Below are 57,671 nucleotides of genomic sequence, written 5' to 3'. Positions count from 1 at the left end.
ATTTTGAATGGATCGGGGTCTCGGGCTTGCTATTGATGCCGCTATCGATCGGTATTCCTTTGAGGGTGCCGTCCGCGTTCAAAGAAGTGATCCGAATGGATTGGATCTTCGAGTGCCCTCGATCTTTGTTGATTTGCGAATCGAGTTGCGATGATTCGGTCGATTCGTTTTCGATCTCGACTTTGAGGTAGTTATCGCTCCACCCGCTTTGCTTGATCATCCCTCCCCGGCGGGTGGGTTCTATCAGTACATCCAGTGTCCTTTGTAGGTGGCGCTCGGCGAATCGGCGGTTTTTATCCGACGAGAGTTTTTTGAGTGCCCGAGTGCGGCGTTTGCGGATATCCCCCGGGACTTGATCGCCGAAATGCTCGGCTTGCGAGCCGGGGCGGGTGGAATAGGTGAAGGCGTGCACGTAGGTGATCGGCAATGTCTGTACATAGTCGAAGGTGCGAAGAAAATCGTCATCGCTTTCGCCGGGGAAGCCGCAGATCACGTCGGTGCCGATCCCGCAATCGGGGATCCTTTCGCTGATTCGTCGGATCAGATCGTCGAATTCCTTGGCCTTGTACCTTCTCTTCATCCGCTCGAGCACGCTGTCGCTGCCGCTTTGAAAGGGAATATGAAAGTGGCGGGCGAAGACCGGGGACGAGGCCATCAACTCGATGATATCGTCGCTGATCGAGGCCGGTTCGATGGAGCTCAACCGGAATCGCTCGATTCCGTCGAGGGCCAAGATGGACTCGATCAGATCGGGAAGGAGGCGACGGCGATCAGGCAGGTCGAGACCGTAATCGCCCAAGTGCACCCCGGTGAGAACCACTTCGCAATAGCCGCTACCCACCAGAGCGCGAACTTGCTCGATAACGCCCTCGAAGGGACGGCTTCTCGAGGGGCCGCGGGTTTGAGGGACGATGCAAAAAGTACAAGCCTCGTTACAGCCCTCTTGCACTTTGACGAAAGCCCGGGAGTGCTCGGTCATTTCGGTGATCGAGACCTCGAGGAAGCTCTTCGCCGTCCATATCGGGGAGACTGCGATCAACGGCGAGTTGGGAAGCGCTCCGGGGGCATTGTCCAATCGATCCACCAAGGCTTTGATGCGGGCGCGATCCGCGGCGCCGACGACCAGCGATACCCCGGGCAAGGCTGCGAGCTCTTCCGGCGCCCGCTGCGCATAGCATCCGGTGACCACGATCTTCGCTGCGGGGGACTCGCGATGGATGCGCGCGATCGCCTTGCGCGCCGTGGCGTCGGCGCGGGCGGTGACGCTACAAGTGTTGACGAGGTGGATTTGGGCCTCTTCGCCCTCCTTTGCCGTCTCGTACTCGTTGCCCAACAGGGTGCGAATCGCCTCGGTATCGTATTGATTGAGCCGACAGCCGAAGGTGTGATAGGAGATACGTTGCTGCATGGGGCGATGGACCGATCGAAGAAGCAATGACAGGGACGCGGGGGGGGCGATGGAGGAAAACGAATTCGGGAATTCTATATCCTCATCTTCAATCTCGGGGCCGGAGGGTCTTTTTCGATGATTCGGCTTTGCCTCGGTGCGCCTTCGAGGAAAAGATTTTTCCTTACGATTCTCCGATGAAGGATCGATCGGGATTGGCATGCGGTGGGTTCGCAACCAAGGAGACTTTTCAACCAAGCGGTTCCCAAACGATGCGCAGTCCTTTCGCTCCGGATGGCGGGGCGAAATACGGATCGACCCAATCCCCTCCGATCGCGGCCAGCGCCCCGTCGATGTGGATCAAGGGAATTCGATCTCTCTCCCACGGCGGGATGCGAAGTCGCTGAAAGCGCTTTTTGAGCGATGCGGAACGATGCCCCTTTAGAACGCAGGGCGATTGACGAAAATGCACTTCGATCGATCCTCGAACCACGTCCGCATCGATGAGGGGGAAGGCTTGAGGTGGGTATCCCCCCGTGGATGAAGACGCAGATGGCGATATCGGGGGCGCTTCGAGCGCATTTAAAACCCCGTGGGGGAAGACGAGGGGATCGGGGATCGTCCATGGATGGGGACCGCAGTCGAGAACCTGAGGGCGGTGGTGGGAGACGAGCCAGAGCCCGCTTCGATAGCGCCGCAGATCCCATTGTCCCAGCCGTACGCAAGGAGATGCATCCGACCGCGCATCGAGCACGGGTCCGGCGATCTCCTCCATTCGGCGAGCCGAAGGGGGGGCGATACCGTTGCGACGCAGCCAAAAAGCGATGGCATTGCGCTTTCGCGCAGGTTCGAGATCGACCAAAGCGCTCGTATCGAGGGTTCGAAGGGCAACGCTCTTTTCATGATCGACCCCGGCGGCTTCGAGATCGATCCGCGCCAATGCCTCGTTGAGCGAAACGGATTCTCGAACGAGTCTTGCGGTGCGCGCCAATGATTGGTGGATATTGGGCCAGCGCCGGGAAATCTCCGGTATCGCTCGATGCCGCAAAAGGGCGCGAACGAAACGCCGATCGTCGTTGGCCGGATCGTCGATCGTCGCAAAACCGGTGCTCTTGGCGTAGGCGCGCAACGCCTGGCGGGGGATCGAAAGCAGCGGTCTTGCCACCTGCCCCGCTCCTAGCGGACGAAGCGCCGGGATGGCGCCAAGTCCTTGGGCTCCGCTCCCGCGAAAGAGATTGATCAAGAGGGTCTCGGCCTGATCGTCCTCGCTATGGGCGGTGCACAGCACATCATCGGTATCGATAAAGGACTCGAACAGGGCGTAGCGCGCTTGCCTTGCCGCCGCCTCGTTATCTTTGCGAGAGGATTGGCCGCTCTTCGGATCCGGCGCATCATCGACGACGAGCGTCGTGAACCCCACCCCCAAACGCCGACAGATCTCCTCGCAATGGAGTGCCCATGCGCCGGAATCCGGATGCAAGCGATGATCGACATGCAGGGCATGCAGCCGCATCGAAGAAGCGGGCAGGTTCGAAAATGCCGGATTCGAAAATGCGTGGAGCAAGGCCAAGGAATCCGGCCCGCCGCTGTAGGCGACGACGAAGCGGGCGGATCGGGGGAAGGAATCGACGAAGCCTTGCAGACCCCAAGATTCACCGACACCGATGGAAGAGTCATTCGGATCGTCGGTGGCGGTCAACGAGGATACCCAATCGAGGGGCGATCAATGGTGCCGAGGCGGGCTTGATCCGCTGATTTCTTGGTCACTTCGAAGATCGCTCAAGTGGGGTGGTGGGGCAAGGCGTCGATGCGAGGTTTTTTGCGCAGGGAGTCGAAAAACCCAAGGACTGCCATCGGCGATCTCATGCCCGATTCATGCCCGATTCATGCCCGATTCATGCCCGATTCATGCCCAAGTCATGCCCAAGTCATGCCCAAGTCATGCCCAAATCATGCCCAAATCATGCCCAAATCATGCATGATGACCAAGGCCCATACATTTCATGGCCTTGGATGCAATCTCCTCCACGGAAGCCGCACTGGTATCCAAGAAGGGAATGCGATGGCGCTCGTAAAGCGCCTGAGCCTCTCGCACCTCGCTGCGACAGCGGGCGAAGGAGGCATAGATGGTATTGGGTCGGCGTTCGGTTCGAATGCCGCTCAATCGCTCGGGATGGATGGTCAAGCCGAAGAGCCTCGATCGGTGATCCAACAAGAAGGATGGCAGGTCGGCCCCCGTGGAAAGAATCTCCTCGGTCAACGGATAGTTGGCGGCTTTGATCCCGAACTGCATCGCAAGGTAGACGCTGGTCGGGGTCTTGCCCGAGCGAGAGACCCCGATCAGGATGATCTGGGCTTCGTGGTAGCTGCGAACCCCGGCGCCGTCATCGTGCGCAAGGGCGAACTCCACCGCCCCGATCCGACCCTCGTAGTAGGCGCGATTGGATACGGTATGGAAACGCCCCGCCGCCCGGCTGGGGTCGGAGTGCAGCTCTTGTTCCAACGCTCCGATGAAGGTGCGAAAGAGATCGAAGACCAAGGCCCGGCTCCGGGCGATGATCTCGTGCAGTTTGGAGTCGGCCAGCGTGCTGAAAACGATCGGTCGTTGCGCGTCCTCTTTGGCCGCGGCATCGATACGCCCGACGGCACTGACCGCTTGCGAGGCATCGGTGATGAAGGGAATGGTCACCATGATGAAATCGACATGCTCGAACTGACTCAAAAGCGCATTGCCCAAGGTGCCGGCGGTGATTCCGGTGCTGTCGGAGACGAAAAAGACCCGTCGGCGTCCGGGTACTCGATCCGCATCGGTCGTTCCTTGCATCTCCCGATCCGGAGAAGGACTCGGCTCGTTCATTCCCTTTCCTTGAAGCGACCGTAGCGCATCAATCGATCGTAGCGCCGAGCGCGAAGAAAAGTACCGTCCATCGCATCGAGCCTTTCGAGTTCGTCGACGATGACGTTGCGTAAAGATCGCGCCATCGTATCCGGATCGCGATGCGCCCCGCCGAGCGGCTCCTTGACGATCCGATCCACCAAGCCCAATGCGTGAATGCGATCCGAGGTGATCCCCATCGCTTGCGCCGCATCGGGGGCCCGCTCCGATTTTTTCCATAGGATCGATGCGCAACCCTCGGGGGAGATCACGGAATAGGTGCTGTATTGCAGCATGATCACGCAATCGGCGACGCCGATGGCCAAAGCCCCGCCGGACCCCCCTTCTCCGATGACCGTGCAAATCACCGGCGTTTCCAAGGCGGTCATGGCATAGAGGTTGCGGGCGATCGCCTCGGCTTGGCCGCGCTCCTCGGCCCCGATCCCCGGCCAAGCCCCGGGGGTATCGATTAAGGTGATCACCGGCAAGCGAAAACGCTCGGCTATCTGAAAAAGACGCAGGGCCTTGCGATAGCCCTCGGGGCGCGGCATGCCGAAGCTGCGATGGATATTTTCCTTGGTGGTCCGACCCTTTTGGTGTCCGACCACCATCACCGCGCGTCCCGACAGACGCCCGATTCCGCCGACGATCGCCGCATCGTCGGCGAATTGACGATCGCCGTGCAGCTCCACGAAGCCGGTGAGGATGCGCTCGATATAGTCAAGGGTATAAGGGCGCTGCGGGTGGCGGGCGATCTTCGATACCTGCCACGGTGTGAGCTTGCTGAAGATCGAACGCGTCAGATCCTCGCTCTTCGAGCGCAGCCGCTCGATCTCATCGCCGATGTTGATCGAGGAATCCCCCTCGATCAGACGAAGTTCTTCGATCTTGGCCTGAAGTTCGGCGATCGGTCTTTCAAAATCGATGAAATTCACGACTTCTCCATATCAAACCCGATAGATGGCGGACGGGAGCGGTCTTCGAAGGGCTCGTTGGAAAAACGACCCGATCCACGCTCGGCGAGCGGCGCCGCCCATATCGTGCACGCAATGCCAAGATGCCTTGGAGATCGGCCCTAGGAGGCGCTGCCCGTCGGGTACACCACATGCACTCGATTGACACCCGACACGCTGCGCAACCCGGCGAGCAGATCTTCCACCGGTCGCACCAGCCATGAATCGCCCAAGGGTAAATCCACCTTCAGGTCGAGGCTTTGATAGCGGATATGAATGCGGGTGCTCCCCCGCCGCCAAGGCTCGATCGTCTCTTTCAAGGCCCCCACCGCCTTTTCGACCTGGGAATCATCGAGATCGATCAGGATATGGCTCGCCCGATCTTCGCGCACGCTCACGATATCGCGCACCCGAGCGGCCACCACCGAACACCCTTGGGTATAGGAGTCGTCCTCGATCTCGCCGTCGATGACCACCAAACGATCCTTTGCGATCCGTTCTCGGTAGCGCTCGAAGATTTCCGAGAATAACCGAACCTCGACCCGACCGCTTCGATCCTCGACGGTGGCGACGGCCATTCGTCCTCGACGGGTATTGTGGGTTCGCACCCCGGTCACCAATCCGACGATGGTGCGAGAATCCTCGCTCGGCTTCAAATGTTTTATTTCGACGGGAGCGATCACCGCCAGATCGCTCTCGTATCGATCGATGGGATGACCGCTCAGATAATGGCCGAGGCTCTCTTTTTCCCCGTCGAGAATATCCTCTTTCGACCACTCATGGCCGGTGACGAAACGACTGCGGATCTCCTCGCCTGCAAGATCCCCGCCGAAGAAATCATCCTGACCTTTCGATCGATTGCGCGAGATTTGCTCTGCGGCCTGCATGGCATCGGTCAGGCTTTGCGAGAGCGTGGCCCGAACCACACCCCGATTCGAGACGGTGGGGGCTTGGGGACCGAGATCGTCGAGAGCCCCGGCCCGGATCAGCGAATCGAGCACTCGCCGATTGACCCGCTTTTGATCCGTGCGCCGAACCAGATCGAAAAGATCCGAAAAGGGACCGTTTTCTTCCCGCTCGGCGATGACCCCCTCGATGGCCCACTCCCCTACCCCTTTGATCGCCCCCAATCCGTAGCGGATGGTGCGATCGTCGGCGGCGCTGAAGCGGCAGAGGCATTCGTTGATCGCCGGGGGAAGGATATCGAGCCCCAATGCCTCGCATTCCCGGATCAGATCGACCACCTTGTCGGTATTGTCCATATCCGCCGAGAGCACCGCGGCCATGAACGCCGCCGGGTGGTGCGCTTTGAGCCAAGCGGTGCGAAAAGACAGCAAGGCATAAGCCACCGAATGGGATTTATTGAAGCCGTAGCCCGCGAATTTTTCCATCAGGTCGAAGATATTGCGGGCCGTTTTCCCGTCGATCTTCCTTTCTTTCGACCCTTGCATGAAGATACCGCGCTGCTTTTCCATCTCCTCGGGCTTTTTCTTGCCCATCGCGCTGCGCAGGATATCGGCGCCCCCGGGGGAATAGCCCGCAAGAACCTGGGCGATCTGCATCACCTGCTCCTGATAGAGGATCACCCCGTAGGTGGGTTTGAGGATCGGCTCCACCGCCGGATGCGGGTATTCGACTTGGGTGATCCCGTGCTTGCGCTTGATGAAATCCTCCACCATGCCCGATTGCAAGGGACCGGGGCGGAACAGAGCCACGAGGGCCACGAGGTCGTCGAAGCAATCGGGGCGCAATCGGCGCACAAGCTCTTTCATGCCGCGGGATTCGAGCTGGAAGACGGCGGTGGTTTGGCCGCGTTGGACCAGTTTGTAGACCCCGGCATCGTCCATGGGCAAAGAGCCGATATCCAGAGTGGGCTCTCCCGCCGCTTGCCGTTGTCGATTGACGGCTTCGACGGTCCAGTCGATGATGGTCAGGGTTCTAAGGCCCAGAAAATCGAACTTGACCAATCCGATGGACTCGATATCGTCCTTGTCGAATTGGGTCACCGCGCTATCCGAGCCCGGCTCCCGATAAAGCGCGGTGAACTCGTTCAACGGGCGAGGAGCGATCACCACCCCTCCGGCATGCCGCCCGGCATTGCGGGCGACGCCCTCGAGTTTGCGGGCGAGGTCGATGATCATGCGCACCTCCTCGTCCGCAGCGTAGCGTTCTTTGAGCGGCTCCTCGCCGATCGCCCGCTCCAAGGTCATGCCCAGATCCGCCGGAATCAGCTTGGCGATCTGATCCACGAAGCCGTAAGGATGGCCGAGCACCCGACCCACATCGCGCACCACCGCTTTGGCGGCCATGGTGCCGAAGGTGATGATCTGGGAGACATGATCCGGGGTGTAGCGCTCCGATACATACTCGATCACCCGATCGCGTCCTTGCATGCAAAAATCGACATCGAAATCCGGCAAGGAGATGCGTTCGGTATTGAGGAAGCGTTCGAAGAGCAAGTCGTAGTACAAGGGATCGAGATCGACGATACCCAAAGAGTATGCGACCAGCGAGCCGACGCCGGAGCCGCGCCCCGGACCCACCGGGATCCCCTGCTCTTTCGCCCAGCGGATGAAATCGGCCACGATCAGAAAATAGCCCGCATAGCCCATGCGTCGGATCACTTCGAGTTCGGTTTCGATCCGCTGCCGGTAGGGTGCTCGATCGTCTTCGGCCACCGGCGGAGCGCCATTGCAAGGAACGCTCAATCGTCGCTTCAATCCCTCTTCCACCCGTTCGGCGAACCAATCATCGAGGGCATAGCCATCGGGGATCGGGAATTCGGGCAGATAAGCCCCGCCCAGAGAAACGCGCAAGGTGCAGCGGCGGGCGATCTCGACGCTGTTTTCGATGGCCTCGGGAAGGTCGGCGAAGAGTTCGACCATCTCATCGGCCGATTTGAGATATTGCTCGGAGCTATAACGTCTCGGCCGTCTGGGGTCGGCGATGATTCGGCTCTCTCGGATACACACCCTCGTTTCGTGAGCCTTGAAATCCTCCCGATGCAAAAAACGCACATCGTTCGAGGCGACGATCGGCAAGGAGAATTCGCTCGCCAAGTCCAAACTCGCCTCCAAACAAGGCTCGTCCGGCTCCCGCCCGGTGCGCTGCACCGAAAGATAAAAACGATCTTCGAAGATCTTCGCCCACTGCTCCGTCCGACGCATGGCCCGATCCATATTGCCATGCAGCAGCGCCTGCCCCACATCGCCGTCGGGGCCGGGAGAAATGGCGATGAGATCGCTGACCCCGTCGTCGAACCACGCTCGCTGCGCCGCCGGATTGGAAGCGGAGCGATCGTCCGAGTAAAAACGGGTCAACAGACGGGTCAGCTGCCGATAGCCTCGATCTCCCATCGCCAACAAAAGCATCGTTCCAACGGGATCGGTAGCCGAGATCGGAGCGATGGGCAAGTCGACGCCGATGATCGGCTTGATGCCCGCAGCGATCGCGCGGCCATAAAAGCGCACCATGCAAAAGAGATTGGCATGGTCGGTAATGGCAACGGCCGGGAAGCGCTGTTCCTTGACCCGCTCGATCAGCGGGCGAATGCGGGTGACCCCATCGACCAAGGAATATTCCGAATGTAAATGCAGGTGCACGAAGGGAGCGGACTGCGCAACGGGATCCGGCATCGTCTTGGTGTCATCTTCGTCGGCCATCGAGGGGATCGAGTCCGAAGCGAGACCCGATATCGCCGATTCCGCCGACTCTTCGAGCAAAGCGTTCATGCATCTTCCACCATACAAGGCCAAGGGTTGAAGCGACGATTGGATCGCCGACCGCCGCCGATCGCTCGATCCGAGACGGATTTTACCGAAGAGTGCGGTCGGCGGCGGCGATGCGCACCGGAGCGAAACTGCGGCGGTGCGCAGGCGAGGGACCGAAAGAGCGCAGGGCTTCGAGATGAGCCCGCGTTCCATAACCCTTATGGCGGGCGAAGCCGTATCGGGGGTAGCGGCGATCCAGATCGATCATCGCGCGATCGCGGGCGACCTTGGCAAGGATCGAGGCCGCCCCGATCGCCGCTTCGATGCCATCGCCGCCGATGATCGCCCGTGCCGGAAAGGGCAGCGGCTGCGGACATCGATTGCCGTCGATGAGCGCTCTGTGCGGAGGCGGATCGAGCGCCAACAGGGCCTCGCGCATCGCCTTCATCGTCGCTTGCAGGATGTTGATTCGATCGATCTCCGCAGCGTCGATCCGAGCCACGGCAAAGGAGAGGGCATGGCGATGGATGGCTTTTTCCATCGCCTCTCGGCGCGCAGGGGAAAGGCGCTTGGAATCGTCGATGCCGGGGATGGGCACTTGCGGATCGAGGATCACGGCGGCGGCATAGACCGGGCCTGCGAGCGGACCTCGTCCCGCCTCGTCGACCCCGGCCACATAGTCTTCCACTTTTTCTCTTTCTCGGCTCGTTCGGGCTTCGCTTATTTCCCAAGCGCCACTTCCAGCACCGCCTCGGCCGCCTTGGCCGCAGCGTCGTTGCGCAAGCGGCGGTGGATGCGCCGGAAGGTGTCGATCCGCTCCGGCTGCGGATGATCGAGGCATTCGAGCACCGCCGGTCCCAAGCGCTCCGGAACCGCATCGTCTTGCAAGAGCTCGGGAACCAATCGCTCGCCCGCAAGGAGATTGGGAAGCCCGATATGCGGCGCCTTTAGCAGTCGCCGACCCAGTTCCCAAGTCAGACGCTTCGCGCGATAGGTGATCACCATCGGCCTTTTGATCAGCATGGCCTCCAAGGTAGCGGTACCCGAGGCGAGCAATACCGCATCGCTTGCGGTCATCGCATCCCGCGCGCCGCCGAGAAACACCGAGCAAGGAAGGTCGGGGGCATGGCGTGCCAACGCTTGGGAGAAGAGATCGAAGGTGGATGGGTTGGCAAGGGCGCCGACGAAGCGGATCTCCGGTCGGCGTCGATGAATCCAGCGGGCCGTTCGAACGATGGGCTCGGCCAATGCGCCTAACTCGCCGATACGACTGCCGGGTAACAAGGCGACGATCACTCCTTGCGATTCGAGTCCGAGCCTCGTACGCGCCTCGTCTCGATCCGGATCCATCTCGATCTCGTCGGCGAAGGGGTGTCCGACGAAACGCACGGGGATGCGGTGCTTTGCGTAAAAATCCTCCTCGAAGGGAAAGAGGGTCAGCATCATATCCACCGCCCGCTTGATTTTGCGCACCCGGTATTGTCGCCAAGCCCAGACCGAGGGGCTGACGAAATGGACGGTACGCACCCCGGCCCGGCGCAATGCCAGCTCCAAAGTCAGATTGAAATCCGGGGCGTCCACCCCGACGACGATGTCCGGAGGATCCGCGATCCAGCGTCGGATCAATCGGCGACGCAAGCGTACAAGCCCCGGATAACGGCCCAAGACCTCGATCAGCCCCATGACTGAAAGGCGTTCCAATGGCACGAGACAATCGCAACCGGCCTTGATCATCTCCGGGCCGGCGATTCCCTCGAAGTGCAAGTCCCGGTGGCGGGCGCGCAAGGCTCGGATCAAGGCCCCGGCCAGCAGATCACCCGATGGTTCCCCGGCGACGATGGCGAGTTTGAGCATCCGCTCCTTGGCAAAAATCGCATGCCGGCTCGATGGGAGACGGGATATCTCGAAGATGATATCGAGAACGACGATCGAGGGGATCGCTCGATCTCCTAGGGCTCCGAAGCCGACGGGGGAGTATCTTCCCGACGAGACGATCGATCGCGCACGATCCCTCGCTTCGATTGGCGCACGAAAGCGCAAAAACGCTCCACTTGCGGAACCTCGGCCGCAATGCCCTTTAGCCTCGAGATGGCATCATCGACCGACAACCCTTGGCGATAGACGGTGTGGTAAGCCTTTTTCAAAGATTGCACCACCTCGGCCGATACCCCTCTACGTCTTAGCCCCTCGCTGTTGAGGCCATAAGGGCTCGCCGGATTGCCGGCGGCGGTGATGAAGGGCGGGACGTCTTTCAAGGCGCACGAAGACATCGCAAGGAAGGATCCGGTGCCGATACGACAAAACTGACGCACCGTCGAGAAGCCGCCCAAAATCGCCTCGTCATCGATCTCCACATGCCCGGCGAGAGAGGCGGCATTGGCCATGACGATCCCGTTGCCGAGCAGGCAATCATGGGCGATATGGACGTAGGCCATGATCCAGTTTCGATCGCCGATTCGGGTGAGCATCCCTCCGGGCTCCGTGCCCCGATTGAAGGTGCAGTATTCACGGATGACGTTATCGTCCCCGATTTCCAAGCGCGAGGCCTCGCCCTTGTATTTCATATCCTGCGGGGCGCCCCCCAACGAGGCGAAGGAGTGGATGCGGTTATTGCGACCGATACGGGTCGGGCCCTCGAGCACGACATGCGATCCGATGGTCGTTCCCCGATCGATCTCGACCTCGGGTCCGATCACACTGAAAGGACCGACCTCGACATCGGGGGCGAGATCGGCCCCGGAATCGACGATGGCCCGGGGATGAATCACTCTTCTTCGTCCCGCAAGGCACCGAGGATATCGGCGTCGGCCACGAGCTTGCCATCCACCGTTACCTTGGCCTCGATCTTCCAGATCCCGCGGCTGGGACGGCGAAGGATGCGCACCTCGATCCGCAACTGATCCCCGGGAACCACCGGCTGCCGGAAGCGAGCGCGATCCACCCCGGCAAGGTAGTACATCGCATTTTGAGAAGGGGTCTTTTCGAACGAGCGCAGCGCAAGGACCCCGGTGGTTTGGGCCATGGCCTCCAAGATCATCACCGCGGGCATCACCGGACGGCCCGGGAAATGACCGGGGAAGAAAGGCTCGTTGATGGTGACGTTCTTGATCGCCACCATCGATTGTCCGGGGACGTAATCGATCACCCGATCGATCAGCAAAAAAGGATAGCGATGCGGAAGGCAGGCAAGAATTTCTTCGATTGACAAGGCAGGCATGGAGTCTGGCTCTCCGGTAGGCATTCGTTCGGTTGCGGTATGGCCTCGATCGGCAAAGGGCGGCTCCTTTCGCGCCGGGGATGTCGCCGCTTCCTTCGTGCGGGGCGGCGCCCCTTCGGTATTTGCCGACGGTTCGCTTGTAGACCGCCGGTATCGACGGTGCTCGCTTTCGATGGACGCCAAACGTTTGGCCATCTCGTCGAGACGTCGAAAGCGGGCGATATTGCGCCGCCAGCGCAAATTCTCCTGTATCGGCATTCCCGATGAATAGGTACCCGCTTCGGCGATGGAGGACGAAACCGCCGAGGTTGCGGTCAAGACCACATCATCGGCGATTTCCAAGTGGCCGGCGATGGCCGCAGCCCCTCCGATTCGACAGCGTTTCCCGATGCGGGCGCTACCCCCGATGGCGACCCCGGCGGCGATTGCGCTATGGGCTCCGATGCTCACGTTATGGGCGATTTGGATCTGATTGTCGATCTTCACCCCGTTATCGATCACGGTATCCTCCAAGGCTCCGCGATCGATGGTGGTATTGGCTCCGATTTCCACATCGTCGCCGATTCGCACTCCGCCGAGCTGGGGGATTTTGAACCAGCGTTCGCCGTCGATCGCAAAGCCGAAGCCATCGCTTCCGATGACCGCCCCGGGATGAACGATGGCCCCCGATCCGATGGTCACCCGCTCGCCGATCACGACTCGAGGGCCGATATGGCACTTGGGACCGATGGCCGAGCCTCGACCGAGAAAGGCTCCCGCACCCAAGACGCTCCCCTCGCCGACCTTCGCCCCCTGCTCGATGACGCAGCCGCTGCCTATCGAGGCCCCGTCAGCGATATCGGCGCTTGGATGGACGAAGGCTCCGGCGGCGATGCCGGGAGGTAACGAGGGCGGCGAGGAAAACAGGGTCGCCGCCTTGGCATAGCCGAGGTAAGGGTCGTCGACGACCAAACTCGCCCCGGGGCATTCGGCGACGAAATCCGAGGCGAGGATCACCGCCACCGCCTGCGTCGAAGCCAAACGATTCCGGTAGCGGGGATTGGAGAAAAAGGAGATGTCTTGCGGCCCCGCCGCATCCAAGGCGGCGATCCTTTCCACTTCGATATCGGCGACACCGGCGATTCGCCCGTCCCCACCGACAAGGCGGGCTCCGATATGCTCGGCAATCTCCCCGAGGCGATGCGACATGATCGGTGCTTAGGCGGCGAGGGTCGGTGGTCGGGCTTTCAAGCCCGCCGATGAGCCTTCGAGTCGATCGAACCCGGGCCCGGGGCGAGCGATTCTCAAGAATCCGGGCTTTCGAATCGAGCCTGCAGTCGCTCGAGGACACGATCGGTGATATCGACATTTTGCCCGGCGAAGATCACGCCGTCGGTGATGATCAGATCGTAGCTTTCCTCGCGCGCCATTTCCCGGATCACCTCGGCCATCATCTTTTGCAGGGCGCTTAGATCCTCGCTGCGCCTGAGATTCAGGTCTTCCCGGAATTCCTCTTGGGTGCGACGCAATTCGCGTTCCAATCGACGCAATTCCCCCTGCTGCCGGGTGCGCTCTTCCACGGACATGATCGCAGCATTGCGGCGCAGGTTTTCCTCCCTGGTCGCCAATTCCTGCTGCTGGGCGAGGATATCGCGATCCCTTTTGGCGAAATCCTGCTGGATCTGCTGGCTCGCCGCCTCCGATTGCGGAGCGTTATCCAGCAAGGCCGCGAAATTGACGAAGCCGACCCTGACATTTTGCGCCATCGCCGAGCGATCCGATGCCGCGATCGCAAGCAAGACCGAAGCGATGCCGACGATCGATGCTCGATGCATCGCCGAGCGAATCGAAGTAGTCATCTTATGACTGTTGACCTCTTTTTAAAAACTGGTACCGAAGGTGAATTGAAAGCTCTGGGTATCATCCCCGGGCTCTTCCCCGACCGGAGCGGCAAGGCTCAAGGTGAAAGGGCCGATCGGAGACAACCACAAAGCGGAGATACCGGTGGAATAGCGAAGCATGTCGGCATCGAATTCGTCGTCGGGGCCATAGACATTGCCGATATCGAAGAAGCTTGCAACCCGCAACGCCCCGGCATCATCGACGAAGGGAATGGGAATGACCAACTCCGCGCTCCCCACGGTCTTGAGGCTGCCCCCCAAGGGATCCCCCTTGGAATCTCGGGGCCCCAAGGTATTGGCGGTAAAGCCCCTCACCGAGCGCAACCCCCCGACGAAGAAGTTGTCGGTCAAGGGCAGGCTGGTCAAATCCCCATAACCCTCTCCGTATCCGACCTCGCCTTCGAGCATCAACACGAAGCTGCCCGGTATCGGAAAGAGGTGCTGATGCTGGGCGGATATTTTGTAGTAGGTCAGATCGCCCCCGGGCAGGGCGATTTCCGCCCGCAAGCGCGACAGGCTGCCTGTGGTCGGCAAAATCCAGCTGTTGCGACCATCTCTGGACCACGAGGTACTGGCCAGCAAGGTGATGAAATCCGGGCCATTTTGCTCGTTGAAGCGAATGATTTCTTCCGAGGGCGAGGTCCCCAAGATGAAGTCGGTCTGCTTGACCTCCAATCCGACCCTGATATCGGTGAACTCCGATACCGGAATGCCGAAATTCAAGGCCGCCCCGATATCGTCCAAGTTGTAGTCGGTGAGGTTGGCGGCGCTGGCATCCGTACGCCGATTGTAGGCATCGAAGCCTCGGCTGATGCCATCGATGGTCCAGTAGGGATTCAGCCAAGAGACCGAGATATCACGATTGACTTCGCTGTTATCGAAGGAGAATTTGACGCGGCTTCCGGTGCCGAGGAAATTCTTCTCGGTGATGCTGCTGCTCAAAACCGCCCCTTCGGATTGGGAAAATCCGGCCCCTAGGAGAATGTTGCCGGATGATTTTTCCGAGACCGTGAAGTCGATATCCACTTGATCGTCGGTATCGGGAACGGGGAGGGTCTCGACCTCGACCGAATCGAAGAAATCCAAGCGCTCGATACGTTCTTTGGACCGCCGGATGGCGCTGGTCGATACCCAGCTGCCCTCCAGTTGTCGCATCTCTCGCCGCAGCACTTCATCCCGGGTCTTGGCATTGCCGCTGAAATTGATCCGACGAACATAGACTCTCTTGCCGGAATCGATATAGAAATCGAGATCGACCGCCCCCGTCTCGTCATCCAAAATGGGCACGGCGTTGACGTTGGCGAAAAGATATCCATCGTTGCCGAAGCGCTCTCCGATCAGCCTCGAGCTCTCGGTTACTTCCCGGCGGGAAAAAATATCCCCCGATCGGACGATGATCAAGTCCCGTAGTTCCGCTTCGATATCCCCGACATCGCCTTGCAGATTGATATCGCGAACGATATAGCGAAGCCCTTCCGAGATATTGATGGTGATGTAGATATCTTTTTTATCGGGGGTGATCGAGACTTGGGTGGAGTCGATATTGAAATTGACGAAGCCTCGATCGAGGTAATAGGAGCGCAAGACTTCGAGGTCGGCGGCGAGTTTCGACTTGGAATAGAGGTTGGCGCTGCGGATGATGGAAAAAAAGCCCCCGGTAATCGAGCTGAACTCATCGAGCAGGTCGTCCTCGTCGAAAGAGACATTGCCGACGATATTGATCTGGCGGATCCTTGCGGCAATTCCTTCCGATATATCGAAAAGCACCTCGACCCGATTGCGTTCCAAAGGATTGACCGTGCTTGAGATACGGGCGCTGTAAAGACCTTGGGCGAAATAGGCCCGACGGATTTCCTGCTCCACCCGATCGAAGATGGAGCGGTCGAATACCCGTCCTTCGACGAAACCGACATTCTCGAGGGCGTTTTTCAAATTCTCGGTATCGATATTGCGATTGCCGCTGAACGCGATGCGCCCGATCGAGGGGCGCTCGACGACCGTGATCACCAATGTTTCACCGGATCGGGAGATATCGAGATCGCTGAAAAATCCGGTTTTGAAAAGCGACTTGATGGCATCGGCGATTCGATCGTCGTCGGCCCGGTCCCCGACCTCGATCGGAAGATAGCTAAAGACGGTATCCCGGGTGATCCGCTGCAGGCCGTCGATCCGAATATCCTCGACGGTAAAGGGCTCGATCGCCGCGGCGATCTGCACCGCCGCCCACAATAAAAGACCTGAGATCAGGGGGAAAAACGGGCGATTCAAGAGAAATGACCCTCCGGCTCGGGAGATCCGTCCGACGACAAAGAAGCGCAGCGCCAATCGATGCGAGCCAATCGATACCGAGAACGAATGGCAATCAAACGGCAATTATCGCACGATCTTACCCGACATCGAAGTTTTTCGGACTCATCCGAACAATCATCCGAACAATCGCGACAGATCGTTGTAAAAGGCCAGGCTCATCAATCCGGCGATGAATGCCATGCCGATCCCGTTGGCGGCGATATGGACCTTTCGAGAAAGCGGTCGCCTGCGAAAGGTCTCGATCACGCAAAACAGCAGATGCCCTCCATCGAGGATCGGAATCGGCAGCAGATTGATGATCCCCAGACCGATGCTGATCACCGCCATGAACCCCAAAAATTGCGACAAGCCGCTCCTGACGAAATCACCGGCGTAATCGGCGATACCGATCGGCCCGTTGATATGCCTCGGGGAGATGTCTCCGGATATCATTTTTCCCATCACGCGCAGGGTCAGCATGATGATGTCACCGGTCTCGTCGATGCCACCGATCAGCGCTTGGGTAAAGCCTTTGCGTTCGGTGAAGAAATACTTTTCCCGCACCTCGGGAGGCAGGGTGCGAGAGGGTATCACCCCGATGCGCCCGAATCGCTCTTGTTCGTATTCGATCGCCTCGGGAACCACCGTCAACGTGATCGTTTGTCCTTGATCGCGGCGGACGACGAGGGGAACCTCCTGCTCGGGCCGGGAGCGGATCGCCCTGACCAAATCCCCCCAATATTCGATATCCTCTCCTGCGGCCTCGATCACGCGATCTCCGGCCCGCAAACCGGATCGGGAGGCGGGCGAAGCGGCAACGACCTCGGCGATCACCGCCGGCAGCGGTACCCACTCGGGCTCGATCCCCAGATGTTCGAGGATCGAGCGGCCGGCGAGATCGTCGGGGGCAATGCCTTCGAGATCGATGGTTCTTCGGTGCAATCGATCGGCATCGTCGACGACCTCGATGTCGATCTCCCTTTTCTCCAAGGATGAGGCGACGATCATCGGCAATGCCGATTGCCAAAGAGCGGTCGGCTCGCCCTCGACCGACAGCAATGCATCCCCGGGTCGAAAACCGGCCTTGGCCGCCGCCGAGTCGGGCTCGACCCCCCCCACCAAGGGGCGCAGACCCTCGACCCCGATGAATTGCACGCAAGCCAAGGCGACGATCGCAAAGAGAAAATTGAAGGCGGGACCGGCGGCGATCACCGCCGCTCGGGCGATCAATGGCTTGCGGTTGAAGGCTCGATGTCGCTCCGATTCGTCCACCTCCCCTTCGTGCTCGTCGAGCATCCGCACATAGCCCCCCAAGGGAATGGCGGAAAGGGCGTATTCCGTACGGTCGCGGCCGGCACGATAGTGCACGATGGGGCGACCGAATCCGATGGAAAATTTGAGCACCTTGATGCCGCAACGCCGCGCCACCCAGTAGTGGCCGAATTCATGGACCGCGACCAATACGCCGATCGCGATCACGAATCCCGCCACCGCATAGAGCGGCTCCGACATCCAGTCGATAAAATCCATGATCATCGCCCGTTCGACTCCTTCGGCTCTTTTTTATCCCGATATCGTCGCTCAAGAGTTGTCTTTGGAGGGCGTTCGTCGAGGGCATCCACGACACCTTTGGCCTCGGTGCGGGCCATGGCATCGACGGCGAGCACCGATTCCAGATCCGAAGGGGTCTTGGAGGCACAGCGGGCGCTGCAAATCTCGATCGTTTTTTCGATCACCGTTGAAATGCGATCGAATGTTAGCCGGTGATCGAGAAAGGATTCGACCGCGATCTCATTGGCAGCGTTGAGGGCGATCATCGCCGTCTCCCCCGCTCGCACCGCCTCGAACGCCAAGCGCAGACAGGGGAAACGCTCGAAATCGGGAGCCTCGAAATCGAGCCGCCCGGCCTTGGCCAAATCGAGGGGGGTCGCCCCCGAGGGCATGCGCTCGGGCCAAGCCATCGCATGGGCGATCGGGATGCGCATATCGGGCGAGCCCATCTGGGCCAGCATCGATCCATCCTCGTACTCGACCATCGAGTGGATCAGGCTTTGAGGGTGGATCAGCACTTCCACCTTCTCGATGGGAAGATCGAACAGCCGACAAGCCTCGATGACCTCCAGCCCCTTGTTCATCATGGTCGCCGAATCGACCGATACCTTGCGCCCCATCGACCAGTTGGGGTGGGCGCAAGCCTCATCGGGTCTCACCCGATGCAAGGTATCGAGCGCACGATCGCGAAATGGCCCCCCGGAGGCCGTCAACACGATACGCCTCGGGCGGGCGCTTCTTGCTATCGAGGATATCGACGATGGCTCGGAAAGGCTTGCAAGTCCATGCCCCGATGCGGCATCTTGGCTCTTCGATAGCCCTGCGCCGACGATGCACTGAAATACCGCGTTATGCTCGCTATCGACAGGCAGGATATCGGCTCCGGATCGGGCGGCGGCATCCATCAGCAGCCCCCCGGCCACCACCAAGGACTCCTTGTTCGCAAGCAAGACCCGCTTTGCCGCATTCACCGCAGCCAGCGTGGGAGCCAGACCCGCCGCGCCGGTGATCGCGGCCATGACCGAATCCACTTGTGGGTGCGCCGCGATCTCGATCAAGGCCTCGACCCCGCTCGATACCTCGATATCGGGGTGATCGACACCGAGCATCTCGCCGAGATCGCGAGCGGCGGCGGGATCGACCAAGACCGCATGACGGGGACGAAAGCGTCGACACTGCTCGGCCAAGACCTCGGCATTGGAATGCGCCGCAAGGGCGTGGACCTGGAATTTCCTTCGATTGCGAGCCACCACATCGAGGGTGCTCTTCCCGACCGAGCCGGTGGATCCCAGTACCGTCAAAAGCCTCATGAGAACACCCGCAAAATCTCGAGCCCGACGACGAAAGCGGGAGCGGCGGCGCTCAAACTATCCATTCGATCGAGTATCCCGCCATGTCCCGGCAGCAAACGACCGCTGTCTTTGATCCCCCGATGGCGTTTGGCGAGGCTCTCGAAGAGATCTCCCAATACCGAAAAAAGAAAAACGACGACGGCCAACGATACGAATACCAGCATTTGCATTCTCGACCACTCGACAAACAATCCCGTCGCCAGCATCAATGCGATGACCGCTACCAGCCCCCCGGCCACTCCCTCGATGGATTTGCCCGGGCTCGTATTTTCGGCCAAGGGGCGCCTTCCGAAGATGCGCCCGAAAAAATAGGCCCCGGTATCGGCGACCCAAACCAAGAGCAGGATAAAAAGAAGCCGCCACTGTCCTGGCCAATCCCACCAATCGCCGTCCGGCAGCCACTTACCCGATCCCGACGATCCGGGGTTTTGAAGAAGATGGTAGATAAGGGCGCACCATGTGGGCACGATGACCCACCATCCGATCACGATATGTCCCATCGAATGCGTCAAAAAGGGCACATCGAGTCCGCGCTCGAAGCGCACGATCCAGACCAGAGCCATCCCCCAGCCAAGCAAAGAGAGGGCGCATATCAGCCCCAGCCAATCGGGTGAATATCCGAAAGCGATGATCCCCGATACGAGCATGGATAGGACGATGATCGGTATGAATACGATCCCGTCGGGGATCATGCGCCCCCATTCTCGACCGGCGGCGACGGCGACGAGGGCCAAGATCAGGGCCACGGCCCATGCGGGAAAAACGAGGATCATCGCCGCCACCGCCGGGGCGACGATGACCGAGGTCAATATCCTCGATCCGAGGGCTTCCTCTGTGCGATGACGGCTTCGGTTTCGAGGCGCATGCGGCATCGGATCAGCCTTTTTGCGCCGCAAGCACCTGCTCGGTGGTGCGTCCGAAGCGACGCAAGCGCCCGGCATATGATCCGAGCGCGGCTTCGAAAGCCGACTCGTCGAAGTCGGGCCAGAGAATTTCGGTGAAATAGAGTTCGGTATAAGCCAGATGCCAGATCAGGAAATTGCTGATACGCATCTCGCCCCCGGTACGAATGAAAAGATCCGGCGATGGCAGGCCTTCGAGTGACATGCCCGCTTCGAGCACCTCGGGGGTGATCGATTGCGGATCCATCTTGCCGTTGCGCACCTCGATGGCGACCGCCTTGCACGCCTGCACCAGATCTCGACGGCCCCCGTAGTTGGCGGCGATGACAAGATGCAAGCCGCTGTTGTTTCGAGTCAGGGACTCGGCGGAGGCGATCCGCTCGCACAAGGCGCTACCGAAGGCTTCTCGCTCACCGATGATGGTCAAACGGATATTGTTCTGATGCAGTTTGCGAGCCTGTCGATCGAGGGCGGTGGCGAAGAGATCCATCAATAGACTCACCTCTTCCTTGGGACGCCTCCAATTCTCGCTGGAAAATGCGAAGAGGGTCAGAACCTCGATACCTTTTTCGGCGCAGGCGCGAACCACTCCCTTGACCGCATCGACCCCCGCCCGATGTCCCGCAAAACGCGGGCGCCGACGCAAACGCGCCCACCGCCCGTTTCCGTCCATGACGATGGCGACATGACGCGGCAAGGATGCGCTCGAAGCATCGCCGATCTCGCTGGGTGACTTCGCGGCATCGGCGACGGTGGTATCGGCGGTAGCGGTATCGACGATGGCGGGATCGACTCGTTTCGGACGATCGAGGGCGGGTGAATGTCTTCGGGATTTCAGCACCAAGATAATCCTCGATCGTCTCGCTCAATCCGTTGGATTGCCGTTTTCAGGCTATCGTGGTCCGCAATCCCTTCATAAAACGAATCGCTTCGATGATGCCCAAAGGAAAAAACGGCGGCGATAGCAAGATAGACAAAGACATCTTGGATTTTTGGATTTGCGGTTGACGAGGGACTTGCAGCCCACTAACTTACCCTTTTTTATGTCGAGCGATCGAGGAGGTATCCCTCAAATCTCCATCAGATCGCGTTCTTTTTCTTCCAAAGCGGCATCGATCATCGTAATATGGCTATCCGTGAGTTTTTGAATCCGCGTCTCGGTGCGAGCCTCCATATCCTCGGGGAGGCGATCTTCTTTGATCTTCGTTTTGAGGTTCTGATTGGCATCGCGCCGAATATTGCGGATCGCGATCTTGGCCTGCTCGCCCGCTTGGCGCACAAGACGCATCATTTCTTTGCGGCGTTCTTCGGTCAAAGGGGGTAGCGGCACTCGAATCACATCCCCGGAAGTCACCGGATTGAGTCCCAAATCCGCCGCGGCAATGGCCTTTTCGACCGCGGGGATCATTTGTTTCTCCCACGGAGAGACCGCTATGGTGCGCGAGTCCGAAACCGAGACTCGCGCCACCTGAGAAAGCGGCACATCGCTACCGTAATAGCTGACCTGTATATGATCGAGCAAACTGGTATGCGCCCGTCCGGTTCGGATTTTGCTCAAGTCCCCGTTCAAGGACTCGACGCTCCGAGCCATACGCACTTCGGCATCTTCGACGATCTCTTCAACCATCGGATAATCGATCCTCGGGTCATCCGGAAAAAAAGAAAACGAAAGGCAAAGGGCATCGCACGAATCGATGAGCGTACGAGGGCTTTACCGACCCTTTCGACGATACTCGACGAAGATGCCTTCGCCGACGCCGAATCATTTCCATCCGATATTCATTTGCTGAGGTGATGGTCATCCTCGATATCGTCGATCGAGCGAGCGATCTTCGCCTGCGATCATCGTCCCATCGTTTTTTCGATATTCCCGAGCGATCTCGGCTTTTTTGAACGGACCCGAAGCTATAACGCCAAGCCGACGCCACCGACATAAGCGATCCCATCGCTACCGTATTCCACCCGACAAGGGTCCGATAGCACCATCCCTAGGCGATGAAAGTATACACTCGATTCGGGCCGGATCCGGGGTCGGCTTCAATCTGCGGCCACCGGGGATCGCTTGTCTTGCCTCGATGGAGGAAGAGCGTATTGCACGGGATTTTCGGGATCCACACCCAATAAAGTGCCTTCGTCCTCGCCCATCACCGAACGCTCCAAAGCCCCCGCACGGTTCATATCGATCACCCGCAAGGGCATGCCGTTATCGCGACACATCACGATGGCGGTGGCATCCATCACCGATAGTTTGAGGCTCAACGCCTCGTCGAAATCAAGACGGGAGAAACGTCGGGCGGATGGATCCAAGGTCGGATCCGCGGAATAGACCCCGTCGACCTTGGTGGCCTTGATCATGAGATCCGCCTCGATCTCCACCGCCCTTAGGCTCGCTGCGCTATCGGTGGTGAAAAAAGGATTCCCGGTGCCGGCGGCAAAGATGACCACCCTACCCTTTTCCAGATGGCGGATGGCCCGCCGCCGCCGATAGGGCTCGCACAATTCATCGATGCCCAATGCCGACATCACTCTGACCACCAAGTGGTTTCGCTCGAGGGTGTCTTGCAAGGAAAGAGCGTTCATCACCGTTGCCAACATCCCGATATGATCCGCGGTGACCCTTTCCATCCCGACCCGCACCAAATCGGCTCCGCGAAAGATATTTCCCGCCCCGAGCACGAGAGCCACCTGCACCCCGAGTCGGCATAGCCCCGCCACTTCGAGCGAAACCCTTTGCAATGCATCCGGATCGATCCCGCCGGGAGACGATCCCATCAAAGCCTCGCCGCTCAATTTGAGCAGCACTCGGCGACAAGGCAAGGATTTGCCTTGATAGGGTGCGGGGGAGATAGGAGATCGAGAGGCGATATCGGCTTTCGAGGAGGATCCGGAAGGGGTGGTTTTCATATAAGGGGGTCGCAAGTTCAATCGCCTGTCGATGGAGTCGAACGCTCTCGATGCTTCTCGTCGATGCGTTTCGCCGTTGGAACGATCATCGAAGCGGGGCGTCGAATCAAGTCGTCGGATCGCCGAAGCGAGGGCATTTTCAGTCCCCGCCTCGGCGATCGCCGGCTCGACTCAACTGTTGGAGCGGACTTGGGACATGACCTCTTCGGCGAAGTTATCGCTTTTTTTCTCGATCCCCTCGCCGACCTCGAAGCGCTCGAAACGAATCACCGAAGCCCCGGCATCCTTCAAATAGCGCTCGATGGACTGATCGGAATCCTTGACGAAAGGCTGACCCAACAAGGTCACTTCCTGTAGATACTTGCGCATCCTGCCTTCGAGCATTTTTTGTCGGATTTCCGCCGGTTTGCCGCTGTCCTCTATTTGCGCTTCGATGATGCGTCGCTCGCCCTCGAGCAGATCCGCGGGGATGCCTTTTTCGTCGATCGCGATCGGACGGCTTGCGGCGACATGCATGGCGATATCGCGAGCGCAGGCGCTATCGCCTCCATCGACATCGACGATCACCCCGATGCGAACGCCATGCAGATAGGATGAAAGGCGCCCCCCCTTGGAATCGACGATCTCGAAGCGTCGGATGCCGATATTCTCCCCGATACGAGCGATCAACTCGCGTCGGACCTCGTCGATGGCCGGGCCATCCCCACCTTTTTCCGACGATAGATTGCCCAAGGCTTCGACATCTTGGGGGGATTCTTCGAAGATCCGAAGGCACACGGCATCCGCGAAATCCCGAAAGGCCTGTTCCTTGGCCACGAAATCGGTCTCGCAGTTGACCTCGACCATGACCGCCCGCCCGGCATCCTCATCGACCCGGATCGCGATCACCCCTTCGGCGGCGACCCGATCCGCCTTGCGATCCGCCTTGGCTTGCCCGGACAGGCGCATGATCTCGACCGCTTTTTCCCGATCCCCTCCGGCCTCCTCGAGGGCTTTCTTGCAATCCATCATGCCCGCTCCGGTTCGCTCCCGGAGGTCTTTGACCATCGCTGCGCTGATCTGCATCGCATCCTTCCCTTTATCGGTGATTTGGATGATTCATCTGCGTGCCGCTTAGGGGGCGGCCCCGTCGAGCATCGACATATCGGTCGCCGCAGCGAGATTCGACTTGCGAAAAATCCCCCGACGATTCCACGAAAAATGGCAGGGGGATAAAGGGGCGTGGGTCAGTCCCCCCGCTCGATCTCGGCGATCTGCTCGGCTCGGTAGTCGGGGACTGCGAGCCTCTCGATTCGGGCGATCCGCTCGGCCCTGCGCTCGGGGTCTGCGAGCCCCTCGATTCGGGCGATCCGCTTGGACCGATAGTCGGGATCGGCATACCGCTCGATCCGGGCGATCATTGCGGTCCGGTAATCGGGATCGGCGTACCGCTCGATCTCGGCGATATCGGCTTTCTTATCCATCTGGGGCATCTCCATAGGTTGGGTGAAGGGGGGATCCCGCCCGCAGGTCGAGAGTCGGGATCCCGTAGGTGGTCAAAGGGGGCGGATGTCGGTATACCCGAAGGTCGTCCTGCGCTCGACCCAAGCCCCCCCGAGCGTGTCCACCGCTCGGCGGATGGTCAAGCGATCCGCCCGTTCGATGCGAACGAAGTGATCCCATCCATCCCGACCCGCAAAGCGAATCTCGAAGACGATCGATGCCGAACGATCAAATCTCGCTTATCGGGGCCGATACTCGGGCAACGGGAAATTTCAAATCTCTTCGTAGAAGCGATCCCCCTTCACTTCGACTCGCTATCATCGGCGGCCGAGTCGGGGGATGCCTCATCCGAAGCCATATCCGAAGTCGCATCGCCCGAGGGTGCTTGCGATCGTTCCTTGGCGGCGACCGCAGGTTTTTGCTTGCGGCCTTTTTTGTTGCGAGATCCCCGGTCGTCGGCAGAGGATTCATTGGCCTTGGCCGATGAGCCAACCTCCGATGCCACCTTCCGTAACCGCAACTCCCGACCTTCGATGATCGCATCGGCCACCCCGGTGACATAAAGATCGATGGCCCGCATCGCATCGTCGTTGCCGGGAATGACATAGTTGACGCCATCGGGGGTGTTGTTGGTATCCACCACCGCCACCACCGGAATTTCGAGCTTGACCGCTTCGGCCACCGCGATTTTTTCATGCCCCACATCGATCAAAAAGAGGGCGTCGGGGATCTTCTCCATATCCTTGATGCCGCCGATACCGTTTTCGAGTTTGGCCAGCTCTCGGCGCAAGGCCAAGCCCTCTTTCTTGCTGATGCGATCGAGCCTGCCTTCCTCGATCATCGCTTCGAGATCCTTCATGCGCTTGATCGATTGCTTGACGGTGCGAAAGTTGGTCAGCATCCCGCCGAGCCAACGCCGATTCACATAAGGCATGCCGCAACGCTGCGCATGATGGGCGATGCTTTCTTGCGCCGCCCGCTTGGTTCCCACGAATAGAACGGTCAGCCCCTCGGCTGCAACCCGCCCGAGGTAGTTCAAGGCGTCTTTATAAAGGGGAAGGGTCGTTTCAAGATCGATGATATGGATCTTGTTGCGCTCCCCGAAGATATAGGGGCGCATCTTCGGATTCCAAAATCGGGTCTGATGTCCGAAATGGATACCGGCTTCGAGCATGTCACGGATCGACACATTGGCCATGATGTTGATAAAACCTCGAATGAATGGGTTGAGCCTCCATGCCTTCTGCAGCGCCAACCACGAATCCGCAAAGGGATATCGCAGCACCCGGACACCGGTCGACGAAGGGCATGTGCGAAGTGTCTTGCAAGGTGTATAAAGTCCCGAATCGTGAGATGATTCATCGCCCGGTTGCCTTGCAAGTGCGGAATTTATACCATAGATGACACCGGCTTGTCCTTGGAAGCATCGAGCCCGGTGCTTTCATCGTATCCTTGATGCCTGAAAAGGGCCTGAAATCGCCTTGAATTCCCGAGGATAAAAACCATCGACGAGGGCCGAGCAAGGCCCTCTTGTAGACCATCCGAGAACCCATCGGTACCGCTATGACCCCCGATCTCCGACCGAACGATCCGCCTACATCCATCGATACTTTGGATCCATCGACGAACGATATCCCGGCCACGCCCTTGCCTTCGGCGGAAAAAGACCGCAAGAGGCAAGTATCGAAAACGACAACCCCGGATCGCCCTCGCCTCGGCCAACGAACGAGCGGGATCCTGCCCAAATCCAAAGACGATATCGAGCGGATGCGGATCGCAGGGCGGCTCGCCGCCGAGGTCCTCGACATGATCGAGGAGCATGTGCAGCCGGGGGTCACCACCGCCGAACTCGACGCTCGGTGTCATCGCCATATCGTCGATGTCCAAAATGCGATCCCCGCCCCCTTGAACTACCACGGTTTCCCGAAATCCATCTGCACCTCCGTCAACCATCAGGTCTGCCATGGCATTCCGGGGGAGAAGCGCCTCAAAAACGGCGATATCGTCAATGTGGATATCACCGTGATCAAAGATCGCCTTCACGGCGATACCAGCCGCATGATGTTCGTCGGCGAACCATCGGTCGCCGCTCGTCGCCTATGCCGGATCGCCGAAGAGGCGATGTATATCGGCATCGAAATGGTGCGGCCCGGCATCCGGCTCGGGGATCTCGGCCATGCCATCTCGAGCCATGCCCGTCGACACGGCTATTCGATCGTGGAGGAATATTGCGGACACGGTATCGGATACGGCTTTCACGAAGAACCGCAAATCCTGCACTACGGGACCCCGGGCACCGGCTTGGTGATCGAAGAGGGGTGGACCTTCACCATCGAGCCGATGGTCAATGCCGGCAAGCGTCACGTCAAACTGCTTAAGGACGGTTGGACCGTGGTTACCAAGGATCGAAGCCTCTCCGCACAGTGGGAGCACACCATTGCGGTTAACGCATCCGGCTGCGATATCCTGACCCTGTCCGATGCAAAGCGATCGATATGAGGGATATCGATGCGAAAAACGAATCGATATCCACTGTGAATGACGATGGTATCGGTGGCATCCGCTCGGGCGATATCGGGATCGGCGAGGATGCCCCGATCGAATCGTTTCGCAAGCGACTGAAAAACGAGCGCGATGCCATCGAAAAGCGTTTCGCCTCGGGCGAGGATGTCGCCGCCCTCATCGAAGAACGTTCCCTGCTCGTCGACGGCCTGTTGAGGATCGCTTGGCGACGCTTCGATCTCGACGAGGGATCGGGGTTGGCACTAAGCGCGATCGGGGGATACGGCCGCAGCGAGATGCACCCCTTCTCGGATATCGACATCCTGCTCGTCGGCCGCCGCGAGCCGGATGCGCCGCAGGCCGAGAGGATCAAGAACTTTCTCGCATTCCTATGGAGTCTCGGGCTCTCGGTGGGAAGTTGCGTACGCACCCCGCATCAGTGCGCACAAGAGGCCGCTCGAGATATCACGGTCGCCACCAGTTTGATGGATGGGCGCTTGATCTGCGGGAATGAGCGAGCCTTCGAGGAGATGCGCCGAGCGACGGGATCGAAAAGGCTCCTATCCGATAAAAAATTCCACACCGAGATCGGCATCCGCCAAGACCTGCGGCACCACCACTTTCACGATACCGCTCACAACTTGGAGCCGAATATCAAGGAAGGCCCGGGGGGGCTGCGCGATTTCCAAACCATCGTATGGGTCGCACGACGATATTTCTCGGCCAATGGCTTGGGAGATCTGGTCAAGTCCGGGCTGATCGGACAGGCGGAGGAGGCATCCCTCGTCGCCGCTCGGAATTTCCTGTGGCGGATACGCTTCGGACTTCACCTCATTGCCTTGCGCGCCGAGGAACGATTGCTCTTCGAGCATCAGCGGAGCCTTGCGAAAACGCTGGGATTCGCCGATCAAGACCATCCATCGGGAATCGAGAGCCTGATGAAGGTCTATTACCGCAGTGCGGGGGAAATTTCGAGACTCAACGAGATCCTCCTGGCGCATTTTCGCGAGGGGATTTCGGATTCGAGAGCCTTTCGACGCATCCGTCGGATCTGCGAGCGATTTCGCAGCGTCGACGGCTACCTCGATGTGCGATTCGAAGATGTCTTCGAACGAAGCCCTAGGGCGTTGATGGATATTTTCCTCGTCATGCAGCGGCATCCGCAGATCAAGGGAATCCGGGCGTCGACCATCCGCCTGATTCGCGCCCGTTTGCACTTGATCGACGATCGCTTCCGAGACGATCCCGATATCAAAAAAGACTTCGTCGAAATCCTGCGCGGACCGAATGGGGTCTACCGCGCCTTGCAGCAGATGCACCGCTATGGCATCTTGGGCGCTTACCTACCGGCTTTCGGGCAAATCAGCGGACTGACCCAGCATAATCTGCTTCATATCTATACCGTCGACGAACACAGCCTCTTCGTGGTGCGCAACATCGTACGATTCGCCGATCCCGAAAGCCATCGCCTGTTCCCGCATTGCGCCGAAATCTTCGCCCGCCTTCCGAAACCGGAGCTGCTCGTCGTTGCCGGGCTCTTCCACGATATCGCCAAAGGTCGAAAGGGGGATCACTCCGAAGCGGGGGCGATCATCGCCTACGAATTTTGCAAAGAGCATTTTTTCGATCGCGCCGATTGCGACTTGGTCGCATGGCTGGTGCGGCAACACCTGTCGATGTCGTTGACCGCCCAACGGCGCGATATCAGCGATCCGGAGGTGGTTGCGGAATTCGCAAGAGCGGTCAAAGATCGTATCCGTCTCGACTATCTCTATCTGTTGACGATCGCCGATATCAGGGGCACGAATCCCGAGGCTTGGAACGACTGGCGAAGGACCCTGCTGCACGATCTTTATTTGGCAACGCTGCGGGCCTTGATGCGGGGGCTCGACTCCCCGGTCGAGCAGGCCGATCTGATTCGGGAAACCCGCACGGAAGCCTGTCGACTCGTACTCGATCAGGGTATCGATCCGACCCAAGCCCAAGCCCTGTGGGAGAACTTCGGGCAGGACTATCTGCTGCGTCACTCAGCCGACGAGATCTGCTGGCATACCCGTCATATCCTGCCCGCCAAGGCCGAGGATATCCCCTTGGTGTTGGTGCGTGCCGGTCGAGGCGGTACCGAAATCTTCGTCTATGCCCGCGATCAGGAATTCCTTTTCGCCGCCACCGTCTCGATTTTGGAGCGGCTGAGCCTTACCGTGTTGAGCTCTAGAATCATGACCGGGAATCACGGATTGACCTTGGACTCGCTGACCGTGGTCCCGGCAAGCGCGCCGGGGGAAAAACCGAGATCGGCCAAGGGCGATGGTCCGACGCACGAGGAAATCCAAAGGGCATTGCAGCGCGGATTGCGCAATCCGGCGAAGACCCCTCGAGCGATACAACGCATCTCCCGCCGCCAGCTGCGCTATTTCACCTTGCCGGCGGAGATCGACTTCACCCGGGATGCAGCAGGTCGATATACGCTGATGCAGGTCATCGCCACCGACCTGCCGGGGCTATTGGCACGGATCGGCTGGCTCTTGGCCGACGCCGAAGTGCGCATCCAACAAGCCAAAATCGCAAGTTTCGGAGAGCGCGCCGAGGATATTTTCCATATCACCGACAAGGACAATCGCCCGTTCGACGATGTGCGGCTCAAATCGCTCCACCAATCGCTTTGCCTCGCCTTGGGCAGCGGCGACGAACAAGGAACGATCCACTCATCTAGCCGCCGGTCACGGGCGGGAAAAACGCCACCTCGTCCCCGGAGCGTATCGGAGCCTCGGCATCGACATAATCGAGATTGATCGCCACCAACACCCGCTCGGGAAAAGGACGCCCGCCGGTGGCGATCCGCCAAGCATCCGCGGCGGTCTTGGCGCGATCGGGATCGATCTCGACCTCCCCTCGCCCCATTTCCTCGCGCAAGCCGGCAAAGAATTTGACCCGCACCACGCTCATCCCCCTCGATGACTCGGCGGCTCGGCGGCCGCAAGACGATTCATCCCCCACCCCGGTCGTGCATGGCGTGCTCGCCATGCTTGCGATCGATGCCTTGTCTCGATCGATATTGCGAGACCTGCTGGATCTTCCACCATTGCCTATAGATCCGATCCGGCCATAGGTTCTGTATCCAAGCGATCACATCGATGATCTGCCGATCACTGAGCCTGTCTTCGAAACCCGGCATCCTTCCCCCGGGGGTTCCGTATTTGATCCGCTGTGCAAGATCCAGCAAGGGGTGGTGCCAAGTGTGGGCGCTTCCGTCGAGAGGCGGAGGCGGCAATCGCCCGTCGGCGTTGCGCTGCCGCCAACTCGAAACGGATTGCGCCGAAGGACCATGACAGCCGGCGCAATGCCGACCGTAGATCTCCTTGCCCGCCGACACCCGGGAGGCATCGTACCAGCGCAATGGCTGGATATCCGCTCGGGCGACGGGCGCCCCTCGAACGAAGGCGACGATGGCGGAAATCGCCGCCACCGCCGCCAACGATGCCGTGAAAATCCGGATCGCCTGAAATCGCATCTTCGACTCATGACCTCATCGATATCGCTTGAATGTCGCTTTCGCTATCGCCATCGCTTCGATCGCACCTGCCGGCGCCAACCCCGAAAGCCCTCGTAAAATTCGACGGCGGATTATAGCCTTGGGCGTTTTTCGATCCCGAGATTGGATGCGGGATATCTCGAAGGTCGGTTCGAGGACCCGGCGCAAAGAGCCGAGTCAACCTCCATCGTCGAGTTTGAGGGCTGCGGAATTGATGCAATAGCGCAGCCCGGTCGGGGGCGGCCCGTCGGGAAAAACATGGCCCAAATGCGCATCGCAAAGGGCGCAAACGACCTCGGTGCGACGCATCCACAGCGTTCGATCGTCCTTCTCGGCGATCCCGCCGGTGTCGATCGGCTGCGAAAAACTCGGCCATCCGGTTCCGGAGTCGAATTTGGTCTCGGAGTCGAATAAGGGGCGATCGCAGCAGCGACAGCGGTAGATCCCGGGGCGCTTGCAATCGTGATATTCGCCGCTGAATGCGCGCTCGGTTCCTTTGCGGCGAGTGATTCGGAATTGATCCGGGGTCAGCCTTAGCCGCCACTCATCGTCGCTCAGAACGAGTTTTTTCATCTCTTCCATGTCGATTTCTCCATCGTTGTCGATATCGTCTCGCTTTTTCGCCCTTGCTTGGAAGGTCCGGCGGCTTCGAGATCGATCGCCATGAGTCCGGCGAGGCCTTGAATTCACCCATCCCCCTTAGGCGATATTGCCTATTTTGAAGGCGATCGAGCGCTCGATACTTGCGATTTCGCGCGCAAGGCGATGATCAGATCCATCACATTGGTTCCCGTGGGACCGGTATGGACGAGATCGCAGGCAGCTTCGAGCCAAGTCCCGGCATCGGCGTTTCGAAGGCTTCGCTCGAGATCGGACCCCGGGGCTGCGCTTTGGCCTCGATCGGCGGTCCCGGCATCGACGATCGCCCCCGCCACCTCGCCCGGACCATCGCTGCCATCGGTGCCCGCCGCAAGCAAGTAAGCCCCGGCCTTGCCTGCGATCTGCCTTGCCGCGGCGAGCGCAAGGCTCTGGCAACGCCCCCCTCTTTTGGGGTTCGGCGGCAAGCGCACCGTCGTTTCCCCCACCCACAGATGCGCATCGCCGGGGCGGGCATCGGCGATCATCCGCCCGATACGGTCTCCCGCTTCCACGGCATCGCCTTGCAAGATCTCCTCGTGCTCGATGACATCGAAACCCGCTTTTCGAAGGAAAGCGGCGGCGGCCATCCGGGCATCGGCCGGGCGGGCGATGATCTCGCTTCGGATCGAGCGCATCTCCTCGGCTCTCGGGAGATCGGGGGTGGATCGAGCCATCGTCGTCAGCCAGTTCGGCAGATCGATATCCCCGGTATCGATATCCGCCGGGGTGTGGGGGATCAGCAATCCGGATCCGATCACTTTCGGATCGTCGCCGGGGACATCCGATATCAGCAGATTGAGAGTTTCTTGCGATCCCATGCAATTCGAAAGCCGACCGGCTTTGATGAGGGAGATACGCTTGCGCACCCGATTGATGGTGCCGATCGGATATCCCGATCCCAGCAGATAGCGATTGACTCTCGCCAAATCCCGCTCCCCGAAGCCGGCCGGCAAGCATTCGACCAAGGCCGAAGCCCCTCCGGAAATCATCGCCAAGAGCATCGTTCGAGGCGGCAGTCCTTGCAGAAAATCGATCAGCCTGCGCCCGGCCTCGATGCTCGAGGCGTCGGGCACCGGATGCGACGATTCGACCAACTCGACCGGCCACCCGGGATCGAGGACCCCTTCGGCATAGCCATGCCGCGTAATGACGAGCCCTCGTTCGATCCTCTCCCCCAAAGCCTCCACAGCGCCCGCCATCATGAACGCCGATGCCTTGCCCACCGCAAAGGCGGCGCAAGGACGATCGAACGATGTGCGCATCAAGCGACGATGCACGCTTTTATATCCTCCGGTGGCATCGAGGGCGGCATGCAAGCCCCCGAGCAAAAGATCGCGGGGGGTGGTCGTCGAGCCGGAATCGGATCCGCTCCCCTTCGATCGAGCATCTTCGATCGTGATTCTCGGACCATCGGGCGAGTCGCCTACGATCGATGCCGACATTCGACAATGTGCGTTGGAAGGGGAAAGCGATCTCGATATCGAGCGACCGTTCGGCCCCGATTCCCGCTCGGGAACGATCCGCTTGGAATCCGCCCGCCCTTCGAAGCCTCGGGGCTTTTCAAACATGATTGTGCAGCTCCGGAACTTCCGCATCCTCGGCGGCGACGGCTATTTGGGATCGTGGATCGTCCTTCGATGGATGGTCGGCGCGGTCGATGGCGATTCGCTCCAAATAATGCCTCGATACCCCGCCGGTGACATATTCGCCGGTAAAGCAGGAGGTATCGAATTCCCGCAGATTCGGATTTTCCCGACGCACGGCATCGAGCAACCCATCGAGTGGCTGATAGAAAAGTCGATCCGCGCGAATCGCCTTTGCCACCTCCTCCTCCGTGCGGTTGAAGGCGATCAGCTCGCCGGCAACCGGCATGTCGATACCGTAGACATTCTGGTAGCGCACCGGAGGAGCGGCGGAAGCGAAATAGACCCGCCGGGCACCGGCCTCGCGGGCCTGCTCGATGATCTGTCGGCAAGTCGTTCCGCGAACGATCGAATCGTCGACCAACAAGACATTGCGGCCTTCGAATTCCCGCTTGATGGGGTTCAGTTTGCGCCGCACCGAATCGCTGCGTTCGACCTGCCCGGACATGATGAAGGTGCGATCGATATAGCGATTCTTGACGAAACTCTCCCGATATTTGACACCCAGGGCGTCGGCCAGCGGAAGACAGGCGGTGCGGCTGGTATCGGGAATGGGGATGACGACATCGATATCGTAATCGGGCCATTCGGCGAGGATCTGGGCTGCGAGGGTTTCACCCATTCGCAGGCGCGTTCTGTAAACCGAGGCCTCGTCGATGATCGAATCCGGCCGGGCGAGATAGACATATTCGAAGATACAAGGGCTATAGCGCGATTCGGTTGCGCACCGACGGGAGCGAACCTCGCCGTTCGGGGCCAAAATCACCGCCTCCCCCGGGGCCAGATCGCGGACCCTTTCGAAACCCAATCCATCGAGAGCGGCGCTCTCCGATGCCACCATCGCCTCCATCCCCGAATGCGTCTCGCGCACCCCCAAGCAGATCGGGCGGATGGCGCAAGGATCGCGAAAAGCGACGATGCCGTAGCCGAGGATCAGGGCGATTGCGGCATAGCCACCGGTACAGCGTCGATGGACTTCGCTCACCGCATTGAAGACGATCTCGTCGTCGATGCGGGTACGGCCGTGTCTGGCCAATTCGCTGGCAAAGATATTGAGGAGGATTTCGGAGTCGGAATCGGTATTGAGGTGGCGCAGATCATCGCGAAAGACCTCTTGCGCCAAATCGCGGGCATTGACCAAATTGCCGTTATGGGCCAAGGCGATGCCATAAGGAGAGTTGGTGAAAAACGGTTGGGCCTCGGCCGATGAGCCGGAGCCGGCGGTGGGGTAGCGGATATGCCCGATCCCGACTCGCCCGCGCAATCGATCCATGTGGTGCTGACGAAAAACATCGCGCACTAATCCCGTGCCCTTGCGTTGGTGGATCCGGTGATCGCAAGTGACGATCCCGGCGGCGTCTTGACCCCGATGCTGCAAGGTGGTGAGCGCATCGTAAAGCGCTTGGTTGACATGGCTTTGGCCGACGATCCCGACAATCCCGCACATCGATACCATCCCTCTTGGCACTCGATCCTCGAAAAGCAACCTTGCGGGGATCGGGCCTTCGCTTCACCAATGACAAGAAAAAAGCGCATGGCGCATCGACGCCTGCGCCTTGGCTTCGAAGTGTCGAATGATCGAATCCTCGATCCGATCGATGCTTGCCCGGACCCTCCATCTTCGATCAGCCGAACGAACCCGCCCGCTTTGCCCCGGTAGTCTTGAGAAAAAAGCCGAAGGCGGTGGATTCGTTCCTTTTCAGATCGCCAAGGAGCCCTCTTTTGCAGGTCTTGCACTCGAACCATCCGGCGATTCCGGGGGGATTCCATCGGCCCCGGGATCATCTGGTTCTCGATCCTCCGAGGTCGAGCGTTCATCGGGGGATCGACGGGGGAACGAGTGAGAGATCTCGGCCTTCGGAAGATCGTCCGGGGAATGAAAATATCGCTCCAGATCATCCGGCAACAGGCGGCGGAGCTGATCCGCCGGGTATTGCAAGTAAGCGATCAGGCTCGAACCACCCCACCACGGCTGCCTCGGCAAGGGGGTCGACCAGCTCAACATCACCAACAAAGCGACGATCACCACGCCGCGCAAGAAACCGAAGAAAAAGCCCAAGATTCGATCCATGCCGGAAAGCCCGCTGCGGTCGACGAGTTCGCCGACCACCCGCACCAAGGGCGCGCTTAAGAGCAATACCCCGACAAAAAGGCAGGCGAAGGCGATTGCCTGTCGGATCGCAGGCGATCCCACCCACTGCTCCAGCCAAGCGGCGACGATATCGGTGAAAAAAACCGCCGCCAGCAATGCCGCGATCCAGCCCGCAATCGAGAGCAGATCGCGGATCATCCCCCGCACCAGCCCCAGCAAAGCGGACAACCCGACAATGGCGAGTATGGCGTAATCGACCATCAGCATCGATCAATGGCCTCCTTTCGAATCCATTGGGCTTGAATCCATTCGACACTTTTCGCCGGAATATCCCATGATATCGGCGAGCGTGACGAGGGCGAGGATATCGAGATCATCCGCCATCGATTCTTGACTGTCATGCTCGCGTTCATCGCCCTTCCTGCGCCTCTTCCGGCCAAGGCCTGACCAGCCCCTTCGCGATACCGACACGTCGATCGCCCTCGATGCGGATTTTGAGGGCATCGGCTTTTTTACGAGTGTCTTCGGAGCCGACGAATACCCGAGTCATCTTGGCGTTATCGCCTCCATCACCCCCCGAAACGGTAAAGACCCGATAACCGTTCTTGCGGAATTTTTCCTTCAAGGTCTCGGCATTTTTCGCATCGGAAAAACTCCCGACCTGCACCACCCAACCCCCGGGAGAAGCGATGGTCGGTGTGGCCGGTGCGCCCGCTTTTCGACCTTCTCCCGATGGCTCGTTCTTGGCCGCCTCTCTCTTGGCGGGCTCGCTCGTCGATGACTCACCGGAAGCGGATTCCTCGGGGGTATCGCTCCTGGCCCTTTGATCGCTCGTCGAGGTCGAAGGCGTCGCCGGGGGGCTTTTCGAAGCGGATGCTCGATCGGCGGCGCCTGCTTGATCGTCCTTTGTTTTCGCTTTCGAATCATCCTCGCTGGAAGGTGTCTTTTTATCCGGATCGACCGCCTCCAAGGCCTGGCTCGTCGATTCGTGCTTCACCGTCCCGTCGGAGGCGATGCGAACGATCGAGACCGTCTCCGCCGGACGAGCCACGCTCGGGGGGTCCCCCTCGACCTTGACCTCGCCCTCGGAATCCTTGGATGCCGAATCGCCCGCCATCGAGGACTCGACTTGAATTTCATGCGGCGTGCCCAAGAACATCGGCACGAAAATCACCACCGCCAGAACCAGCACCACCGCTCCGACCAAACGCCGCTTGAGACGCTCTTCCATGGCCTTTAAATCTCCCGGCAAAAGTCGGGGGCCGCAAGACGCAGCACCCTTTCGACCGTCACGAACGAACCGAAGGCCACTATCTCGTCATCCTTTTCGCTCTCGGACAAGGCGGCTTCGAAGGCCGCCTCCACGCAATCGAAGGCCCGCCCTAGGGCGCCTTGAGGCAAGGCTTCGAGCAAACTCGAGCCGCAGCGCCCCCGAGCACCATCGAGCGTTGCGGCATACCAACGATCGATCTCGGGCGCAAGGCTTCGCAGCATGGCACCGGCATCCTTGTCGGCAAGGATGCCGCAAACGGCGCGGCGCACGGGACGCCCACCGGTGCCTTCGGCGAGGGGCGATGATATCCCCTCTTTCGAAGCCTCGATCTCATCTCGAGTCGCCTGCGCCGCCAAGCGATCGGCAAGGGCTTTCGCCCCCGATGGATTGTGCGCGACATCGACCATGAGCCGCACGACGCCCTCGCCCGGCGAGCCGAGATCGGGGGCTTTGGTATCGGCGGACTCGATGGCCACCAATCCAGTGGTCAATGCCCCGCAAGCGGATGCATCGCGCATCGAAGTCTTTCGATCTCCGGCCTTGGTGCTTGCCGGAATATCGATGATCTGCTGCCTTCCCAAAATGCTCGCACGGGCGATCCCTTGGCGTATCGCCTCCTCGATCGCCGCCCGATCGATCGACAATATCGGCGCCAATCGACAAAAGAGCGCAACGCAAGCGGCGGCATTGTCCAGCTGATGCCGGCCGGACAAGCCCGGGGGCGGCAAATCGGCGATGCAATCGCCGGCGACATCCCGCCAGTGCCAGTACCCGCCCGCTTTTCCTTGCCGCGACCCTTTCGGAAATTGGGGCGCGAAATCGCTTCCCAAAACCGAACAAGGGGCTTCGATCGCGAAGGCGCGCTCCAAGACGCTATGAGGCGGATCGCGCTCGCCGATGATACAAGGGGTTCTCGGTCGCAAAATGCCCGCTTTTTCCCATCCGATCGATTCCCGATCATCGCCCAACCATTCGCAATGATCGAGATCGATCGAGGTGATCAGGGCAATGCTGGAATCGAAAAGGTTGACCGCATCCAAACGCCCCCCGAGCCCGACCTCGAGGATGGCAATATCCACTTGCGAGCGTTCGATCAAATCCGCCGCCGCCAGCGTTCCGAACTCGAAAAAAGTCAAGGGAACCTCGAGGCGGGCGGCATCGACGCGCTCGAACGCCTCGGTTAGATCCGCATCACCGACCGCCTCGCCCGCAATCCGCACCCGTTCGTTATAGCGAAATAGATGGGGCGAGGTATAGACCCCGGTACGAAGGCCGGCGGCGCCAAGCATCGCATCCAAAAAAGCGGCGCAGGAGCCCTTGCCGTTGGTGCCGGCGATCACGATGCGGATCGGCAAGGCGGCTTGCGTTTTCGCCTTTGCGCCTGCGGCACCATCGTCTTGACCTTGCTCGATGGATGCCGCCCGGGTTTCAAGCCCCATGGATCCGGCCACCTGCCGCACCCGATCCAGCCCCAAGACGATCGCCTCCGGATGCAATGTGCTCTGCCACGCCAGCCATTCATCCAGTGTCTTGGCGGGCAAGGATTTGAAATCCGATCGATGGCGCTCATCAATCGAGATAAAACCATCCGATCCGATCGAGGTCGATCCGCTCCTCATGGTGCAAAATCCCGCAAAGACCCACCATTCATCAGGGGAACATCACCGAGATCGAGACCATCGCTTTCTCGATGGCTTTTTCGATGATCGACATGCAATCGATCACCGCTCCCGATAGCGATCATCGTCCCCCTTGTCCCGCCGATCCTCGAAGATCAGGCTTTCGGCAAGCCGCCGAGCATCGAAACGAGATTGGCGATGGTGTCTCGCTGCTTGCGACGATCGACGATCATATCCACCGCCCCGTGTTTGAGGAGGAATTCGCTGCGCTGAAAGCCCTCGGGCAGCGTTTCCCCGATGGTCTGCTCGATGACGCGGGGGCCGGTGAAGCAGATCAACGCCCCGGGTTCGGCGATATTGACATCACCGAGCATCCCGAGACTCGCCGACACCCCTCCGGTGGTGGGATGGGTGAGCACCGAGATATACGGCAGTCGGTGTTCGTGCAAGCGGGTGATGGCGGCGCTGGTCTTGGCCATCTGAAAAAGGGCGAAAAGGCCCTCTTGCATCCTGGCTCCGCCGCTGCAGGCGAAGGAGATGAAGGGTATCCCCCGTTCGATCGCCACATCCACGGCACGCACGAAGCGTTCTCCCACCACCGAGCCCATCGAGCCCGCTCGAAAGCCGTACTCGAAGGCCACCGCCACGACTAGAACTCCCTTCACCCTCCCCTCCATCGCCACCAACGCATCTTTCTCTCCGGTCGTCTTTTGGTCGATCGCCAGCATGTCCTTGTATTTCTTGCCGCTTTTGAACTTGAGAACATCGATCGGCTCGATCGCGGATCCGATCTCCGAGCGCGTTCCCTCGTCCAAGAACCAATGCAAACGTCGCCTGGCGCCTTGCTGGATATGGTGCTCGCACTTCGGACAAACCTCGGCGTTGCGCTCGAGTTCGCTCCGATAGAGCACCGCCCCGCATTCCGGGCATTTGGTCCACAACCCTTCCGGGATATTGCTCCGCTTCCCCGCCCCCTCGGTGCGGATACGAGAAGGCAGCAATTTCTCGAACCAGCTCACGATCCTCCCCCGCTCTCATCGGTGCTTGCGTGCGCATCGGCCGATACCCCATCGATTTTATCGATCGCCGCTCGCAGATCGGCGACGAAATCGACCACGACCGGGACAACGGCATCACCAATTGCTCGGCTTCGATCCCCGCCCCGGCTTGCATCGCTTTGGCCTGCGATCGCCTCTTCGATGCGAGAGACGATGGCGCTGCCGACCACCACCGCATCGGCGACCCTGGCAACTTTCGCCGCATCCTCGGGGCTTCGAATCCCGAAGCCGACGCCCACCGGCAGATCCGTCATCGCCTTGATATGCGCAACTCGCTGCGCCACTTCTTCGGCATCGAGCCCCGCCGCACCGGTAATCCCTCGCAAGGAGACGTAATAAACGAAGCCCCTGGCCAAGGCGCAGATACGAGCGATTCGCTCATCATTGCTGGTCGGAGAAAGAAGAAAGATCGTATCGATCCCGGCCTCGTTCACCGCCGGGGCGAAATCCTGCGCTTCCTCGGGCGGCAAGTCCACGACGATGAAGCCGTCGGCGCCGGCGGCGGCGGCCCGCACCCCAGACTCCACACCACCGGCGGCCTCCAAGGGATTCAAATATCCCATCAGCACCACCGGGGTTTGTCGATCGCGCTTGCGAAAGGCGCGCACGATATCGAGCACCCCTTCGAAATGCATGCCCGCGGCCAAAGCGCGCTCCCCCGCACGCTGGATCACCGGACCATCGGCCATCGGATCCGAAAAGGGGATACCGAGTTCGAGGATATCCGCTCCGGCGTCGACCATTTCGTGCATCAAGGTAAGGGTGGTCGATGCATCGGGATCGCCGGCGGTGACGAAGGGAATCAAGGCGGTCCGTCCTCGCTCGGCGAGGGATTCGAAGCGCCTCGCAATGCGGCTCATAGGCCGATCCCCTCGACGGCGGCGACGGTCTTCATATCCTTGTCTCCGCGGCCGGAGAGATTGACCACGATGATATCCCCGGTCTGCATGCGAGGGGCGAGTTGGGCGGCGAAGGCCAGCGCATGGCTCGATTCCAAGGCGGGAATGATGCCCTCGGTGCGAACGCAGCGGTGGAAAGCGGCGAGGGCCTCGTCATCGGTGATCACGACATAATCGGCGCGACCTGAATCTTTGAGCCACGCATGCTCGGGGCCGACCCCGGGGTAATCGAGACCTGCGGATACCGAATGCGCGGGGCTGATCTGCCCATCGTCGTTTTGCATCAAATAGGTTCGATTGCCGTGCAGCACCCCGGGACGACCTGCGGTCAAGGGCGCGGCATGACGACCGCTGTCGATCCCCGAACCGCCGGCCTCGACACCATAAAGACGCACTTGCTCGTCATCCAAAAAGGCATGGAAAAGACCGATGGCATTGGAGCCGCCTCCGACGCAAGCGATACAGGCATCGGGCAATCGACCCGCTTGATCGAGCATTTGCGAGCGCACTTCTCGGCCGATGACCGCATTGAAATCCCGCACCATCGTCGGATAGGGATGCGGCCCGGCCACGGTGCCGATGATGTAATAGGTATCGTCCACGTGGGAAACCCAATCCCGCATCGCCTCGTTGAGGGCGTCTTTGAGGGTGCGCGAACCCGACTCCACCGGTACCACCTGGGCCCCGAGCAATTTCATCCGAAAGACATTCGGGGCTTGGCGTTCGATATCCTCGGCGCCCATATACACCACGCATTCCAGCCCCAAGCGCGCCGCCACGGTAGCCGTCGCCACCCCGTGCTGACCGGCCCCGGTCTCGGCGATGATGCGGGTCTTGCCCATGCGCTTTGCGAGCAGCGCCTGCCCCACCGTGTTGTTGATCTTATGGGCCCCGGTGTGGTTGAGATCTTCGCGCTTGAACCAGACCTCGGCGCCGCCGAAAGTCTTCGACCACCGCCGGGCGTGGTAAAGCGGGGAGGGGCGACCGACATAGTGGCGAAGCTCGTCCTCGAACTCGGCGACGAATTCCGGATCGTCGGCATATCGCTCCCAAGCCGCACGCAACTCGGCGACCGGCCGGGCCAGTGTTTCGGCGATGAACGTTCCGCCATAAGGACCGAAATGCCCCCGTTCATCCGGATAACGTCCCGCCAGACGATCCTCGGGGTTGACGTTCAAGCGTTCCTGCATTCGTTCCGGCACGGATGACCTCCTCGATGAATCGTCCGATCTTCTCGGGATCCTTGATCCCGGGGGCGCGCTCGACCCCGCTACTGACATCCACGGCGAAGGGTCGCAAGCGGCGAACGGCATCGCCCACATTGAGCGGATTCAATCCCCCGGCAAGGATCAAGGGGGATTCGATGGCGGCCGGGATCATCTCCCAGTCGAAAGCGATACCGGTGCCGCCGCGCAAGGTCTCGTGGTGGGTATCGAGCAACAAAGCCCGCGCATTCGCATAGCGCTTTGCCGCGTGCTCGATATCCGCTCGGGAGCGCACTTGCACCGCCTTGATGAAAGGTCGTCCCCAAGCCTTGCAGAACTCCGGCGACTCCTCGCCATGAAACTGAATGATATCGACACCCCCCCATTCGAGCAGGGCTTCGACTTCGGTGGGATCCGGATTGACCACCACCGCCACCGTCGATATCAGCGGCGGCAAGGCGGCTTTGATCTCCTTCGCCGTCTCCAAAGAGACATAGCGAGGGCTCGGCGGATAACGCATCAGGCCGATGGCATCGGCCCCCGCATCCACCGCCGCCAAAGCATCCTCGACGCAAGTGATCCCGCAAATCTTGACCCGGCTGCGCTGCATCGAAAAAACGCCTTCCCGCCTCGACCTCGAAAAGACCCCGCCCCGGCACATCGATACCCTCGGGCAAGGCATTCGCCGCCACCTTCTTGCTCAGGGAAGCGGCAACCGACAGCGAATCGATGGCGAGTTATCGGCGCAAAGCGCGACGCCATCGTTGAATCACTCGCTGAGCGAGCAGCGATCGCACCAACGAAAGCCGACTCCAAGCGGTGCGACGACGATATTCGAAACCGGCGCGCCCGGCCAAGGATATCCACAAACGCAGAAGATGCCTTTTATTCTCGGGTTCGACCCCGTCTTCGTAGTCGGTGCGCGCATGCAGCTGGGTATGGTTGGACAGGAGTTGAATATCGCCGGGCAAAAACTCCATGTCCAAGCACATTTGCGGCGAATTGGCGATCTCCTCGTAGGTATCGAGGAGATCCCTCTCTTCATCGGTGAACGGCGGTACCCCCTCGTGGCGTACCGCGGAGCGGAAATAATCGCTGTGATAGAAAGTGCGCAGCTCGCCGTCGGCAAAGCGACACGGCGGAACCGGAAAATAATCGAGACCGCCCTCCCCATAGGTATCGAGAAAAAAAGGCCGATAGAGGCGGTCGATCAGATCGGGTTTCATCTCCAAGAGCCGGTTGTAGACGCTGACCGAACTGACGATTCGGCTGATCCCCCCGGCAAGCGCCTTTTGCACGCATAGCAGGCCGACGACATCGGCGGCGTCGCAGTGATAGGCGATCTTGTCGCTGGTTTGATAAAAACGAACCTTCTTGGCGCCCGAGGACGCTCCCTCGTCCCTTACATTGCCCAAGAGATCTCCACGCGGATTTTGCGCCCCGGGGATCCCGAAGCACAGCCCGAAGCACCAAAAAAAGCGCTCGCAATCGACCAGCGACCAGCGCTCCACAGGGATGCCTCGTATCACCTGAAAACCCCGCCCCGAGGCGATCTCCTGCCGCCACCTTGCGATCTTGCCCGTAAGGCTCGGTAAAGGAAAATCCTCCTTGCCGAGCGCATGGAGCGGCTTGCCGGTCCCCTTGGCGACGGCCAAGGCACGCTCGATCTCATCGATATCATCACCCCCCAACTCCACCCGCCAATCATCATGGGCTCGCATATCATCGCCTAGCCAAGCCGCCGGAATTCGAAGCGGCTTTCGCAAGATCGACTGATGAGGGCGACCGAAATAATGCAGGGTCTGCTGAACGAGTGATTTGTAGTGCATGGGCTCGAAAAAGACTTCGCTTGGGAAAATCCGCCGTGATCGCCCCCTATTCTACTACCGACAACCGCCAAATGCTCGGTAAGCAGTCGACCGAGACCATCGAGTCGATCGAACATATCTCGGTTAGGGGCAGAGCCCGGTCCATGGCAACGGGCATCGCCGGGTGAGGGCTCGGTTGGCATGAACCAAGGATATCGGCATATCGAGGTTGCGGCTCTTAGGGCTCATGCGTAGAACAACGGCTTGCTCACCGATCCTTGTCGGGAACCGATCTGTGCACCCCGCACGCTCATGATGGAACCGTCATCCCAGTTGGTGAGCCGATAGGATGTGGGACACCGACATGAAGACGACCGGTTTTGGGGTACCGAAAAGATCGGTCACCGTCTTCATGGCCCTTGACCATCGTGCAAGGCTTGGCTTGCGTGGACTGCACACGGTCTGAGCAAGGCACGCGCTTCGAAGCGTTTCAACTCGTTCGCCAAGAAGGGCGGATGCGCTTTGGAGCCATCGGCCAAAAAAAGCGGCGGCAAGCCCGACCATCCGCCCCGACGACGGGGCGCAATACATCAACCATGACTTCCATGACGATACCCATTGGCCTTGAAATGGACTCGTCGCCGTCTTTCGCTCAACCAAGACAACGGCTGTGCCGAGCGGCTCATTCGCACCCTCAAGGAAAATCCGCCTTGGCTGGAAACATATTCGTGCATCGAGGAACTGCGGCAAGCCTTTTAGCGGTTCAAGAGCGAGTGCAACGAATAATTGCTCGTCAAGGGTCACGGATATCGCTCTCCGAGTCGGTTTATACGAGATGAGATGGACACAATCCCGACCGCCGCCTGACTCTCGTAGAGTGTCCCGATAGCCCCTAGCGCGCTATTGCATGTAGATTCTCCTTTGCTGCTTGAGCGAATCGAATTCGCATATCCTCGGTCAAGGCAAAATGCTTCGGAGAATTTCCCATCCGCTTCAAAATACCCTCGGCAACCAGACGTTGGGCCAGACTTCGAGCATCCATATCGCCCATTCCGGTAAGGGCTCTGATATCAGCCAGATCGATCTGTATTTTGCGGATGAGATAATAGAATACGGCGGCCTCACGCTCCGAGAGGCTGATACCCAAACTGGCTCGGGCCAAAATATGAGCCTCGCTAACGAGCCTTTCCTTATATAATCGTAGGCGGAACATCTTCTCTTTTTTATTATTGTCGATTTCAGGAGGAATGAAGCCCAGTGTGCGCCAATTTTTGGATATGATACGAATACCGGTTCCACCTCCATTGGAAAGACCGATACTACGAAATGCATCGACAACTTTGGGATTGCGGATATATTTTTCACCCGGATCGAGTAACTCCTCCCGCGAAGAAAACATATCTCCGGGGTTGGAAAACTCGCTTCGGTCTCGAAAGAGGCGGATAACCGGTATCCGGTTTACATAGCTGAAATCCTGATGAGTCAGCAAATTGATAGCCGCTTCACGGAAAGAGATATAATCCGGCGGATCATCGTTACGCCGTAGTGTGACGGCGTTGATGGAGAAAGGTCGCTCGCTGTGTCGAAAATAAAAGTCAAGCATCGCATGCCACGCCTTGATCAGATTCTCTTCGACAACCAAGCGGTCGGACCAACGGGCTCCGGATGAGTATTGCTCGGCGGTGTGGCGGTAAAATTGCAAATCGACGACCATGCGCGACAGGACTTGCCTTATGTATGCGTCTGCACCGAAAATTAAAATGGCGGCCCGAGTGGGCAGCAAACGCCCTTCTCTTTCGATCAAAAAACCCCGCTGATATAGGAAATCATTATCTCTCCCCGCCCGGTTACTACCCGGGTTGCTCGCGGCAAAACGCTCGCGATACCAACGTACCGATATCGGATCGAAGCACTTGAGAATATCAATGTCAAGGAGTTCGGCATCGTAGCGATCGGGCTCGGTCGCGGCATCGCGTATAAGCCGGATCAGTTCACCATGGGTGCAGCGATCGCCTCGCTCACCGCGCCGGATATAGGTATTGTAGAGGTTGCCATCGAGAAAGACGGGCTTCTTGATGCGATCGGCCTCCGGGATATGGAAAACGATGACGGTGCCCTCATCGAAATCATGGATCTTGCTCTCGATCGGCAGGAAAACACTGATCCTTTCATCATCCCTGACCTGCTCCAAGAAAGCGTTTCGTACCTTATGCGCATCGATCACTCCGGTAATGGTGATAGTTCCGTTATCTTCCTTGACACCGAATACCAGATAACCGCCGGCGGTATTCGCAAATGCGCTGACGGAAGACAAAGCACTCTCGGGGACGGCATCCCTCGCCTCCTTGAACTCAATATCGTCCCATTCGATGGACTGCAGACGCTCCAACAGTTCTTCTCTGATCATGCTCGTTTCACCATCTATCTGCTTGCGTGGCTCGCAACGGAATGCCTATTATACATCATAAGGTCACCCAATCGACAGATCGATCAAAAAAATCAGTGGATTTGATTCCGACTCGCTAGAATGCTTCACAAAAGGCTTGCATATTACTTATTCTTTAGGATATCTTTATTCAAAACATTTATTATCATTATATTTGCTGCTTCTGATTCCAAAAAATATATAGTTCTATTATTCGATACTGCCAGTCGTATTCTGGTCATCGTTTTTCTGTCGAAGCCTTAACTTGTTGTCAATCATCAGTCACTTTTCCGTAGTTTGCATTGCTTCGCTCTCGCCCAGCCCATACATTCCAAAAATCCGAATTATCCGATTTTGGCCTTAGGTATCCAGATTGGAAGAATGGCGTTTCGCAACGACAGAGAAGGCAAGTCGCAAGGCAGACCGCGCAGATTATCGGACGCAAGTCCGGGTATCGATTCCTGATCGCAAGCGTTGCAGATTCGATGAAGGAGCCAGCTATTGCACTGGAATAGTATCGTAGGAGACAACCGACTCGGAGGCTGAGATGTTCGCACAAAACCGAGATCGATCTTATGACCATCGCCGGCGATTATTTTCAAAGATTTGATAATGGATGCAGAACTTCGATCCTCCATATCATCATAGAGCTTTCTTATAGAGCTTTATGACGGAATGGGTAGATTGGCTTGCTGCGCCGCGCTACGACCTCGTCTACCAAGCAATCCAATTCGGCAATCATCGGTCAATCCTTTACCTATTCTCTAAACGGATATCGTCGGGGGTATAGAGCGGGACTAATTACCAATGCGGATTGTCATCCCTTTCATCGGCGGTCGGGACGGGTAAGGCGAAGGTTGCGGGGTAGTCGATTCCGACCAGGCAAAGTCCGGCGGGGGGGGCGGTTATTCCGGCCAGGCGGCGATCGCGGGCGGCGAGGAGCGAGGCGGGCCATTCCAAGGGTCGTTCGTTGGCGCCCACCGCGATCAGGGTGCCGGCGATGATGCGCACCATCTGCTGTAAAAAGGCGTTGGCGTGGATATCGATAGTGATGTATTGCCCTTTTCGGGTGACATCGATCCGATAGAGCCGTCGCACCGGTTGTCGGGCTTGGCAGCCGGCGGCGCGAAAGGAGGTGAAATCGTGCTCTCCGACGAGGGATTGAGCCGCCCGATGCATGCTTCGGGCATCCAAGGGGCGGTATTCCCAAGCGACCCGTCCGGCTTCGATGGCGGGGCGAATCGGGCGGTTGAGGATGCGGTAGCGATAGCGACGACCGGTGGCGGAAAAACGGGCGTGGAAACGATCGCTGACGGGCTGCGCCCAGAGCACGGCGGCATCGTCGGCCAGGTAACGATTGACGCCTTGGACCCAAGCCTTGAGCGGGCGCCGGGCATCGCTGTCGAAATGCACCACTTGCCAAGCGGCGTGTACCCCGGCATCGGTGCGACCGGCGCAGATCACCCGTACATTTTCGGTGGCGGCGACTTTGCCGATCGCCCTTTCCAACTCCTCTTGTACCGTGCGCGGACCCACCTGACGCTCGAAGCCGTGAAAGCGACCGCCGTCGTATTCAAGACCCAAGGCGATTCTCATCTCTTGCGATCTCGCCGAGTTCTTTTGGTAGATCCCATCGTTTGATCGACCGACTCGATAATTTCGCCGACTCGATGAGATCGAGATCGGCCGATATCCAACGAAAGAATTCGACGATCCGAAGACCATCGAAGATTTTCAAAGGGCGATGGCCAAGAGCATCCGATAGCGAGATCGTCGGCGATAGGTGCACCCTCTTTGAGGGATATCGATGCCATTTCGGAGGGAGCGGCAGAGCGCTCGGAGCCCACCGGATATCCAAGGGACAAAGATCGAGATCGATGCAAGCAAGGTCCGTCTCGAACCTTGCTTGCACGACCCGACGAAGGAGGTATCGAAAGGCGACGATCTCGCAGGCAGGCGCAAAATCCTCGGATCACTCAGCCGATACGAACAAGCGAAGCGATCATGCCGCTGCGGATAGATGGGTCTTGGCCAGAATTTCGGCGATCTGGACGCTGTTCAAGGCCGCCCCTTTGCGCAGATTGTCGGAGACGATCCACAGATTCAATCCTTTGGGGTGGGTGATATCCTCGCGGATGCGACCCACGAAAACCTCGTCGCTGCCGGCCGACTCGATCGCCGCCGTCGGATAGCCTCCGTCTTCCCGCTCGTCCATGACCACGACTCCCGGCGCGGCCCGAAGGATTTCGCGGGCCTCGTCCACCCCCAGTTTTTTTGCGGTTTCGATATGAACCGCCTCGGAGTGACCGTAGAAAACCGGGATGCGAACGGCGGTGGGGTTCACCAAGATCGAATCGTCGCCCATGATCTTGCGAGTCTCCCACACCATCTTCATCTCTTCCTTGGTATATCCGTTATCCATGAAGACATCGATATGGGGCAAGGCGTTGAAGGCGATTTGCTTCGGATAGACCGAGGGCTCGACGGGCCGGCCGTTCATCAAATCCGCGGTCTGACGCTCCAAGGCATCGATCGCCTTGCCACCGGTCCCCGACACCGACTGATAGGTGGCGACATTGATGCGCTCGATCCCGGCAGCGACATGCAAGGGATAAAGCGCGACCACCATCTGAATGGTGGAACAGTTCGGATTGGCGATGATGTTGCGCTTCGTATGCAGATCGAGGGTATAGGCATTGACCTCGGGCACCACGAGGGGGATATCGGGCTCGTAGCGGAAATGCGAGCTGTTATCGATCACCACGCATCCGGCTTTGCCGGCCTTCGGGGCATATTCGGCGGAGACGCTGCCGCCGGCGGAAAAAAGGGCGATCTGCGTTTTCGAAAAGTCGAACTCATCCAAACGAGTCACGGTACGAGTCTTTCCCCGAAACTCGATTTCGCTCCCGGCCGAGCGAGGGCTGGCCAACGGATAGATATCCCTTACCGGAAAATCGCGCTCTTGGAGGATCGAGATCATCTCCTTGCCCACCGCTCCGGTCGCCCCGACCACCGCCACATCGAATAAACCGTTCATCCATCGATTCCTTGATGTTTCATGAAAAAATCTGCCCGAAAAACCATTACGGGCGCTCGATGCTCTCGCATTTTCACTCGCGTTTTTATCCGCATCCCCCCAATCTCTTGAAACATACCATCCTTCTCTGGGGGCCCTAGTTCGAAGTGAGCGCATCGACCACCGCATCCCCCATCTGCACGGTATCGACCAAGGTGGTCTCGGGCGAGTGGATGTCGGGGGTACGAAAGCCGCGATCGAGGGCGCGACCGACCGCGGCTTCGATCCGATCCGAGAGATCGGGCAATCCCAGCGAGTGGCGCAACATCATCGCCGCCGAGAGAATGGTGGCCAGCGGATTGGCAACCCCTTGGCCTGCGATATCGGGAGCGGTGCCGTGGATCGGCTCGTAAAGCCCCTTGGCCTTGGCATCGAGGGAGGCCGAGGGCAGCATGCCGATGGAGCCGGTCAGCATCGATGCCAAGTCCGAAAGGATATCACCGAACATATTGGTGGTGACGATAACGTCGAATTGCTTCGGATCGCGCACCAACTGCATCGCGGCATTGTCGACATAGAGGTGGGAGAGGAAGACATCCGGATAGTCCTTGGCCACCGTCTCGGCGACATCGCGCCACAGTTCGCTCACTTCGAGCACATTAGCCTTGTCGACCGAGCACAGCCGCTTCGAGCGTCGGCGGGCGGATTCGAAGGCGACACGGCAAACCCGCTCGATCTCGTCCTCGGCATAGACGAGGGTATTGAAACCTTGGCGGCGACCGTCATCCAAGGTGCGAATCCCGCGCGGATCGCCGAAATAGATACCGCCGGTCAGCTCGCGCACGATCAAAAGATCGAGCCCTCGGATCACCTCCGGCTTCAAGGTCGAACTTCCGACCAACTGCGGATAGGCGATCGCCGGTCGTAGGTTGGCGAATACCCCGAGTTCCGAGCGTAGCCTTAGAAGGCCTCGTTCGGGCCGAAGGGAACGCTCCACCCCATCCCATTGCGGCCCCCCGACCGCACCGAGCAAGATGGCATCCGCCGCTTTCGCCGATTCCAATGTCTCATCGGGCAAGGGGGTGCCGAAGCGATCGGTCGCATCGCCGCCGATCGAGGCCTCGTCGATCCGGGCATCGAGCGCTCCTTGGGAACACAAGGCATCAAGCACCTTGCGAGCCTGGGCGATGATTTCCGGTCCGATCCCGTCTCCGGGAAGGAGCAAAATCCTGCTTGTCATCGAAAAAATACCTTGTTATGAATCATCGGGAAAGACGAGGGAGCGAGGCCGATATCGACGAGCCGAGCCGTCCAAGCGATTGCGAGTTTACAATATCGCAATTGGTCTTGATCGCAACCCGCCCGAGGGCCGGGCCGTCTTCTCCTTGCAACCCCCTTCGAGCGAGCGATATCGCTTGGATAACGCCGTGGCCGCACCGCCATCACCTCGATCCGATATCGACTCCGCTGCGATCAAAGACTCGATCCGGCAAAAAGCCAAGGAGCTGGGTTTCGCTCAGGTCGGGATCAGCGATTGCGACCTCGCCGATGACGAAGCCTCGCTGCTCGCTTGGCTTCGCGCGGGCTACCACGGCGAACTCGAATACATGTCCTCGCACGGCTTGCGTCGCAGCCGCCCCGAGGCGCTCGTGCCCGGAACCTGTCGCATCATCAGCGTACGCATGGATTATCGGCACCCGCAAGGCGAAAGCCCCGAAGAGGTATTGGCTCGATCGGATCTCGGCTATGTCTCCCGCTATGCCTTGGGACGCGATTACCACAAGCTCATCCGGCGGCGTTTGCAACGCCTCGCCGATCATATCGAGGGGGAGGTCGGTCCCTTCGGTTATCGGGCTTTTGCCGATAGCGCTCCGGTGATGGAAAAGCCCTTGGCGCGCAACGCCGGGCTCGGCTGGATCGGCAAGCATACCAATCTCATCAACCGCGATGCCGGATCATGGTTTTTCTTGGGCGAGCTCTATACCGATCTTCCGCTGGAGGCCGATACGAGGGCGAGCGATCATTGCGGTCGCTGTCGGGCTTGTATCGATGCCTGCCCCACGGGGGCGATCGTCGCCCCTTACAGGTTGGATGCGCGCCGATGCATTTCCTACCTGACCATCGAGCTCAAGGGATCGATCCCGCCGGATCTGCGGCCGCTGATCGGCAATCGCATCTTCGGCTGCGACGACTGCCAGTTGGTCTGCCCTTGGAATCGCTTCGCCCGCACCCAAGATATCGATGCCTTTTCACCCCGCCACGGGCTGGATGCATCGAGTCTTGTGGATCTCTTCGCATGGTCGGAAAAGGAATACGAGCGGCGCACCGAAGGCATGGCTCTGCGCCGGATCGGATACGAGCGTTGGCTACGCAATATCGCCGTGGCCTTGGGCAACGCCGGCACATCGGATCGGATTGTCAAGGCCCTCGAATCTCGCCTCGATCATCCGTCGGCGATGGTTCGAGAACATATCGTTTGGGCGCTTGGCCGCCATGCGGTCCATCCGCAGGCATGAGGATTCATCGGCAGCATTCCGGATCCGATCATCGACGAAACGCATCGCCTCGGCAAGGCAAGACGCACCGTTTTCTTTGCCGACCATCTTCTTCCACCTGACTGATCGACTTATCCATCGAAGGGAGCCACCCATCCAATGAACGGTATCAGGACAGTCATCGAAAAGGCTTTCGAGGAGCGAGAGAGCATCTCGCCCGATTCCGTGCAACCCGAAGTCAAGGCCGCCGTCGCCGAGGCCATCGCCCGTCTCGATGCCGGCAAGGAGAGGGTCGCCGAGCCCACCGCCGAGGGCTGGATCGTCAACGAGTGGTTGAAAAAAGCGGTACTGCTCTCCTTTCGCCTGGAGGATAGCTATGTGATGGAAGGAGGCTTCACTCGCTACTTCGACAAGGTTCCCGCCAAATACGCGCTTGCATCCGAGGAGAAATTCAAGGAGGGTCAAGTCCGCGTGGTTCCTCCGGCGGTGGCGCGATACGGCGCATGGATCGCCCCCGGAACGGTGCTGATGCCGAGCTATGTCAATATCGGGGCCTTCGTCGATAGCGGTACCATGGTCGATACTTGGGCCACCGTCGGGAGCTGCGCTCAGATCGGAAAGAATGTTCACCTCTCGGGCGGCGTCGGGATCGGCGGGGTGCTCGAACCCTTGCAGGCGAGTCCGACGATCATCGAGGACGAGTGCTTCATCGGGGCCCGCTCGGAAATCGTCGAGGGAGTGATCGTCGAGCGGGGATCGGTGATTTCGATGGGGGTCTATATCGGTCAAAGCACCCGCATCTACGACCGCGAAAGCGGCACCGTTTCCTTCGGGCGGATCCCGGCAGGCTCGGTGGTGGTCTCCGGCAATCTCCCGGCGAAAGACGGCAGCCACAGCCTTTATTGCGCGGTGATCGTGAAAAGGGTCGACGAGCGCACCCGCTCGAAGGTGGGGATCAACGAGTTGTTGAGAATGATCTAGGGCCAAACGCTCCTACGTACGAGACGCCCAGACGATGCGTCCAGACGAGATACGAAGACGAAGCCCTCGATCCCGATGACGGCGATATCGGGCGCAAAGGGCGAGGCCTGAGCCCCTTACCCGTCCTCGCCCTCGGAAGGCACCCGGGAGCGTTTCCCGGTGCTTATGCTTACGCCCCTTATGCGAAGGGACCATCCGGGGATAAGGATCATCGATCCTTGCAAGGATCCGTATAAAAATCCGTCGGTATCGTTGCGCTCCGATTCCCGATAGCCTTTTCTTCTCAATCATCCGCTTGGACGAGGTTGGACGAAAGAGCTGAAATCTCTTGTCCAAAATCCGCAGGCCGTGCTATCGGGATCTGCGCAGCGCTTCGAAGGCATCGAACGGCAGATTGGGTCCTGAAGCCCCCCCTCCCCATGAAATCCCCAAAAACAAAGCCCCGCTGATGCGGGGCTTGTATCGAACCTATAAACGATCATTTGGATGATCGTCGAATACCAAGAGGCTTCTACTAAGACTTCGGGGGTTCGGCCATCTCCTTCAAACCCTTGAGTGGCTGAATCTTGACCGTCGTATGCGCCGGCTTGGCTTTGAATTCCATCGGTTCTCCGTTGAAGGGATTGACTCCCTTTCGAGCCTTCGTCGCCGGTTTGCGGACGGTCTTGATCTTCAACAAGCCCGGCATGGTGAAGGTCCCAGGTCCCTTCTTTTCGACATGCCGCTTGATCTGATTGCCGAGCTCGTCGATTACGCCGGCTACCTGCTGCTTGGTCAGTTCGGTATTCGTTGCGATTTCGGAAACCAACTGAGTCTTGGTAAGGGGCACTTTGAGTGCCGGTGTTTTCGCCATAAGTCCCTCCCCCGGTATCGGTGTTGGATTGTGTTGGGTTTGATCGACGATTCGAACTTCGAAGATCTTCGTTCGAAGATCGAGCCGCCGGCATCTTGTTGCGATCGAAGACTCTTGGACAGTTGCATCAACGAAAGCAACAATGTAGCACCATACCATCATTTATCGCTTTTTTCCATACCCCAAGAGCAAAAAAAAGAATCCATCGCCTCGAGGGTTCGGTGATCCTCATCGAGCGTCGAGGCGTCGATATTCGACGATGACCCGAGTTCTTGGGCATCGCCGTCAAGGAGGCGATATCCATCGGCCCATGCTTTATTTCAAGGGTTCAAGGATCTCCCCGCGCCCGTCCCGCTCGCTCCTTCCAAGCGCGGATCAGGCCTGCGGTGGAGGCATCTCGATCGGCATCGGCTCGATCGCGATCTTGGAAAATCGCTTTCGCTTTTTCGGAGGAAACATCTAAATGCAACTCGTTTGCAACGGATCCAGCCACTTTCTTTCCGAGCTCGACTCCCCACTGATCGAAGGAATTCACGCCCCAGATCGCCCCTTGAACGAAGACCTTATGCTCGTAAAGGGCGATCAGGGCCCCCAAGGTAAAGGGATCGAGTCGTTCGAGCATCAAGGTATTCGAAGGGCGATTTCCCTCGGTGACTCGATGGGGGACGAGGGCTTCTGTCCGATCGAGATCGGCGCCCGATGAGAGGAGATCGGCCCGCAATTCTTTCTCGCATCGTCCGGTCATCAGGGCTTGGCTTTGAGCCAGGCAGTTGGCGATCAGCAAGCGATGGTGCTCGAACAAGGAGTGATCGCAAGCGGCGGCGACGATGAAATCCACCGGAACCAAGGGCGTTCCTTGATGCAGAAGCTGGAAAAAAGCATGCTGTCCTCCGGTACCCGGCTCTCCCCAGACGATCGGCCCCGTCGGATGCTCCACCCTCGTTCCATCTTGGCGCACGCGCTTACCGTTGCTTTCCATATCGAGCTGCTGGAGGTGGGCGGCGAATCGATCCAAGCGCTCATCGTAGGCCACCACGGCATGGGTCTGCGATCCGAAGAAGTGGATATACCAAATACCGATCAGGGCCAGGATGATCGGCATATTCCGATCACCGGGGGCGCTCAGGAAATGCCGATCCATCGCATGCGCCCCGGCCAGCAATTTTCTGAAAACAGGCATTCCCACGGCCAATGCGACGGGCAAGCCCACGCTCGACCAAAGGGAAAAGCGCCCGCCCACCCATTCGGGGATATCGAAAATTCCTTGCGGATCGACCCCGAATTCCAGCGCCTTTCGGCGCGCGCCGGTTATCGCCACGAAATGCCGCGCCACCGCCTCGCTTCCCAAGGAGTCCTCGATCCAGCGCCGGGCCGAATGCGCATTGACCATCGTCTCTTGGGTGGTGAAGGTTTTCGATGCGACCACGAAGACGGTGCGGGCGGGGGAGAGATGGCCCAAGGTCGAAAGCAGCGCCCACCCGTCGATATTGGATACGAAATGTACCCGGGGTCCATCGGCGAGGGGGGCCAAAGCCCGGCACACCATTTTCGGACCGAGCTCCGATCCGCCGATGCCGATATGGACGATATCCTCGATCGGATCCCCGCGATAACCCCGCCATGCCCCGGATCGCACCGCCTGCGAGAAATCCTCCATCGCCTGCAAGGAGCCCTCGACGCAAGCGCGCATGGATACATCCACCTCGCATAAGGGATCCTCGCGCGAATCGCGCAGCAGCGGGTGCAAGGCGGCCTGCCCTTCGCTGCGATTGATGGCCGAGCCTTGGAACATCGCCCGCGCTTGCTCCGGCACCCCTCTTTCATCGGCGAGCGCAAAAAGCAAGCCCATCGTTTCGCATGTCACCCGATTCTTCGAGTAATCGAGCAAGATGCCGCAGGCCTCGAGGGAATGGCGATCGAAGCGATCCGATTCATTCGCAAAGAGGGTGCGCAAGTCAAGGGAGCGTACAAGCGCATGATGCTCGCCCAAAGCGCGCCATATCTCGCTGTCGAGAAGGGATCGCATCCCGAGTCTCGAGACATCGAACGCATCGGCACCGGAAAGGGTCATCGAATCCTCCGCATCGAGGCTGCATCGAGGGCAAGGGAAAAGCGAGCGAACCGAGCGATTGTCATCGGGCTTTCGCTCTCGAAAGAGGGGATCGGCTTTTCCACATCTCGATCCTTCGGCAACCGGCAAGGATGTTCTCCTTCGCCATCGGTATTTTGAATCGGATCGGGTGAAATTCGCCGATCGAACGCCCTTTCAGGGCGGATATCAAGACAAAACCGGCAGATCATGGACCATCGAACGACTCACGCAATCTGTGGATAACCATGTGCATATTCATCCCGTCATCGCTATCATCGCTAGAAACAAGCCTTATCCCATGAATGACAAGCCCGATACTTCGATTGAAACCCTATTCTCCGATATGAATTTTTTATTCTTTTATTTCAATGACTTGGAAAATAAAACTCGCATCGATCGCAGATCTGGAACAAGCCGACCCGCCTTTCGATGATCCCTGCCGGATCGCCTGATTTTCGTCATGAAAAATGTGCATAGATTTTTTTCCAAGCCTTTGAATCTGCGCCGATTCCAATTCGGCGATCGAAAGCCGGTTCATTATCTCGACTTTTCCATTATCTCGACATATCGACGGCTCTTTTGCCTTGTCGGGGTTCCGAAACCGCGCTTTGCGAGGCTTGGGCGAAATGCGCATCCACCGAAGTCGGATGGTCGGATGAATGAATGGATGCAGACGAGGATCTCATCGATCGATCATCGACTATCGGCAATGCCCTCCAAAGGGGCATCGGCAAAAGATGGCGGGGATCGTACCCTCGATGCGGGCGAAAAAGCGTCAATCGGCGAGCAGGTGCCGCAATTCTTCGATCACCTCGCTCGTTCTCGGTGAGATCCCGAGCCATATCCGATAGGATTCCGCAGCCTGCTCCACCAACATCCCCAGACCGTCGATGGCGATCGCCGCCCCTTGCCTTTGCCCCCACTCGACGAAGGGAGTCGGCTTCGAGGAATAGGCCATATCGTAGGCCACCGCATTCTTGCCCATGATGCCATCGGGCAAAGCGGGTAAATCACCGCCGAGGCTTGCCGCGGTGGCGTTGATCACCAAATCGAAACCCTCCTTTCGCCCCGGCCCCGATCCGAAACGACGAGACAGGTCCTCGAGCGAAAGCGCATCCACCGGCGAACCCTGATTTGCGAAAGATTGACCTGCGAAGCGATCGGCCAGAGCCACGGCGCGATCAACGCTGCGATTGGCGATCGTCAACCGTATCGGGTTTCGATCCAAAATAGGGCCGACCGCCCCCCTCGCCGCCCCTCCCGCTCCGAGCAAGAGCACCGATGCCCCCTCGATCTTTACACCGATCCGATCGACGAGGTCTCGCACCAAGCCGATACCGTCGGTATTGTCGCCGTGGATATCCCCCTCCTCGAAAGAAAGGGTGTTGACCGCCCCCGCTCGCTCGGCCCTCGACGTGCGCTTGGAGGACAGGGCGAAGGCCTCTTCCTTGAAAGGCAGGGTGATATTGAGCCCCCGCCCGCCTGCGGATATGAAAGTCTCGATGGCGGCCGCCAATCCATCGGGTTCCACCGATAAGGCTCGATAGTCGATATCGCATCCCGATTGGGCCGCAAAGAGGCGATGGATAAAGGGCGATCGGCTATGGGCGATCGGATTGCCCATCACCGCATAGCGACCGGCAATCACCGTCGGATGGTTGGCGATCGTCGCATTCATCGAAGCCTCCGGCATTGACAATGCTTCCCCCGATTGGAGGAACTTCTCAGCGAATAGCGAATCCGGTACCCGCCTTCGAGCACATTATGCTCAACGGCGGCGGCCGGCGCTCTTCATCCTCGCCGCCAAGGGAGAACGCATCTTGTCATAGAGCATGAATAGATGCCGAAGGCGATCAAAAGAAGAGGTAAATCCCGGGCGACGATAAAGCCGATCGACCGCCCGATCCAAGTCCCGATGGGCTTTGCGCAAATCCAAAGGCATCGCTTGGGGATCGTAAAGATCGGCCAGGGTTGCATCCGGATGGGCGGCCCGCGCATCGAGGATCGCTCGGGCATGAGGCTCCAGCCCTTCGAGCCCGGCATCCTCGGGCGGCATCGGAAAGGTGTTGTAGACCGAACCCGCCGAATAGCGATATCGACTCTCCAATCGCCCACCGATGCCGCGCAACCACGTATTATGCATCGCGGAGGTCAACATGGCGAAGTCGATGAGGGTGGCATCCTCCAAGACGAGAGCCGCATTGCTCGGGATGATGGGGGGTTCGAGCCAACCGATCGGAAGATATTCTCGTCGCTCGGAACTCACTCCCGGGATAAATAGATAGGGATTATCGGGGATGGTGGGGAATGCAAATCGAGTGGGCGACAAAGCTAACTCTCGGGTTAGCGATCGACGACTTGCCTCACGATAAGATCGCACCGATGCGATTCTCTTTTTCACATTCGGCAATCGTGCCAATCGTTCCGGCGGAGCATCGTGCAAAGCCAAAATCCATCGACGCCCGCCTTGCAAGAATTCCCGAGCGCCGATATAGGGACGCAAAAAGGCTTCGGCTTCCGGCTCGGCCTTCAAAAAATCATCGCGCTCTTTCTCATCGAAAATATAGTGCCCTCCGTCGATCGGCTGATTTCCGAAACGAAGAGGCTTCAAATCATTGATCGGCTTGCTTTCCTCTCGTACCGTCATCGATGGATCGGATAACCCATCGGCATCGAATAGATAAGGCGATATCGCCTTGGGACGACTCTCTTGGGGCTGCCCCTTGATATCGGGATAATCGAAGAGGCGTTTTTCCTTCGATCCTTTGGTGTGTGGCGCCCGATCTCGACGATCCAAACCCAAAATCACGACATGGACCTGAGCTGAGCCTTTGGCATCCGAGCCCCAAGCGAAGGTGCGGTGGGCAAAGGCGATCTCCAACCGATGGCGCTCGAAAAGAATCGGCCACAGCTGCGCCACCTGCTCGCCTTGCGTGATCGAATTGGTGGCGACGAATCCGATCCGGGCATCGCTTTGCTGTCTATATTCCCCGGCCTTGATGAACCAAGCGGCGACATAATCCAAGGTACCCCCCCC

Annotated in this window: 46 protein-coding genes and 1 pseudogene (1 of these 47 running past the window's edge); 6 read left to right on the top strand and 41 right to left on the bottom strand. The window is 59.1% G+C overall.

Annotation, left to right across the window (positions count from 1 at the left end; genetic code table 11):
* From mtaB to rpsB, 20 genes and pseudogenes are all read right to left on the bottom strand, one after another.
* Window positions 1-1,408 carry the 5' portion of a tRNA (N(6)-L-threonylcarbamoyladenosine(37)-C(2))-methylthiotransferase MtaB gene (gene mtaB / locus BF99_RS20470; RefSeq protein ID WP_197019077.1) on the bottom strand. The gene continues 11 nt to the left of window position 1, outside the view, so only the first 1,408 of its 1,419 coding nucleotides appear in the window; the start codon lies at window positions 1,406-1,408; the stop codon falls past the left edge of the window.
* Between the two features lie 229 nt (window positions 1,409-1,637).
* A complete protein-coding gene (tilS, locus tag BF99_RS0107965; RefSeq protein WP_025770450.1) occupies window positions 1,638-3,086 on the bottom strand; it encodes a tRNA lysidine(34) synthetase TilS in 1,449 nt (482 codons plus the stop codon).
* Between the two features lie 273 nt (window positions 3,087-3,359).
* Window positions 3,360-4,244 (bottom strand): posphoenolpyruvate synthetase regulatory kinase/phosphorylase PpsR, encoded by an 885-nt coding sequence (gene ppsR / locus BF99_RS0107960; RefSeq protein ID WP_025770449.1) that lies wholly within the window; start codon window positions 4,242-4,244, stop codon window positions 3,360-3,362.
* Window positions 4,241-5,197 carry an acetyl-CoA carboxylase carboxyltransferase subunit alpha gene (locus BF99_RS0107955; RefSeq protein WP_025770448.1) on the bottom strand — a complete coding sequence of 319 codons (957 nt, stop codon included), beginning with the start codon at window positions 5,195-5,197 and terminating at the stop codon, window positions 4,241-4,243. Before BF99_RS0107955 ends, ppsR begins: the two co-directional genes overlap by 4 nt.
* Window positions 5,198-5,337: 140 nt before the next feature.
* The gene (gene dnaE / locus BF99_RS0107950) at window positions 5,338-8,946 is read right to left on the bottom strand and encodes a DNA polymerase III subunit alpha (protein WP_025770447.1); all 3,609 of its coding nucleotides are present in this window, start codon (window positions 8,944-8,946) and stop codon (window positions 5,338-5,340) included.
* An 82-nt stretch (window positions 8,947-9,028) separates the two neighbouring features.
* A complete protein-coding gene (gene rnhB, locus BF99_RS0107945; RefSeq protein ID WP_025770446.1) occupies window positions 9,029-9,613 on the bottom strand; it encodes a ribonuclease HII in 585 nt (194 codons plus the stop codon).
* Between the two features lie 32 nt (window positions 9,614-9,645).
* The gene (lpxB, locus tag BF99_RS0107940) at window positions 9,646-10,779 is read right to left on the bottom strand and encodes a lipid-A-disaccharide synthase (protein ID WP_038097751.1); all 1,134 of its coding nucleotides are present in this window, start codon (window positions 10,777-10,779) and stop codon (window positions 9,646-9,648) included.
* Window positions 10,780-10,874: 95 nt separating this feature from the next.
* The gene (gene lpxA, locus BF99_RS0107930; RefSeq protein WP_025770443.1) at window positions 10,875-11,693 is read right to left on the bottom strand and encodes an acyl-ACP--UDP-N-acetylglucosamine O-acyltransferase; all 819 of its coding nucleotides are present in this window, start codon (window positions 11,691-11,693) and stop codon (window positions 10,875-10,877) included.
* On the bottom strand, window positions 11,690-13,330 hold the full coding sequence (gene lpxD / locus BF99_RS23920) for a UDP-3-O-(3-hydroxymyristoyl)glucosamine N-acyltransferase (RefSeq protein WP_025770442.1): 1,641 nt from the start codon (window positions 13,328-13,330) through the stop codon (window positions 11,690-11,692). The genes lpxA and lpxD overlap by 4 nt, the downstream gene beginning before the upstream one ends.
* A gap of 95 nt (window positions 13,331-13,425) precedes the next feature.
* Entirely contained in the window at window positions 13,426-13,956 is a 531-nt protein-coding gene (locus tag BF99_RS0107915; RefSeq protein ID WP_025770441.1) for an OmpH family outer membrane protein, read from the bottom strand.
* A gap of 45 nt (window positions 13,957-14,001) precedes the next feature.
* Window positions 14,002-16,290, bottom strand: coding sequence for an outer membrane protein assembly factor BamA (gene bamA, locus BF99_RS0107910; RefSeq protein WP_038097746.1), 2,289 nt, complete (start codon window positions 16,288-16,290; stop codon window positions 14,002-14,004).
* A 156-nt stretch (window positions 16,291-16,446) separates the two neighbouring features.
* Window positions 16,447-17,847: an RIP metalloprotease RseP gene (gene rseP, locus BF99_RS0107905; protein ID WP_025770439.1), complete on the bottom strand. Its 1,401-nt coding sequence runs from the start codon at window positions 17,845-17,847 to the stop codon at window positions 16,447-16,449.
* The gene (gene ispC / locus BF99_RS0107900) at window positions 17,844-19,172 is read right to left on the bottom strand and encodes a 1-deoxy-D-xylulose-5-phosphate reductoisomerase (protein WP_025770438.1); all 1,329 of its coding nucleotides are present in this window, start codon (window positions 19,170-19,172) and stop codon (window positions 17,844-17,846) included. The genes rseP and ispC overlap by 4 nt, the downstream gene beginning before the upstream one ends.
* Window positions 19,169-20,086, bottom strand: a complete 918-nt coding sequence (locus BF99_RS0107895; protein ID WP_197019076.1) for a phosphatidate cytidylyltransferase — start codon at window positions 20,084-20,086, stop codon at window positions 19,169-19,171. The genes ispC and BF99_RS0107895 overlap by 4 nt, the downstream gene beginning before the upstream one ends.
* Window positions 20,087-20,090: 4 nt before the next feature.
* Window positions 20,091-20,837, bottom strand: a complete 747-nt coding sequence (uppS, locus tag BF99_RS0107890; RefSeq protein WP_038097739.1) for a polyprenyl diphosphate synthase — start codon at window positions 20,835-20,837, stop codon at window positions 20,091-20,093.
* A gap of 348 nt (window positions 20,838-21,185) precedes the next feature.
* Window positions 21,186-21,743, bottom strand: a complete 558-nt coding sequence (gene frr / locus BF99_RS0107880) for a ribosome recycling factor (RefSeq protein ID WP_025770435.1) — start codon at window positions 21,741-21,743, stop codon at window positions 21,186-21,188.
* A gap of 491 nt (window positions 21,744-22,234) precedes the next feature.
* Window positions 22,235-23,041, bottom strand: a pseudogene (pyrH, locus tag BF99_RS20460) (UMP kinase); the annotation flags it as partial.
* A 150-nt stretch (window positions 23,042-23,191) separates the two neighbouring features.
* Window positions 23,192-24,085 carry a translation elongation factor Ts gene (tsf, locus tag BF99_RS0107855; RefSeq protein WP_025770433.1) on the bottom strand — a complete coding sequence of 298 codons (894 nt, stop codon included), beginning with the start codon at window positions 24,083-24,085 and terminating at the stop codon, window positions 23,192-23,194.
* 161 nt (window positions 24,086-24,246) lie between these two features.
* Window positions 24,247-24,483 carry a hypothetical protein gene (locus BF99_RS0107850; RefSeq protein WP_156013217.1) on the bottom strand — a complete coding sequence of 79 codons (237 nt, stop codon included), beginning with the start codon at window positions 24,481-24,483 and terminating at the stop codon, window positions 24,247-24,249.
* Window positions 24,484-24,803: 320 nt separating this feature from the next.
* Window positions 24,804-25,700, bottom strand: a complete 897-nt coding sequence (rpsB, locus tag BF99_RS0107835) for a 30S ribosomal protein S2 (RefSeq protein WP_025770431.1) — start codon at window positions 25,698-25,700, stop codon at window positions 24,804-24,806.
* 365 nt (window positions 25,701-26,065) lie between these two features.
* On the opposite strand from rpsB, the gene map reads away from it, so the two are divergent.
* Complete coding sequence (gene map / locus BF99_RS0107825) at window positions 26,066-27,001, top strand: type I methionyl aminopeptidase (protein WP_081759162.1); 936 nt, start codon at window positions 26,066-26,068, stop codon at window positions 26,999-27,001.
* Window positions 26,998-29,796: a [protein-PII] uridylyltransferase gene (gene glnD, locus BF99_RS0107820; RefSeq protein ID WP_025770429.1), complete on the top strand. Its 2,799-nt coding sequence runs from the start codon at window positions 26,998-27,000 to the stop codon at window positions 29,794-29,796. The genes map and glnD overlap by 4 nt, the downstream gene beginning before the upstream one ends.
* On the opposite strand, the gene BF99_RS0107815 is transcribed toward glnD, so the two are convergent.
* The 13 genes from BF99_RS0107815 to BF99_RS20450 form a co-directional block, all read right to left on the bottom strand.
* Entirely contained in the window at window positions 29,714-30,028 is a 315-nt protein-coding gene (locus BF99_RS0107815; protein ID WP_231471340.1) for a MoaD/ThiS family protein, read from the bottom strand. The genes glnD and BF99_RS0107815 overlap by 83 nt on opposite strands.
* A complete protein-coding gene (locus BF99_RS0107810; RefSeq protein WP_025770427.1) occupies window positions 29,991-30,515 on the bottom strand; it encodes a c-type cytochrome in 525 nt (174 codons plus the stop codon). The genes BF99_RS0107815 and BF99_RS0107810 overlap by 38 nt, the downstream gene beginning before the upstream one ends.
* Before the next feature lie 198 nt (window positions 30,516-30,713).
* Window positions 30,714-31,109, bottom strand: a complete 396-nt coding sequence (msrB, locus tag BF99_RS0107800) for a peptide-methionine (R)-S-oxide reductase MsrB (protein ID WP_025770426.1) — start codon at window positions 31,107-31,109, stop codon at window positions 30,714-30,716.
* A gap of 140 nt (window positions 31,110-31,249) precedes the next feature.
* Window positions 31,250-32,743, bottom strand: a complete 1,494-nt coding sequence (locus tag BF99_RS0107790; protein ID WP_197019075.1) for a glycerate kinase type-2 family protein — start codon at window positions 32,741-32,743, stop codon at window positions 31,250-31,252.
* A complete protein-coding gene (purF, locus tag BF99_RS0107780) occupies window positions 32,736-34,265 on the bottom strand; it encodes an amidophosphoribosyltransferase (protein ID WP_025770424.1) in 1,530 nt (509 codons plus the stop codon). Before purF ends, BF99_RS0107790 begins: the two co-directional genes overlap by 8 nt.
* Window positions 34,266-34,517: 252 nt before the next feature.
* Window positions 34,518-35,177, bottom strand: a complete 660-nt coding sequence (locus tag BF99_RS20455) for a CvpA family protein (RefSeq protein ID WP_025770422.1) — start codon at window positions 35,175-35,177, stop codon at window positions 34,518-34,520.
* Between the two features lie 142 nt (window positions 35,178-35,319).
* Window positions 35,320-36,141 (bottom strand): SPOR domain-containing protein, encoded by an 822-nt coding sequence (locus tag BF99_RS0107760; RefSeq protein ID WP_156013216.1) that lies wholly within the window; start codon window positions 36,139-36,141, stop codon window positions 35,320-35,322.
* 5 nt (window positions 36,142-36,146) lie between these two features.
* Window positions 36,147-37,802 (bottom strand): bifunctional folylpolyglutamate synthase/dihydrofolate synthase, encoded by a 1,656-nt coding sequence (locus BF99_RS0107755; RefSeq protein ID WP_081759160.1) that lies wholly within the window; start codon window positions 37,800-37,802, stop codon window positions 36,147-36,149.
* A gap of 155 nt (window positions 37,803-37,957) precedes the next feature.
* On the bottom strand, window positions 37,958-38,821 hold the full coding sequence (gene accD, locus BF99_RS0107745) for an acetyl-CoA carboxylase, carboxyltransferase subunit beta (protein ID WP_025770418.1): 864 nt from the start codon (window positions 38,819-38,821) through the stop codon (window positions 37,958-37,960).
* Window positions 38,818-39,720 carry a tryptophan synthase subunit alpha gene (gene trpA / locus BF99_RS0107740; RefSeq protein ID WP_025770417.1) on the bottom strand — a complete coding sequence of 301 codons (903 nt, stop codon included), beginning with the start codon at window positions 39,718-39,720 and terminating at the stop codon, window positions 38,818-38,820. Before trpA ends, accD begins: the two co-directional genes overlap by 4 nt.
* Entirely contained in the window at window positions 39,717-40,949 is a 1,233-nt protein-coding gene (trpB, locus tag BF99_RS0107735) for a tryptophan synthase subunit beta (protein WP_025770416.1), read from the bottom strand. The genes trpA and trpB overlap by 4 nt, the downstream gene beginning before the upstream one ends.
* Window positions 40,891-41,574 carry a phosphoribosylanthranilate isomerase gene (locus tag BF99_RS0107730; protein WP_025770415.1) on the bottom strand — a complete coding sequence of 228 codons (684 nt, stop codon included), beginning with the start codon at window positions 41,572-41,574 and terminating at the stop codon, window positions 40,891-40,893. The genes trpB and BF99_RS0107730 overlap by 59 nt, the downstream gene beginning before the upstream one ends.
* A 127-nt stretch (window positions 41,575-41,701) precedes the next feature.
* Window positions 41,702-42,793, bottom strand: coding sequence for a TauD/TfdA family dioxygenase (locus BF99_RS20450; protein WP_025770414.1), 1,092 nt, complete (start codon window positions 42,791-42,793; stop codon window positions 41,702-41,704).
* Between the two features lie 603 nt (window positions 42,794-43,396).
* Between BF99_RS20450 and BF99_RS23915 the strand changes: the two genes are divergently transcribed.
* Window positions 43,397-43,531: a hypothetical protein gene (locus BF99_RS23915; RefSeq protein WP_306699655.1), complete on the top strand. Its 135-nt coding sequence runs from the start codon at window positions 43,397-43,399 to the stop codon at window positions 43,529-43,531.
* A 133-nt stretch (window positions 43,532-43,664) separates the two neighbouring features.
* Here the strand turns inward: BF99_RS23915 and BF99_RS0107705 are convergent, their stop codons facing one another.
* The 4 genes from BF99_RS0107705 to leuB form a co-directional block, all read right to left on the bottom strand.
* Window positions 43,665-45,179 carry an RNA-binding domain-containing protein gene (locus tag BF99_RS0107705; protein WP_025770413.1) on the bottom strand — a complete coding sequence of 505 codons (1,515 nt, stop codon included), beginning with the start codon at window positions 45,177-45,179 and terminating at the stop codon, window positions 43,665-43,667.
* A gap of 819 nt (window positions 45,180-45,998) precedes the next feature.
* The gene (gene truA / locus BF99_RS0107700; RefSeq protein ID WP_025770412.1) at window positions 45,999-46,793 is read right to left on the bottom strand and encodes a tRNA pseudouridine(38-40) synthase TruA; all 795 of its coding nucleotides are present in this window, start codon (window positions 46,791-46,793) and stop codon (window positions 45,999-46,001) included.
* Between the two features lie 406 nt (window positions 46,794-47,199).
* On the bottom strand, window positions 47,200-48,234 hold the full coding sequence (locus tag BF99_RS0107685) for an aspartate-semialdehyde dehydrogenase (protein WP_025770410.1): 1,035 nt from the start codon (window positions 48,232-48,234) through the stop codon (window positions 47,200-47,202).
* Window positions 48,235-48,370: 136 nt separating this feature from the next.
* Window positions 48,371-49,453: a 3-isopropylmalate dehydrogenase gene (leuB, locus tag BF99_RS0107675; protein WP_025770409.1), complete on the bottom strand. Its 1,083-nt coding sequence runs from the start codon at window positions 49,451-49,453 to the stop codon at window positions 48,371-48,373.
* A 175-nt stretch (window positions 49,454-49,628) separates the two neighbouring features.
* On the opposite strand from leuB, the gene queG reads away from it, so the two are divergent.
* On the top strand, window positions 49,629-50,729 hold the full coding sequence (queG, locus tag BF99_RS0107670) for a tRNA epoxyqueuosine(34) reductase QueG (protein WP_373604457.1): 1,101 nt from the start codon (window positions 49,629-49,631) through the stop codon (window positions 50,727-50,729).
* A 138-nt stretch (window positions 50,730-50,867) separates the two neighbouring features.
* A complete protein-coding gene (dapD, locus tag BF99_RS0107660; protein ID WP_025770407.1) occupies window positions 50,868-51,689 on the top strand; it encodes a 2,3,4,5-tetrahydropyridine-2,6-dicarboxylate N-succinyltransferase in 822 nt (273 codons plus the stop codon).
* Window positions 51,690-52,203: 514 nt separating this feature from the next.
* Here dapD and BF99_RS0107650 read toward each other — a convergent pair.
* Window positions 52,204-52,542, bottom strand: a complete 339-nt coding sequence (locus BF99_RS0107650; protein ID WP_025770406.1) for an HU family DNA-binding protein — start codon at window positions 52,540-52,542, stop codon at window positions 52,204-52,206.
* Window positions 52,543-52,870: 328 nt separating this feature from the next.
* Window positions 52,871-54,613, bottom strand: coding sequence for a glucose-6-phosphate isomerase (gene pgi / locus BF99_RS0107640; RefSeq protein ID WP_197019074.1), 1,743 nt, complete (start codon window positions 54,611-54,613; stop codon window positions 52,871-52,873).
* Between the two features lie 169 nt (window positions 54,614-54,782).
* Between pgi and BF99_RS0107630 the strand changes: the two genes are divergently transcribed.
* Complete coding sequence (locus BF99_RS0107630; RefSeq protein WP_156013215.1) at window positions 54,783-55,067, top strand: hypothetical protein; 285 nt, start codon at window positions 54,783-54,785, stop codon at window positions 55,065-55,067.
* 342 nt (window positions 55,068-55,409) lie between these two features.
* On the opposite strand, the gene aroE is transcribed toward BF99_RS0107630, so the two are convergent.
* Window positions 55,410-56,312 carry a shikimate dehydrogenase gene (aroE, locus tag BF99_RS0107620; protein ID WP_051482829.1) on the bottom strand — a complete coding sequence of 301 codons (903 nt, stop codon included), beginning with the start codon at window positions 56,310-56,312 and terminating at the stop codon, window positions 55,410-55,412.
* A gap of 90 nt (window positions 56,313-56,402) precedes the next feature.
* Window positions 56,403-57,671: type IIL restriction-modification enzyme MmeI (locus tag BF99_RS23350; protein ID WP_025770399.1), on the bottom strand; the 1,269-nt coding region annotated here is incomplete at its 5' end.

This window comes from Thioalkalivibrio sp. HK1, from assembly GCA_000583135.1.
Taxonomy (GTDB): domain Bacteria; phylum Pseudomonadota; class Gammaproteobacteria; order HK1; family HK1; genus HK1.
The sequence above is the reverse complement of the archived record's forward strand: the minus strand, read 5'-3'. Positions and strand labels throughout refer to the sequence as shown.

Bases quoted from the DNA above. Each gene is read 5' to 3' on its own strand.
- ppsR (WP_025770449.1), bottom strand. From the start codon at position 4,244: ATGAACGAGCCGAGTCCTTCTCCGGATCGGGAGATGCAAGGAACGACC.
- BF99_RS0107650 (WP_025770406.1), bottom strand. From the start codon at position 52,542: ATGGCGAAAACACCGGCACTCAAAGTGCCCCTTACCAAGACTCAGTTG.
- frr (WP_025770435.1), bottom strand. From the start codon at position 21,743: ATGGTTGAAGAGATCGTCGAAGATGCCGAAGTGCGTATGGCTCGGAGC.
- BF99_RS0107790 (WP_197019075.1), bottom strand. From the start codon at position 32,743: ATGTTTGAAAAGCCCCGAGGCTTCGAAGGGCGGGCGGATTCCAAGCGG.
- tsf (WP_025770433.1), bottom strand. From the start codon at position 24,085: ATGCAGATCAGCGCAGCGATGGTCAAAGACCTCCGGGAGCGAACCGGA.
- dnaE (WP_025770447.1), bottom strand. From the start codon at position 8,946: ATGAACGCTTTGCTCGAAGAGTCGGCGGAATCGGCGATATCGGGTCTC.
- truA (WP_025770412.1), bottom strand. From the start codon at position 46,793: ATGAGAATCGCCTTGGGTCTTGAATACGACGGCGGTCGCTTTCACGGC.
- BF99_RS20450 (WP_025770414.1), bottom strand. From the start codon at position 42,793: ATGCACTACAAATCACTCGTTCAGCAGACCCTGCATTATTTCGGTCGC.
- BF99_RS0107685 (WP_025770410.1), bottom strand. From the start codon at position 48,234: ATGAACGGTTTATTCGATGTGGCGGTGGTCGGGGCGACCGGAGCGGTG.
- msrB (WP_025770426.1), bottom strand. From the start codon at position 31,109: ATGAAAAAACTCGTTCTGAGCGACGATGAGTGGCGGCTAAGGCTGACC.
- BF99_RS0107850 (WP_156013217.1), bottom strand. From the start codon at position 24,483: ATGGATAAGAAAGCCGATATCGCCGAGATCGAGCGGTACGCCGATCCC.
- BF99_RS0107915 (WP_025770441.1), bottom strand. From the start codon at position 13,956: ATGCATCGAGCATCGATCGTCGGCATCGCTTCGGTCTTGCTTGCGATC.
- aroE (WP_051482829.1), bottom strand. From the start codon at position 56,312: ATGAATGCGACGATCGCCAACCATCCGACGGTGATTGCCGGTCGCTAT.
- trpA (WP_025770417.1), bottom strand. From the start codon at position 39,720: ATGAGCCGCATTGCGAGGCGCTTCGAATCCCTCGCCGAGCGAGGACGG.
- ispC (WP_025770438.1), bottom strand. From the start codon at position 19,172: ATGAGGCTTTTGACGGTACTGGGATCCACCGGCTCGGTCGGGAAGAGC.
- purF (WP_025770424.1), bottom strand. From the start codon at position 34,265: ATGTGCGGGATTGTCGGGATCGTCGGCCAAAGCCATGTCAACCAAGCG.
- BF99_RS0107810 (WP_025770427.1), bottom strand. From the start codon at position 30,515: ATGCGATTTCAGGCGATCCGGATTTTCACGGCATCGTTGGCGGCGGTG.
- map (WP_081759162.1), top strand. From the start codon at position 26,066: ATGACCCCCGATCTCCGACCGAACGATCCGCCTACATCCATCGATACT.
- BF99_RS0107730 (WP_025770415.1), bottom strand. From the start codon at position 41,574: ATGCAGCGCAGCCGGGTCAAGATTTGCGGGATCACTTGCGTCGAGGAT.
- BF99_RS0107760 (WP_156013216.1), bottom strand. From the start codon at position 36,141: ATGGAAGAGCGTCTCAAGCGGCGTTTGGTCGGAGCGGTGGTGCTGGTT.
- dapD (WP_025770407.1), top strand. From the start codon at position 50,868: ATGAACGGTATCAGGACAGTCATCGAAAAGGCTTTCGAGGAGCGAGAG.
- BF99_RS0107755 (WP_081759160.1), bottom strand. From the start codon at position 37,802: ATGAGGAGCGGATCGACCTCGATCGGATCGGATGGTTTTATCTCGATT.
- rpsB (WP_025770431.1), bottom strand. From the start codon at position 25,700: ATGGCCAATGTGTCGATCCGTGACATGCTCGAAGCCGGTATCCATTTC.
- pgi (WP_197019074.1), bottom strand. From the start codon at position 54,613: ATGACCCTTTCCGGTGCCGATGCGTTCGATGTCTCGAGACTCGGGATG.
- leuB (WP_025770409.1), bottom strand. From the start codon at position 49,453: ATGACAAGCAGGATTTTGCTCCTTCCCGGAGACGGGATCGGACCGGAA.
- BF99_RS20455 (WP_025770422.1), bottom strand. From the start codon at position 35,177: ATGCTGATGGTCGATTACGCCATACTCGCCATTGTCGGGTTGTCCGCT.
- trpB (WP_025770416.1), bottom strand. From the start codon at position 40,949: ATGCAGGAACGCTTGAACGTCAACCCCGAGGATCGTCTGGCGGGACGT.
- glnD (WP_025770429.1), top strand. From the start codon at position 26,998: ATGAGGGATATCGATGCGAAAAACGAATCGATATCCACTGTGAATGAC.
- BF99_RS0107815 (WP_231471340.1), bottom strand. From the start codon at position 30,028: ATGGCGAGCACGCCATGCACGACCGGGGTGGGGGATGAATCGTCTTGC.
- lpxB (WP_038097751.1), bottom strand. From the start codon at position 10,779: ATGCTCAAACTCGCCATCGTCGCCGGGGAACCATCGGGTGATCTGCTG.
- lpxD (WP_025770442.1), bottom strand. From the start codon at position 13,330: ATGTCGCATCGCCTCGGGGAGATTGCCGAGCATATCGGAGCCCGCCTT.
- BF99_RS0107705 (WP_025770413.1), bottom strand. From the start codon at position 45,179: ATGATCAGAGAAGAACTGTTGGAGCGTCTGCAGTCCATCGAATGGGAC.
- rseP (WP_025770439.1), bottom strand. From the start codon at position 17,847: ATGATCATGGATTTTATCGACTGGATGTCGGAGCCGCTCTATGCGGTG.
- BF99_RS0107895 (WP_197019076.1), bottom strand. From the start codon at position 20,086: ATGCCGCATGCGCCTCGAAACCGAAGCCGTCATCGCACAGAGGAAGCC.